At 72.5% G+C, this 52786-nt stretch carries 44 protein-coding genes; 17 read left to right on the top strand and 27 right to left on the bottom strand.

Translation table 11 applies throughout. The annotated features are described in order from the left end of the window. Positions 1 to 112: 112 nt before the first annotated feature. On the bottom strand, positions 113 to 601 hold the full coding sequence (locus K8556_RS36825) for a serine/threonine protein kinase (protein WP_223744807.1): 489 nt from the start codon (positions 599 to 601) through the stop codon (positions 113 to 115). 11 nt (positions 602 to 612) lie between these two features. Beyond that, positions 613 to 1560 carry a DUF2381 family protein gene (locus K8556_RS36820; protein ID WP_223744806.1) on the bottom strand — a complete coding sequence of 316 codons (948 nt, stop codon included), beginning with the start codon at positions 1558 to 1560 and terminating at the stop codon, positions 613 to 615. A 493-nt stretch (positions 1561 to 2053) separates the two neighbouring features. On the opposite strand from K8556_RS36820, the gene K8556_RS36815 reads away from it, so the two are divergent. After that, positions 2054 to 2560, top strand: coding sequence for a DUF1993 family protein (locus tag K8556_RS36815; RefSeq protein WP_223744805.1), 507 nt, complete (start codon positions 2054 to 2056; stop codon positions 2558 to 2560). Here the strand turns inward: K8556_RS36815 and K8556_RS36810 are convergent. Next, entirely contained in the window at positions 2508 to 4469 is a 1962-nt protein-coding gene (locus tag K8556_RS36810; RefSeq protein WP_223744804.1) for a 2,3-oxidosqualene cyclase, read from the bottom strand. The two genes, K8556_RS36815 and K8556_RS36810, sit on opposite strands and share 53 nt — an antisense overlap. Then, the gene (locus K8556_RS36805; protein WP_223744803.1) at positions 4469 to 5515 is read right to left on the bottom strand and encodes a phytoene/squalene synthase family protein; all 1047 of its coding nucleotides are present in this window, start codon (positions 5513 to 5515) and stop codon (positions 4469 to 4471) included. Before K8556_RS36805 ends, K8556_RS36810 begins: the two co-directional genes overlap by 1 nt. 86 nt (positions 5516 to 5601) lie before the next feature. On the opposite strand from K8556_RS36805, the gene K8556_RS36800 reads away from it, so the two are divergent. Further along, on the top strand, positions 5602 to 7011 hold the full coding sequence (locus tag K8556_RS36800; RefSeq protein WP_223744802.1) for an FAD-dependent monooxygenase: 1410 nt from the start codon (positions 5602 to 5604) through the stop codon (positions 7009 to 7011). Here K8556_RS36800 and K8556_RS36795 read toward each other — a convergent pair. The 4 genes from K8556_RS36795 to K8556_RS36780 all read right to left on the bottom strand — a co-directional run bounded on the left by K8556_RS36795 (position 6951) and on the right by K8556_RS36780 (position 13773). Continuing rightward, complete coding sequence (locus K8556_RS36795) at positions 6951 to 8150, bottom strand: glycosyltransferase family 2 protein (protein WP_223744801.1); 1200 nt, start codon at positions 8148 to 8150, stop codon at positions 6951 to 6953. The two genes, K8556_RS36800 and K8556_RS36795, sit on opposite strands and share 61 nt — an antisense overlap. Next, positions 8147 to 10495, bottom strand: a complete 2349-nt coding sequence (locus tag K8556_RS36790) for an MMPL family transporter (protein WP_223744800.1) — start codon at positions 10493 to 10495, stop codon at positions 8147 to 8149. Before K8556_RS36790 ends, K8556_RS36795 begins: the two co-directional genes overlap by 4 nt. A 100-nt stretch (positions 10496 to 10595) precedes the next feature. Continuing rightward, positions 10596 to 11555 carry a sigma-70 family RNA polymerase sigma factor gene (locus K8556_RS36785; protein ID WP_223744810.1) on the bottom strand — a complete coding sequence of 320 codons (960 nt, stop codon included), beginning with the start codon at positions 11553 to 11555 and terminating at the stop codon, positions 10596 to 10598. 913 nt (positions 11556 to 12468) lie between these two features. Then, positions 12469 to 13773: an NAD(P)/FAD-dependent oxidoreductase gene (locus K8556_RS36780; RefSeq protein ID WP_223744799.1), complete on the bottom strand. Its 1305-nt coding sequence runs from the start codon at positions 13771 to 13773 to the stop codon at positions 12469 to 12471. A 690-nt stretch (positions 13774 to 14463) separates the two neighbouring features. On the opposite strand from K8556_RS36780, the gene K8556_RS36775 reads away from it, so the two are divergent. After that, positions 14464 to 14850: a VOC family protein gene (locus K8556_RS36775; protein WP_223744798.1), complete on the top strand. Its 387-nt coding sequence runs from the start codon at positions 14464 to 14466 to the stop codon at positions 14848 to 14850. A gap of 21 nt (positions 14851 to 14871) precedes the next feature. On the opposite strand, the gene K8556_RS36770 is transcribed toward K8556_RS36775, so the two are convergent. Next, positions 14872 to 15714, bottom strand: a complete 843-nt coding sequence (locus K8556_RS36770) for an AraC family transcriptional regulator (protein WP_223744797.1) — start codon at positions 15712 to 15714, stop codon at positions 14872 to 14874. 154 nt (positions 15715 to 15868) lie between these two features. Here K8556_RS36770 and K8556_RS36765 point away from each other — a divergent pair, with 154 nt between their 5' ends. Then, positions 15869 to 16606 carry an SDR family oxidoreductase gene (locus K8556_RS36765; RefSeq protein WP_223744796.1) on the top strand — a complete coding sequence of 246 codons (738 nt, stop codon included), beginning with the start codon at positions 15869 to 15871 and terminating at the stop codon, positions 16604 to 16606. Between the two features lie 134 nt (positions 16607 to 16740). Beyond that, positions 16741 to 18312, top strand: a complete 1572-nt coding sequence (locus K8556_RS36760) for an ATP-binding protein (protein WP_223744809.1) — start codon at positions 16741 to 16743, stop codon at positions 18310 to 18312. On the opposite strand, the gene K8556_RS36755 is transcribed toward K8556_RS36760, so the two are convergent. After that, positions 18298 to 19254, bottom strand: a complete 957-nt coding sequence (locus K8556_RS36755; RefSeq protein ID WP_223744795.1) for an alpha/beta fold hydrolase — start codon at positions 19252 to 19254, stop codon at positions 18298 to 18300. The two genes, K8556_RS36760 and K8556_RS36755, sit on opposite strands and share 15 nt — an antisense overlap. A 244-nt stretch (positions 19255 to 19498) precedes the next feature. On the opposite strand from K8556_RS36755, the gene K8556_RS36750 reads away from it, so the two are divergent. Together K8556_RS36750 and K8556_RS36745 are read left to right on the top strand one after the other, a co-directional pair. Continuing rightward, positions 19499 to 20413, top strand: coding sequence for a lytic transglycosylase domain-containing protein (locus K8556_RS36750; RefSeq protein WP_223744794.1), 915 nt, complete (start codon positions 19499 to 19501; stop codon positions 20411 to 20413). An 84-nt stretch (positions 20414 to 20497) separates the two neighbouring features. Further along, positions 20498 to 21022: a hypothetical protein gene (locus K8556_RS36745; protein WP_223744793.1), complete on the top strand. Its 525-nt coding sequence runs from the start codon at positions 20498 to 20500 to the stop codon at positions 21020 to 21022. Between the two features lie 6 nt (positions 21023 to 21028). On the opposite strand, the gene K8556_RS36740 is transcribed toward K8556_RS36745, so the two are convergent. The 7 genes from K8556_RS36740 to K8556_RS36705 are packed head-to-tail and all read right to left on the bottom strand — an operon-like array spanning position 21029 to position 27192. Next, positions 21029 to 22147, bottom strand: a complete 1119-nt coding sequence (locus K8556_RS36740; protein WP_223744792.1) for an ATP-binding protein — start codon at positions 22145 to 22147, stop codon at positions 21029 to 21031. Further along, on the bottom strand, positions 22144 to 22845 hold the full coding sequence (locus tag K8556_RS36735) for a response regulator (RefSeq protein WP_223744791.1): 702 nt from the start codon (positions 22843 to 22845) through the stop codon (positions 22144 to 22146). Before K8556_RS36735 ends, K8556_RS36740 begins: the two co-directional genes overlap by 4 nt. Further along, positions 22845 to 24050 (bottom strand): sensor histidine kinase, encoded by a 1206-nt coding sequence (locus tag K8556_RS39605; protein ID WP_304504033.1) that lies wholly within the window; start codon positions 24048 to 24050, stop codon positions 22845 to 22847. Before K8556_RS39605 ends, K8556_RS36735 begins: the two co-directional genes overlap by 1 nt. A gap of 26 nt (positions 24051 to 24076) precedes the next feature. Beyond that, positions 24077 to 25465 (bottom strand): sigma-54 dependent transcriptional regulator, encoded by a 1389-nt coding sequence (locus K8556_RS36720; protein WP_223744790.1) that lies wholly within the window; start codon positions 25463 to 25465, stop codon positions 24077 to 24079. A 32-nt stretch (positions 25466 to 25497) separates the two neighbouring features. Further along, the gene (locus K8556_RS36715; protein WP_223744789.1) at positions 25498 to 25788 is read right to left on the bottom strand and encodes a TraR/DksA C4-type zinc finger protein; all 291 of its coding nucleotides are present in this window, start codon (positions 25786 to 25788) and stop codon (positions 25498 to 25500) included. A gap of 22 nt (positions 25789 to 25810) precedes the next feature. Beyond that, entirely contained in the window at positions 25811 to 26857 is a 1047-nt protein-coding gene (locus tag K8556_RS36710) for a hypothetical protein (RefSeq protein WP_223744788.1), read from the bottom strand. Next, the gene (locus K8556_RS36705) at positions 26854 to 27192 is read right to left on the bottom strand and encodes a hypothetical protein (RefSeq protein WP_223744787.1); all 339 of its coding nucleotides are present in this window, start codon (positions 27190 to 27192) and stop codon (positions 26854 to 26856) included. The genes K8556_RS36710 and K8556_RS36705 overlap by 4 nt, the downstream gene beginning before the upstream one ends. Before the next feature lie 259 nt (positions 27193 to 27451). Here K8556_RS36705 and K8556_RS36700 point away from each other — a divergent pair, with 259 nt between their 5' ends. Next, entirely contained in the window at positions 27452 to 28468 is a 1017-nt protein-coding gene (locus tag K8556_RS36700) for a 2-hydroxyacid dehydrogenase (protein ID WP_223744786.1), read from the top strand. Between the two features lie 31 nt (positions 28469 to 28499). On the opposite strand, the gene K8556_RS36695 is transcribed toward K8556_RS36700, so the two are convergent. From K8556_RS36695 to K8556_RS36685, 3 genes are read right to left on the bottom strand one after another with little or no spacing between them, the layout of a single operon-like run. After that, a complete protein-coding gene (locus K8556_RS36695) occupies positions 28500 to 29924 on the bottom strand; it encodes an MBL fold metallo-hydrolase RNA specificity domain-containing protein (protein WP_223744785.1) in 1425 nt (474 codons plus the stop codon). A gap of 47 nt (positions 29925 to 29971) precedes the next feature. Next, positions 29972 to 31009 carry an NAD(P)-dependent alcohol dehydrogenase gene (locus K8556_RS36690; RefSeq protein ID WP_223744784.1) on the bottom strand — a complete coding sequence of 346 codons (1038 nt, stop codon included), beginning with the start codon at positions 31007 to 31009 and terminating at the stop codon, positions 29972 to 29974. Positions 31010 to 31051: 42 nt separating this feature from the next. Beyond that, the gene (locus tag K8556_RS36685) at positions 31052 to 33523 is read right to left on the bottom strand and encodes a cation-translocating P-type ATPase (protein WP_223744783.1); all 2472 of its coding nucleotides are present in this window, start codon (positions 33521 to 33523) and stop codon (positions 31052 to 31054) included. Positions 33524 to 33937: 414 nt separating this feature from the next. Between K8556_RS36685 and K8556_RS36680 the strand changes: the two genes are divergently transcribed. Next, complete coding sequence (locus K8556_RS36680; RefSeq protein ID WP_223744782.1) at positions 33938 to 35227, top strand: universal stress protein; 1290 nt, start codon at positions 33938 to 33940, stop codon at positions 35225 to 35227. A gap of 18 nt (positions 35228 to 35245) precedes the next feature. On the opposite strand, the gene K8556_RS36675 is transcribed toward K8556_RS36680, so the two are convergent. After that, positions 35246 to 35743 carry a hypothetical protein gene (locus K8556_RS36675; protein WP_223744781.1) on the bottom strand — a complete coding sequence of 166 codons (498 nt, stop codon included), beginning with the start codon at positions 35741 to 35743 and terminating at the stop codon, positions 35246 to 35248. 21 nt (positions 35744 to 35764) lie between these two features. Continuing rightward, positions 35765 to 36529, bottom strand: coding sequence for a hypothetical protein (locus tag K8556_RS36670; RefSeq protein WP_223744780.1), 765 nt, complete (start codon positions 36527 to 36529; stop codon positions 35765 to 35767). A 242-nt stretch (positions 36530 to 36771) separates the two neighbouring features. Here K8556_RS36670 and K8556_RS36665 point away from each other — a divergent pair, with 242 nt between their 5' ends. The 3 genes from K8556_RS36665 (at position 36772) to K8556_RS36655 (ending at position 42068) form a co-directional block, all read left to right on the top strand. After that, positions 36772 to 37632, top strand: coding sequence for a hypothetical protein (locus K8556_RS36665; RefSeq protein ID WP_223744779.1), 861 nt, complete (start codon positions 36772 to 36774; stop codon positions 37630 to 37632). A gap of 164 nt (positions 37633 to 37796) precedes the next feature. Further along, positions 37797 to 41426 (top strand): annexin, encoded by a 3630-nt coding sequence (locus K8556_RS36660; RefSeq protein WP_223744778.1) that lies wholly within the window; start codon positions 37797 to 37799, stop codon positions 41424 to 41426. 12 nt (positions 41427 to 41438) lie between these two features. Continuing rightward, positions 41439 to 42068: a hypothetical protein gene (locus K8556_RS36655; RefSeq protein ID WP_223744777.1), complete on the top strand. Its 630-nt coding sequence runs from the start codon at positions 41439 to 41441 to the stop codon at positions 42066 to 42068. A 20-nt stretch (positions 42069 to 42088) separates the two neighbouring features. On the opposite strand, the gene K8556_RS36650 is transcribed toward K8556_RS36655, so the two are convergent. Next, positions 42089 to 42727 (bottom strand): NAD-dependent epimerase/dehydratase family protein, encoded by a 639-nt coding sequence (locus tag K8556_RS36650; RefSeq protein ID WP_223744776.1) that lies wholly within the window; start codon positions 42725 to 42727, stop codon positions 42089 to 42091. A gap of 115 nt (positions 42728 to 42842) precedes the next feature. On the opposite strand from K8556_RS36650, the gene K8556_RS36645 reads away from it, so the two are divergent. Beyond that, the gene (locus K8556_RS36645) at positions 42843 to 43349 is read left to right on the top strand and encodes an Mpo1-like protein (protein WP_223744775.1); all 507 of its coding nucleotides are present in this window, start codon (positions 42843 to 42845) and stop codon (positions 43347 to 43349) included. 4 nt (positions 43350 to 43353) lie between these two features. Continuing rightward, positions 43354 to 44469: a hypothetical protein gene (locus K8556_RS36640; protein ID WP_223744774.1), complete on the top strand. Its 1116-nt coding sequence runs from the start codon at positions 43354 to 43356 to the stop codon at positions 44467 to 44469. On the opposite strand, the gene K8556_RS36635 is transcribed toward K8556_RS36640, so the two are convergent. Next, positions 44444 to 46546 (bottom strand): WD40 repeat domain-containing protein, encoded by a 2103-nt coding sequence (locus K8556_RS36635; RefSeq protein WP_223744773.1) that lies wholly within the window; start codon positions 46544 to 46546, stop codon positions 44444 to 44446. The genes K8556_RS36640 and K8556_RS36635 overlap by 26 nt on opposite strands. A 171-nt stretch (positions 46547 to 46717) precedes the next feature. Between K8556_RS36635 and K8556_RS36630 the strand changes: the two genes are divergently transcribed. Then, complete coding sequence (locus tag K8556_RS36630) at positions 46718 to 47104, top strand: DUF6496 domain-containing protein (protein WP_223744772.1); 387 nt, start codon at positions 46718 to 46720, stop codon at positions 47102 to 47104. Positions 47105 to 47141: 37 nt separating this feature from the next. Here K8556_RS36630 and K8556_RS36625 read toward each other — a convergent pair whose 3' ends face one another. Next, entirely contained in the window at positions 47142 to 48485 is a 1344-nt protein-coding gene (locus K8556_RS36625) for an erythromycin esterase family protein (protein WP_223744771.1), read from the bottom strand. Between K8556_RS36625 and K8556_RS39910 the strand changes: the two genes are divergently transcribed. Beyond that, positions 48484 to 49200, top strand: a complete 717-nt coding sequence (locus K8556_RS39910) for a 2OG-Fe(II) oxygenase (protein WP_370640027.1) — start codon at positions 48484 to 48486, stop codon at positions 49198 to 49200. The two genes, K8556_RS36625 and K8556_RS39910, sit on opposite strands and share 2 nt — an antisense overlap. A gap of 50 nt (positions 49201 to 49250) precedes the next feature. Continuing rightward, a complete protein-coding gene (locus tag K8556_RS36610; RefSeq protein ID WP_223744768.1) occupies positions 49251 to 50471 on the top strand; it encodes a serine hydrolase in 1221 nt (406 codons plus the stop codon). 9 nt (positions 50472 to 50480) lie between these two features. Here the strand turns inward: K8556_RS36610 and K8556_RS36605 are convergent, their stop codons facing one another. Both K8556_RS36605 and K8556_RS36600 read right to left on the bottom strand, forming a co-directional pair. Next, the gene (locus tag K8556_RS36605) at positions 50481 to 51068 is read right to left on the bottom strand and encodes an SRPBCC family protein (RefSeq protein WP_223744767.1); all 588 of its coding nucleotides are present in this window, start codon (positions 51066 to 51068) and stop codon (positions 50481 to 50483) included. Between the two features lie 139 nt (positions 51069 to 51207). Beyond that, positions 51208 to 52434: an acetamidase/formamidase family protein gene (locus K8556_RS36600; protein WP_223744766.1), complete on the bottom strand. Its 1227-nt coding sequence runs from the start codon at positions 52432 to 52434 to the stop codon at positions 51208 to 51210. Positions 52435 to 52786: the final 352 nt, after the last annotated feature.

The raw sequence follows: 52786 nt of genomic DNA, 5'->3' as shown, positions 1-52786 counted from the left end.
GGGCCTGCCTGCTCGGCTGCACCTATGTCTTTGATTCTGCTTTGCTTTTCGCCGCCGCGTTAAACGGACGCGGATGGTCGCAGAACAGAGCAAGGTGAGCCGAGCGAGCGAATCACCGGAAAGCATCGACGATGAACGCGGCTGCGACGGAGCCATCAAGAATCGCGGTTCCAGGCTTGGATTCGGGCAGCTTCCTCATCTGGTCATGGCCGAGCCGCGCCACTGCGCAGATGGGAACTTTTTCTCCGTGTAGTGACTGCGCCTCGTAGTACCGGATGACAACCTGCGGGCCGCTCGTCCAGACCTGCCCGTACAAGCGGCTCGTCGCACCGAGCGGGCCGAACTCTTCTCTCGTGACACTCTCAATCGGTCCGTCATAGAGCGTGATGCGCCGACTCTCGGTTTGGTTCGCGTCGAGATCCACCAACACGCTGTCGCCAACGCGCAGCCCCATGTAGCGAATCGCCTTCTTTGATTCTTCCGGGCACTCCTGCGGACCTGGACTACCGTCGGGACGCAACGAGACACCGCTCCCTGTGCAGCCGGGCGACGTAGCGAGCAGGACGACAGAGCTGAACAGGAGGGCCTTGGGGGTCTGCATGAACGGCACTTCTACTTCTGAACGATGGTGCGTTCCAGCTTCACGACCACTTGGAGGAGACCGTCTCCGCGGAAGATTTGGAGCGCGAGATCAGTGAGCCGCCCGTCGTCCGTCAGGAAGGCGCTCCTGTCCACTACGACCGCGATCCGACCCGTCTCCCCCGGAACGATCGTGGCCCGGTCCATGCGAAGCGCGAAGGGTCGAGCCGTGTAGTGGGTGAAATCACGGCTCAGATAGGCACCGTCAAACTCCCAGGGCCCGCCGTAGTAGGTGTTCTGCAAGGTGACGAGCGCTGCCGCTTTGCCGGGGCCTTCGAAGACTTCGACGACCATGTCCATGTCCTCATTCCTCGGCCGGTAGACGAACCTGCGGCGGAATGGTGTTTTCTTCCGCTGTCCGTTTACGAGAAGCGTCGCGTAGGCGTGATCGACGGAGTTCTCCTCCTTGCGGTAGCGCTCATTCTCTTCAACGAGAGTGTCGTTCTGCTTGAGCGCGTCCATCAGCGCCGCGTGCATGGACGCATAACTCTCCCGGTCATTGAACACGTCTACCTGTTGGTCGAGAATCGGCGACCACCCTCCGTCCCTCTTGCTCCATGGTGGCTTTACGAGGAACGGGATTTCGGTCCCATCAGCCAGCGTCACGACAAGGGGAATGCCCTCGTCCCTGTTGAGGTCATGGATGGGCTCAAGGATCACCTTGTTCCGGACCACGGCCAGCGGTTCGAGTCGGCCCTCCCAACCGATCATCCTCGTCTTGCTCGCGTCTACAAGCTGCTCGAACCGCAGTGTCGTGACGACTTTCCCCTTCACATAGACGGAGTGAGTGCCATCGTTCGGGTGCTCAGAGAGCATGATGAGGCGCCCCCTCGGCTTATCGCGCTCGTCGCGGGCTTGAGAGGCTGATGACGCCACGAGGATAGCAATCAGGCCACACCCGAAAGTCTGGAGAGTACGCATAGTCATTCCAACCTAGCAAGGCGGGTCCGAGCGCAGCAACCTGCTGCGCCTCGCCTGTAGTCTGCCGAGCATCGCCCCTGCTTGGGCGTACCAAGAATCACCGGACCCAAGGCACCAGCCCCCAACGAAATGCCATTGATTGCCACGATAGACAGCCCACCTCTCCCAGAGGCCACTTCGTCCCGCGCACAGAGCGGCTGGCGTCAGGGGCATGCCTCCGGTCCGGAGACCTCGCTACTCCTGCCGGCGCCGTCCCACCACGAACGCACACTCATCTGGGGTAACGAGGTGGGCGGAGACACCCATGTCGCAGGGAACCAGCGGCGACGAGGCGGGGACCAAGACGGGCTGCTCGGCCGTCCTGCCTGACCTGACCTCACCTTCTGACACCACGCGCGAACGCGACGTGACGCAGGGCGTCTGGGTTCATGGGGCCAGACGCCCTTTGCGATTGGCTCGCGCGCCCATGGCCAGCCCGTTAGCTTGCGCGCCCATGTACTTCGAGACCTTTTCGCAGATGAAGAAGCAGTTGGGGCAGTTGGGCAAGTGGCTGGACACGGCCGCGGCCCACGCCAAGGCGAAGCCCTTCGACCCGAACCTCTACCTGAACTTCCGGCTGGCGCCGGACCAGCTCCCGTTCGTACGGCAGGTGCAGATTGCCTGTGACGCCGCGAAGCTGGCGGCCTCGCGCTTGTCGGGCAAGGCCGCGCCGTCGCACCCGGACACGGAGCAGACGCTGGAGGAGCTCAGCGCCCGCGTCCAGTCCACCATCGCGTACCTGGACACGTTCACCGCGAAGGACTTCGAGGGCGCCGCCGCACGCGTCGTCACCCACCCCCGGTGGGAGGGCAAGGTGATGAACGGCGCGGACTACTTCCTGGAGAACGCGCTCCCCAACTTCTACTTCCACGTCACCCACGCGTACGCGCTGCTGCGTCACAACGGCGTCAACCTGGGCAAGGCGGACTACCTGGGGTCGCAGAGCCTTCGCGCGCCTTGAAGTCCAGGGGCTGCCGCTCCGCGAGCGCCAGCGCCCACAGCGGGAAGATGCGCAGGTACGCGTCGTAGTGGATGCCGCAGGTGCGGCTGAACACGCCGGCCAGGGGCTCCGGTGGCCACTGGCCCCGCGCCTCCTGCCTCTCGCGGAGCCACGCCACACCCCGTCGCGTGGCCTCGGCGTGTGACTCTCCCGCCGCGACCAATGCCATCACGGCCCAGGACGTCGTCACCGCGTGGCCCGTGCGCCCCTCCACCCAGCGGCGCTCGCGGCAGGACTGGAGGGTCTCGCTCCAGGCGCCGTCCTCGCGCTGGTGGGCCTTCAGGAACGTGACGGCCCGGCGCAGCGCGGGGTCCGCGGGGCCCGCGCCCGAGGCCACCAGGCCGGTGACGCCGAACCACGTGCCGTAGCTGAAGCACACGCCCCAGGAGCCCTCCCAGCCGCCGTCCGGGCGCTGCTGGCGGCGCAGGAAGTCCGCGCCCCGCGCGATGGCCCGGCCCACCGGCGCCTCCGGGGACGCGGCGCGCCACGCGGCCAGCGCCTGGATGCAGGCCGACGTGCACTCCACGTAGCTGGGGTCCACCATGATGCCGGCGAAGACGTCCGAGGGATTGAAGCGCTCCAGCCAGCGCGGCCCCCGCTGCCGCTCGTAGGTGGCCCAGCCGCCGTCCCGGTTCTGCAGGGACAGGATGAACGCCACGGCCTGCTCCAGGCGCTGGCGCGGCACGCGGTTGAGCCCGAGCGGCTCCAACAACAGACACGCCTTCAGCGCCTCCGCCGTGCAATCGCTGATGGGCCAGCCGTGCGCGCGCGTGCTGAAGGGCCACCCTCCCCGGCTGGGATGCCGGTGGTGTCTGGCGGCGTCTGGCGAATCCTCCAGCACCTGCTGCGCCTCCAGGAAGCGGCCCGCGCGCGCCAGCGTGTCCCGCGCCCACGCGGACTCTCCGGAGGCCACCAGCGCCTGCACCGCGAAGGCGGTGTCCCAGAGCTGCGAGGAGTTGTAGCCGTTGACCGTGACGCCCTGCCGCGTCCGCTGGAGGTAGTCCGGCAGGCGCTCCAGGTGGGCCCGCACCTCCGGACCGTCTGGCCGCGCCACGTGCCACACCACCATGTCGAGCACCTTGTTGATGGGCCCGATGCAGACGAAGTGCGTCGCCGCGTCCTCGCCGCGAATCAACGCCAGGGATTCCTCCAGCGCGCGCTCCCGCAGCCGCCTTGAATGGAACCGCTCATACAGGCCCAGCGCGCGGTGCACGGCGCGCAATCCCAAACCGTGGGGGCTGTAGGCGTCCGTGCCCGCCACGCGTCCGCGCGCCGCCTCCCAGTCCACGTCAGCGTAGGGTTGGGGGTACAGCTCGCGCCGCAGCTCGGCCAATAGCGGGGACTCCATGGCGCGGACCCGGCGGCCGTAGAGCCAGCCCATGGGCAGGTACACCATGCGGCAGTGGCACCAGAGCCGGGAGGGGTGGAACGGCAGGGCTCGCGGCAACAGCCAGAGCTCGGGAGGCACGGGCGCCAGGCCCTGGTACTCGTAGAGCCCCAGCAGGGCGAGGACGAACTTCCCCCAGGACGCGCTGCCCAGGGGGCCGCCTCGGGGAAGGAACCACGCCCTCGCGCGGACGAGCCCCGGGTCCTCCGCGCCGACGCCCAGCAGCCGCTGCGCGACGTAGTTGAGCACCGAGGTGAAGACGAGGCTGGGCGACTCCACGTCCAGCCCCCAGCCTCCATCCGGGTTCTGGTGCCCGCGCATGTGGGCGACCATCCCTTCGCGGACGGACGCCTCCGGCGCGCGGCCCATCACGTACAGCCCGGCCACGTACACCGGGCCCAGGAACAACGGGCCGCTGTAGTCCCCCTTCCAGGAGCCATCCGCCGCCTGGGTCCCGGCCAGCAGGTCTCGGGCCCGCCGCATCAGCTCCAGGCCTCCACGACGTCCCGGGACGCCCGCGAGGAACGGGCGTAGAGCTCCCGCAGCGCTTCATCCGAGCCCACCCGCTCCTGCGTCAGCCGCATCAGCGCCGCCACCGTCTCCCGGGGAATCTTCACCGGCTCGGGTTCGAACACCGCGGGGTTGCCCTCCACCGCGTCGAGCGTCGCGGCGGCGAAGAAGAGCGGATAGAGGCAGAACAGCCGCAGGCCGGGCTCCTCCACGGGCAGCGCCAGCGAGTATTCGAGCGCGACGTCCAGCTCGCGCCGGGCCACCGCCACCAGCTCCTCCATCAGCGCCACGGCGCTCGCGCGGAGCGAAGGCAGGGCCAGCGTGGCGGGCGTGAGGCCATGCGCGGCCATGCGGTCCCTGGGCAGCCAGCAGGTTCCCCGGTCCAGGTCCTCGCGCACGTCCTTGAGGATGTTGGTGAGCTGCAGGGCCCGGCCAAAGGCAGGCGCCCGCGTCATCAGCCGCTGCTCGCGCCAGGAGACCCGGGGGGAGCTGGCGACGAAGAGGCCGGTCAGCATCTCACCCACGACGCCCGCCACGTAATAGCAATACATGAACGTCGCCTGGAGGTCGGGCAGCCCCATGACCTGCCCGCTCCCTCCATGCATCCGCTGTATCTGTTTCATGCCGCCGGTCATCGTGCGCACGCAGCGCGCGATGGGCGGGTGGACCCAGGAGGGAAGCGAGGCCAGGGTCTCGAGCACGGTCGGTGTCCCGGAAACCAGCTCGGCCTCCGCGGGGGGCGCCTCGTCCCGCAGGGCGAGCCGCGCCCTTCGCGCGAAGGAGCGGGCACGGGCCTCCCAGCCCGGCTCCAGCGACACGAGGTCCCCCAGTTCGTCGAGCAACGCACCGGGGAGCGCCCCGGGGGCCTCGTCCTCCAGCGTGTCCGCGATGCGGCACAGCAGGTAGGCCGCCGTCACCGCCAGGTCCAGGGGCTCCGGCAAGAGCGGGATGTTGAGCGCGAAGGTCCGGGAGACCCGGGGCAATTGCGTGCGACAGAATGATGCACCCTGCACTTTCATGCCTGCCTCCTCCGCGTGCGGCGCCGCGCATCAATGGATAAGTCGTCAATGCCAGACATCGTGTCTGCGAACCGAGCGGGGGCCACGTGGGGGACACCGAGGTGGTGATAGCCGGGGGCGGACCCGCGGGCTGCGCGGTGGCGGCGGCGCTCTCCGACCTGGGGTGGTCCGTCCTGCTGCTGGACGCGGGCGTGGACCGGCACAAGCAGCTCGCGGGCGAGCTGCTCCACCCGCCCGGGGTGAGGGATTTGCGCGCGCTGGGCTTCGGGGACGTCGTGGATGGCTGGGCGGCCCATCCCGTGAGGGGCTTCGCGGTGCGCTTCCATGCCCCCGCCCGCACGCTCGTCCTGCCCTACGGTCGCGGCGTCACGGGGCTGTCGCTCGAACACGCCGCGCTCACCGTGCCCCTGCAGGAGTCGGTGTCGCGGCGGCGCGGCGTCACCGTGCTCACCCGGGCCCGCGTGACGGCCGTGGAGCACAACTGCGAGCGCGGCGTGCGCCTGCGCTATTCGCACGCGGGCGCCGAGCACACCGTGCACGCCCGGCTGCTGGTGGCCGCGGACGGGCGCGCGTCCCCCGTGCGGCGGATGCTGGGCATCGCCGAGCACCACCAGCGCCTCTCCACCATGCTGGGCGTGACGGTGGACAGCGACTGCCTCACCCACCCGGAGCACGGCCACCAGTTCGTGGGCGGCGCCGTGCACGCGCTGGCGTACACCATCCAGCCCGGCGTGGCGCGCGTGATGGTGGACCTGCCCCTGGGCAGCACGGCCCAGACGCTGAAGGAGCAACCGGAGCTGCTGCTCGCCCTGCCCTCGCGGCTGAGGGAGGCCGTCTGGCGGGCGCTGGAGCAGCGGCCCGCGGTGCGCATGGCCTCCAACGACGACTGGCTGGCGGAGACCGTCTGGATGGGGAGCGCCGTGCTCGTGGGCGACGCCGCCGCGTGCTGCCACCCGCTCACGGCCAGCGGCATGGCGTCGTGCTTCCACGACGCCCGCGCCCTCCAGGAGTCGCTGGACCGCCACCCGGGCCACGTCGCCCGCGCGCTGGAGCAGTACGCGCACGCGCGGAGGCCCGCGCAGCGCACCCGCGTCGCGCTCGCCACCGCGCTCTACAGCGCCTTCGCCAGGCAGGACGAGGGCATGCGCGCGCTGCGCATGGGCCTGTTGCACTACTGGGAGCACAGCCCCGGCGGCGCGCGCGCCTCCATGGCCCTGCTGTCCTCCGAGGAGCCCCGCATGCGGGTGATGGCCCGCGAGTACCTGCGCGTCGTCGTCCATGCCTTCGCCGCGATGCTGTCCCCGAACGGCCCCGGGGGCAGCCTGCGCTCCGCCGCGCCGCTGCTGCGCTCCGCCGGGCCGCCCTTGCGAGGCACCGTGGCGAGCGCGGTGGAACAGGTGGGGAGCTGGCTCCATCGTCGCGTCCGCCGTCCCGTCTACACGCTGGCCCGGGCCGGTTGGGCTTCACCCAGGCGCGCCTTCGCGTCCAAGCGGTAGCCCCGGCCGCGCCAGTCCACGTCGCGAGACAGCCGCGCGGACAGCGCCACGCCGGCCCCCAGGAGCGGCAGGACCGCCGGCACCCAGTAGTGCCGGGGCGCGATTCCCGGCCCGTGGCCGGCCCGCTGGAGCCGCAACTGGCTCCACACGGAGAAGCCGATGGGCGCGGCAGACAGGAGCGCCGGGCCCCAGGCCCTTCGCGCCACCGCCGTCGCCAGTGAACCCCACGCCAGCCAGCTCACCGCGCCCCGCACCCAGTGGGGCCGCGCGAAGGTCCCGGGGATGCCCGCCTCCGAGAAGAGGAGCCACCGCCTGAAGATGCGCAGGAAGGCGCCCAGCCCCAGGTGCCCCGTGACGACGCGCAGGGGCACGTGGACGACGCGGTTCTTCCACCCGGCCTGGTGCAGGCGGCGCCCCAGGTACATGTCATCCACGAACTGCCCGGCGGCGCAGCCCACGCCCCCGATGGCCTCGAGCGCCCGGCGCCGGAACACCATCAACTGCCCCATGATGAAGGGCAGCGCGCCATCCGGCTCCGCGGTGCTCGCCACGGACGCGCCGTACCACGCGTTCACCAGCAGCCCGTAGCCCACGTCGCCCGCCAGGGGCGCGTCCGCCGCCGCGTAGATGGGCGCGAACGTGGCGCCTGTCGCGCCGTCCTCCAGCAGCGCGCCCACCAGCGCCGTGAGCACCCCGGGCGAGGGCCGCGTGTCCGAATCACTGAAGGCCAGCAGCGCTCCCCGTGCGTGGGCCACGCCCACCTGCATCGCGTTGAGCTTGCCCGTCATGTCCACCGGGGGCTCGCCCGCGATGAGCAGCTCCACCCGCTTCGCGCGCGTCGGGCGGGCGGCCACCTCCTCGCGGGTGGGGAGGAACGCCGGGTCGTCCTCGCTGTCGAAGACGAAGAGCACCTCCCACTCGCCGGGATAGTCCAGGTCCAGCAGCGCGCGCACGTTCTCGCGCGCGTCCATGTCCAGGCCCCGGATGGGCCGGATGACCGTCACGGAAGGGGGCTCGAAGCGCCTTGGGGGTGGCGCCGCGCGCCGCCGCAGGCCGGACATCAGCTCGCGGTGCCCGTGCGCGAGCACGCCGAGCGCCGCCGCTCCCGCCGCCGTCCAGGCGAGCTCCCGCGCGTTCATGGCCGCACCTCCGTCCCCTGCGCCCGCGCGTGCGAGCGCCTCCAGTGGCCGGGGCCCCACCAGTTGAAGTCCCCCATCAGGCGCATCATCGCGGGCACGATGAGCACCCGGACGAGCGTCGCATCCAGCGCGACCGCGAAGGCCATGCCCAGGCCCATGGCCTTCACCACCACCACCGACGCCAGCGTGAAGGCCGCGAACACGGCCACCATGATGGCCGCCGCGCTGGTGATGAGGCCGCCGGTCCGCTCCAGCCCCTCGGCCACCGCGTGGGTGTTGTCGCCCGTGCGCAGGTACTCCTCGCGGATGCGGCTGAGCAGCAGCACCTCGTAGTCCATGGACAGGCCGAACAGCGCGCAGAACAACAGGATGGGCAGCGACGGTTCGATGGGCCCGGGTTCGAAGCGCAGCAGCCGGTGCAGGTGCCCCTCCTGGAAGATCCACACCAGGGCGCCGAACGAGCCGGCCAGGGACAGCAGGTTCATCAGGAGCGCCTTCAAGGGCAGCACCACGGAGCGCAGGAGCACGAAGAGGACGATGCACGTCATCCCCATCACGAACCCCACCGCCGCGGGCGTGTGGTGCTTCACGAAGGCCGCCGCGTCCACGTCCGTCGCGGTCTGCCCGCCCACCCACCACCGGCCGTCGCCCACCGCGCGGTCCTCGCGCAGCGCGCGGACCAGGTCGCGCGCCTCCACGCTGCTGGGCGCGGAGGACGTCAGCACCTGCATCACCGCCACGTTGCCGGTGACGTACGCGGCCCGCGCGGCCTGGAGCTCCGGCGGGAGGAGCTGGGGGGGCGCGGCGGCCATCCGCTGGACGGTCGCCCGGTCCATGCCGGGGCCCAGGTCCACCGAGCTCTCCACGCCGACCACGCCGGGCATCGACGCCACCCGGCGGCTGGCGTCGTAGAGGGCGCCCGCGCGCTCCGGCGTGAGGGGACTGCCGCCAGGGAACTCCACCGCCACCAGGACGCGGGTGGCGGCCTCGCGGGGGAACAGGCGGGCCAGGGTCTCCGCGCCCTGGCGCGCCTCGGTGCCCTCGGGCAGCGCGGTGATGTCCGTGGCCGCCAGTTGCAGCCGCCGGAACGGCAGCCCCATGGCCAGGAGCAGCGCCAGCGTGGGCAGCAGCACCCACCAGGGATGCCGCATCACCCAGGTGGCCAGCGCATGCCATGCGCCGCCGCGCCCCTCCTTGCGAGCGAAGGGCAGACGTCCCCGGTCCACGCGCGGCCCCAGCCACGCGAGCAGCGCGGGCAGCACGGTGAGCGCGAAGAGGACCGCGAAGGCCACCACCAGGGCGCCTCCCAGCCCCATGGCGCTCAGGTATGAGCCGCGGAAGAAGAGCAGACCTCCCAGCCCCACCGTGACGGCCAGCCCCGAGAACGCCACCGCCCGCCCGGCGGTGTCCAGCGTGCGCGTCAGCGCGTGCTCCGTGGAGAGGCCCAGGGCGAGCTCGGAGCGGAAGCGGCTCACGATGAAGAGCGAGTAGTCGATGGCCACGCCCAGCCCGATGAGCGACACCACGTTGAGCGTGTACTGGGCCATGTTCGTGACGTGGGACAGCAGCATCACGCCCGCCACGCCGCAGAGCACCGCCAGCCCGCCCACCACCAGGGGCAGCATGGCCGCCACCACGGTGCGGAAGACCCACAGCAGGACCACCAGCGCCAGCGGGAAGGACAGCAGCTCCGCGCGCAGCAGGTCGTGCGCCAGCAACTCATTGAGCGCGGCCAGGAAGGCCACCTTGCCGGTGAGCGTCGTCCGGAGGTCCGGGTCCTCCAGCGCCGCGCGCACGGCGGGGAACGCGGCGGTGGCCTCGCTCTCCCCCCCCTTGAGCCGCACCAGCGCCAGCAGGTCGTGGCCCGTCCGTGCCACGAAGCGGGCCCGGAAGGCCTCGGGCGCACCGATGGGTGACACCACGGAGGCGACCTCCGGCAGCCGCTCCACGCGGGCCAGCGCGGACGTCACGGCCTGGGCGAAGCGCGGCTCGTCCGTGCGCCAGGCGTCGTGGTGGAAGATGACGGCCAGGGTCTGGTCGTTCGACCCGGCGGCGGCACCGCGCGCGAGCGCTTCGGCCCTCGCGGATTCGATGCCCTCGATGGTGCCGGTGGTGAGGTTCCCGCCCCGGAGCAGCGCCCACACCGCCGCGGCGAGGAGGAGCAGCGCGCCCACCAGCACCGGCCCCCGGTGCCGGAACACGCCCACCGCCAGCCGGGCGAACAGGGACGGCCCGCCCCTCGCCGGTGAGTCGCCCCCCTGCCCCGCCATGCACGCCCCCGTTCGCACGTCCCGCCCGTCACCAGGGAACTGGTGACGGAGGGAGCGCTTGGGCAGGGGCTTCATCCCCTGGGGCAATCCGGGAGTGGACCGGCCTACGGGAAGGTCACCTCGCCGTCCCGCTGGTGACACGGGTGCGGGCCCGCGCGGCGCCAAGAGCTCCGGGTCATTCAGGCACGGGCATGCGCACGCCCGTGAGCTTCCGGTCCACCACCACGGAATGCAGCGCATGGATGCGCCCGCTGGCGTCCACCTCCGCGCGAAGCACGGTGCGCAGGGACAGGAGCGGATCCCTTCCTGGATGGAACACCGCCACCACGGCGGGCAGGCCATTGAGCATCCGCGCCTCCCACGCCACGGGTGGGCCCCGCATCTCCATCAGCCGTCTCATGAAGAGGACGACGCGCTGGGGGCCCACGATGGGCACCAGGGCCGCGCGCACCTTGCCGCCTCCGTCCGTCAGCGCACGGACATCCGAGGCCAGCAGTGCCTCCGCGGTGGCCACGTCTCCCGCCACCAGGGCGCCCAGGAAGGCCTCCAGCGCGGCCCGAGTGCGAGCCTGCACGTCGCGAGTAGGCACGCAACGTGCCTGGTCATACGCGGCCATGGCCGCCCGAGCGCGGTGGTGCACGACCTTCACGTTCGCCTCGCTCATGCGCAGCGCCTCGGCCACCTCCGGCACCGAGTAATCGAAGACATCGCGCAGCAGCAGCACCGCTCGCTGCTTGGGAGACAGGGCCTCCAGCGCCAGGAGGAAGGCGAAGGAGACGCTCTCCAGCAATTCATAGCGCTCCTCCGTCGAGCCGCCGTCCGGGAGCCTCGCCTCCACCGAGGGGGGGACCTCCTCGTCGCCGGTCTCCACCGGTGAAGGCAGCCAGGGGCCGACATAGCCCTCGCGGCGGCGCCGTCGCAGGAGGTCTCGGGACAGGTTCACCGCCACGCGGGTCAACCAGGGGCGCAGCATGTCCAGGTGCTCCGGAGGCGTCGCGAGCGCGCGAGCATAGACGTCCTGCACCAGGTCATCCGCGTCCGCCGCCACGCCGGTCATCCGGTAGCAGAGCCCCCACAGGAAGCGCTCGTGCTCGCGTGCGGCCTGCCCCAATGCGCCTCGCGCCTGTGAATCCATCCGGTTCAAGCCCTCACGTTCCAGCAATCCCTGCGCCACTCCGGGGCGTCACGATGCCAGGTGAAACAAAGCCCCCCAGCCTGCCCCCGCCCGGCGGGACCGCAAAACCTGTCCGACTGTCGGACAGGATGCCGCTGCCCGAATGAAGGGGGAGCCCCAAGCCAGCGCGCAAAACCTGTCCGACTGTCGGACTGGCTTTCACCGCCCGGGTAGGTCGCGGGGGCCCCCATGCCACGGGCCTCCAAACCTGTCCTACAGGTTTCCGGCGCACGGATGGGGCAGGAGCCGCTGGGGCCACGGGCCTCCAAACCTGTCCGACTGTCCGACAGGTTTCCGCAGGCCGGATGGAGCGGGAGGCCCATGCCGTGGTCCTTCAAACCTGTCCGACTGTCGGACTGGCTTCCTCCGCCCCGGTGGCGAGGGAGCCGCTGGGGCCGTGGTCCTCCAAACCTGTCCGACTGTCGGACTGGTTTCCGGCGCTCGGATGGGGCGGGGCCCCATTCCGTGGCCATTCACACTGGTCCGACTGTCGGACTGGTTTCCTCCGCCCCGGTGGCTCGGGAGCCGCTGGGCAGCAGTCCTCAAAATGGGTCCGACTTCCGGACTGGGTTCTGCTGCTTGGATGGGCTGAGAGCCGTCGGGCAGTGGTCGCCCAAACTTGTCCGACTGTCGGACAGGTTCGTGCGCGGCGCCTCGAAGGTGCACGCTGGGCTGATCCATCGCAGGGTTCTCACGTTCTCATTCATGGGGACGGCGCTCATGGCTGATGGATTGGGGCCTCTGCGTTCAATTCCTTCAGGCTTGCACCGTGTGGCTCCGGTGCTCCTCCGGTCCGTGAGTCCGTGCCGGGCGGCGCTCGCGGTTCAGAGATGGCACCTTGCGCGGTGCCCTTTCGTCCGTGGTCCCTTTCAGCTCATGCTCCCGCGGTGCGGCGTTGAGGCTCCTTGGCGCGTTGTGCCAGGGCTCGCTCCACGGCCTCGGCGCTTGCCAGGGATGCGTCCGCGAGCATGCCCTCCGCTCCCACCCAATCGCCCACCCGGTACAGCCCGCTCACGTGTGGCACCTCCACCGATGGGCGTCCTGACAGTCCGCCGTTCGTGGCTCGGGGCAGCCCGGCGCTGACGGTGAGCGATGGACGGAACCGCCGCGCGACCACCTTCTCCCGCCAGCCCGGCTGGAGCGCGTCCATCACGGCTTCCAACGACGCCTCGCTCGCCTCCGTGTCCGCGCCGCCCAGGTACTTCGCCACGTGCACCATCGCGCCCCCCTCCGGGGCCAGCTTCGCGGAGGCCGAGTGCACCGACGCGTACCAGGGCCCATCCAGTCCCAGCGCGAACAACGCATCCGGCCTCGGCAGGGCCGACAGCCCCAGCTCCAGCGTCGCCGCCTGGATGGGCACCGCCTCCCTCGCCTCCCGCGCGAGCACCGCGTCCCCCGGCACCAGCGCCGCCACGTCCGCGGGGCTCCCCGCCATCACCACCGCGTCCGCGCGGTGCACCGTGCCGTCCGCGAGCCGCACACCTTCGACCCGCTTGCCGCCTTGCTGGAGGACGACGGCCTCCACCCGCGCGGACAGCTCCAGCCGGGCCCCTGCCTCGCGGCACAGCCGCTCCACCGCATCCACCAACGTGCTCCACCCTCCGTCCACGTACAGCACGTTCGCGGCGGTCGCGCACTGGAGCTGCTTCAGCCCCGCCTCCGCGCTGAGCGCCTCGAAGTCCGCGCAGTACGAGGACACGCGGATCAGCGCCCCGACGAGTGCCCGACCGTCCTTTCGCGTCAGGCGCGTCTCCAACCACTCCCGCATCGACATGGCGCCCAACGGCCGCGTGTCGATTCGAGCCAGCCCCGCCAACAGCTTCGCCACCTCCAGCTTCGAGGCGACCGACAGCACGTCCGTCGTCATCAGCGTCACGGCGCCCCGAGGCAGCGTGTGCAGGCGGCCGGCGACCAGCGCATGGGAGCCCGTCTGATTCGGAACGCCTCCCGTGGGCCTCACCCCCAGGCGCTCCAGCACCCGAAACGCCGCGCCCGCCCGGTACAGGGCATGCGGGCCCAGGTTGAAGCGGAAGCCGTCCACCTCCGTCGTCCGCGCCCGCCCTCCCAGGTGCTTGGAGCGCTCGTACACCGTCACCTCACAGCCGCCTCGCGCGAGCAGCGCCGCCGCCGTGAGGCCGCCCAGCCCCCCGCCCACCACGGCCACCTTCTTCGCCTGCATGTCCGTCCTCCATCCCGGCGCCCGGCACATTCCGGGCATCCAACGGCCACCACGAACGAGGACGAAGAAAGGTTACAGCCCCGGCCTCATCCCGACGCCCGGCGCATTCCGGGCATCCAACGGCCACCACGAACGAGGACGAATAATGGTTACAGCGCCGGCCTCATCCCGGCGCCCGGCGCATTCCGGGCATCCAACGGCCACCACGAACGAGGACGAATAATGGTTACAGCGTCGGCCTCATCCCAGCGCCCGGCGCATTCCGGGCATCCAACGGCCACCACGAACGAGGACGAATAATGGTTACAGCGCCGGCCTCATCCCGACGCCCGGCGCATTCCGGGCATCCAACGGCCACCACGAACGAGGACGAATAGAGAACGAATAAAGGTTACAGCGCCGGCCTCATCCCGACGCCCCAGTTGGCCGGGAGCCACCAGCGCGCGAAGGAGCCCCTCGGCGTCTCGATGCGGCTCGCCTCCGGACGGCTGGCGTTCTGGACCGCCGTGCATTGCGCTGGAGTGCCTCCCAGGGTTCGCCCGTGGCCTTCCGGGCTCCTTGCGCCCGACACTCGCTCGCAGCCAGAAGGCAGCGACGGCCACTCCGGGGGATTTCCTTGGGCAACACCGTCGACCCGAGCCTCGACGGCCGGATGCGCGAGCGCGACTTCGCGCCCATACACTGGGGACCATGATCGATCACACCGGCATTGGCGTCGCGGACGTCGCCCGCTCGGCGGTCTTCTACGACGCGGCGTTGGGAGCGCTCGGACTCCGCCGCGCCATGCAGCTCCCCGAGGACACCGGGGCGGACGGCGTTGGCTATGGCCGCGACTACCCCATCTTCTGGATCGACCGCTTCCACCCCCACGGCGTGAAGCAACACACGGCCTTCGCCGCCACGAGCCGCGCCCAGGTCGACGCCTTCCACGCGGCCGCGGTGGCGGCGGGCGGAACCGACAACGGGGCGCCCGGGCTGCGCGGCGTCGAGACGGGCCATCCCGCCGGCTACTACGCCGCCTTCGTGCTGGACCCGGACGGCAACAACATCGAAGCGGTCTTCCGGGAGCCCTCCTGAGAGGGCCACACCCTGGCGGACTCAGTGCACGGCGCGCGCGAACTGCCCCGGCGTGATTCCGACGATGCGCTTGAAGTGCCGGTTGAGCTGACTCTGGTCACAGAGCCCGACCTGGAGGGCGACCTCCGCGGGCGCCAGCCCCTGTGACAACAACCGCTGAGCTCGCGAGACACGCAGGTGGGTGAGGTACGCGTGCGGAGGCATGCCCAGCGCCTCGCGGAAGGCCCTGCACAGGTGGAACCGGTTCCAGCCCACCTGATGGGCCAGCGACTCCAGGGTGATGCCCCCTGGAATGGCTTCGTGCAGCGCCTCCACCACGCGCCGGATGGGCCAGCGGTAGCGCCGCTCCGACGCGCCTGAACGCTCCAGACACCCGACCAACGAGGAGAGCGCTTCGGCCAGGGCCGTCTGGAGCGCGAGGGCGCTGGCGCGTCCCTCCAGGCCCGCATCCAGCACGGCGTGGAGGCGCACGAAGCCGGCCGCCTCGGGCTGTGTCGTTTCGAGCTGGAGCTGGCGAAGCCGGGCGGAGGCCGGCGCGCCCAACGCCTCGCGGGCCCCGGTGACGAGCGGCTCGTCGAAGGCGATGACCTGGAACCGGGCGGGTCCGTCGCGGCGCAGGTCCCGGTGCACCTCGCCCATCTGCTTGAGGTCGACCGTCCGGGGCGAGGAGGCGTGGACCCGGCCCCGCCCCCACCACTCCGCGTGCCCCCGCTGCGTCAGCATCACGGAGAACCGCTCCTTCACGGAGCGCAGCAGCCGCCCGTCGGTCCGGTAGCGCACCAGCCGCAGGCCCGGCAGTTCCGGGAACAGGAAGGTCTGGATGGACAGGGGACCATCCACGACGGCGTGAGGGAGCGCGGTCACGGCTGGAGTCTAGGGACGGGACTTCCCCCCGGCTTGGGCGAAATTGACCTGCACGGCATGCCAACAACGCCCAAGCCCGGAGCGCCTTGGCATGGCTACGTCTTGCATCGCAGGCCCGGCCCTCCCCTCTCCCCTGGCCGGGCAGGAGGGCGTCATGTCAGGCATCCAGGACAAGGTCATCGCCATCACCGGAGCCAGCAGCGGCATTGGCGAAGCGGCGGCGCTGCTGCTCGCCGGGCGTGGAGCGAAGGTCATCCTCGGCGCGCGGCGGCTGGAGCGGCTGGGACCGGTGGTGGAGCGCATCACGAAGGCGGGAGGCGAGGCCCTCTCCGCGCGGATCGACGTGAGACGGCGCGAGGACGTCTCCGGGCTCGTCCGCCTGGCGTGCGAGCGGTTCGGCAGGCTGGACGTGCTCATCAACAACGCGGGCAGCCTGGCGACCTCTCCGCTGGACGACCTGCGCGTCGACGACTGGGAGGAGCTGATCGACACCAACATCAAGGGCGTGCTGTACGGCATCGCCGCGGCGCTGCCCGTCTTCCGCGAGCAGGGCTTCGGGCACTTCATCAACACCGCGTCGACGTCCGCGCACCGGATCGTCCCCGGTCAGGCGGTCTACGCCGGGACGAAGTTCGCCGTGCGCGCCATCTCCGAAGGGCTGCGCCAGGAGGCGGGCCCCAGGCTGCGGGTGACGGTCATCTCCCCCGGGATGACCCGGACGAACTTCCTGGAGCACGTGAAGAATCCAGAGCTCCGGACCCGGTTCGAGGAGGTCCGGGACAGGCTCGCGATCCCTCCGGATGCGATTGCCCGGGCCATGGCCTACGCCATCGAGCAGCCCGCCGACGTGGACGTGGGCGAGGTGATTGTCCGTCCCACGGCGCAGGACTGAGCGGGCGAGGCGCCGAGTCCCTCGCAGGGCGTGTCCGGCGCACGCCCCGGCCCGCGCGAGCAACGCGGTTCCACCCCGGGGGAACGGCGGCTCGGGGCTCGCGTGTTTCACGGGCTGGAGGGACCGTGGCTCGCATGGAGTGCACGCGCGCAGGGCCGAACACGGATGTGCTCTTCCGCTTCCTGGTCCAGAGCGCGAAGGACCGCGCCATCTTCGGCATCGACCTGCAAGGACACATCCTCAGTTGGAACCCGGGCGCCGAGCACATCAAGGGCTGGCGCGCCGAGGAGGTCATGGGCCAGCACTTCCGCATGCTCTTCCCCGAGGAGTACCGCCAACTGGGGCGCCCGGAAGAGGAGCTGAGGGAGGCCTTCGAGACAGGGCACTACCAGGGCGAGGAGCCCCGGCAGCGCAAGGACGGGAGCCTCTTCATCGCGGAGATCGACCTGTGGCTCCTGCGCAACGACGCGGGCCTGCCCTGCGGGTTCGTGAAGGTCACGCAGGACGTCACCGGGCGCAAGCTGGCGGAGGAGGAGCGCGAGGCGCTGCTTGCCCGGGAGCGGGCAGCGCACGCGGAAGCGGAGAAGGAGCGCCGCAAGCTCTACGCCATCTTCGAGAAGGCCCCGGTGGGCATCGCCATCTTCCGGGGCCCCCACCACGTCATCCAGTTCGCCAACCCCGTCCAGTGCCACTTCTGGGAGCGCGGGAGCGAGGAGGTGCTCGGCAGACCCCTGGTCGACGTGCTGCCGGAGGCCTGGGGGCCGTCCATCATCGCGAAGGCCTGCGACCCCGTCTTCCAGAAGGGAGAGCCCCGCGTCTTCACGGAGGAGCGCTTCGAGTTCTCCTGTCCGGACACGGGCGAGCGGGTGGAGCGCTACTTCAACTTCACTCACGTGCCCATGCGGGACCCGGACGGCGCCGTCGAGGGGTTCATGGGCGTGTCCTGGGACGCCACGGACGAGGTGAAGGCACACCAGCGCGCGGCCGTCCTGACCCGGCAGCTCCAGGACCGCGTCGACTTCGAGCAGCAGCTCATCGGCATCGTCAGCCATGACCTGCGCACCCCGCTCAACGCCATCCACCTGACGGTGGGCGCCATGGCCCGCCGCGACGAACTCGACGCGCGCACCGCCCAGTCCGTGCTGCGCATCCAGGCCGCCGTGCACCGCGCGGTGCGGCTCGTGGGAGACCTGCTCGACTTCACCCAGGCCCGGCTGGGCGCGGGCATCCCCATCGCGCCCCGGGCGTCGGACCTGCACCAGGTGGCCCGGCAGGTGTTGGACCAGGTGGATGCGGCGCATCCCGGCCGCACCCTGCGGGTGCAGGCGCGGGGCGACGCGACGGGAGTGTGGGACTCCGAGCGGATGGCCCAGGTGGTGCAGAACCTGGTCACCAACGCCCTCAAGTACAGCCCCGAGGCCAGCCCGGTGCAGGTGACGACCCGGGGCGAGGACGGGTGGGTGTCCCTGTCCGTCCACAACCAGGGCCCGCCCATCCCGCCGGAGAAGCTGCCCGGCATCTTCGAGCCCCTGAAGCGCGCGACGTCGGAGGTGGACTCCACCGGCCGCAGCGTGGGCCTGGGGCTCTACATCGTGAAGCAACTGGTGGAGGCCCACGGAGGCACCGTCGAGGTCACCTCCACCGTCAGGGCAGGCACCACCTTCACCGTGCGCCTGCCCCGGCACGGGGCTTCACGCGGGCAGTGACCCCAGGAACGCCAGCAGGGCGGCGTTCACCTCCTCGGGGCGCTCCTGTTGGATCCAGTGGCCCGCGCCCGGAATGACGAGCACGTCCTGGAGCCGCGGCACCAGGGCCTTCATGGCGTCCAGCGGAGCGAAGGCGCGGCCGGGGTCCTTCTCCCCGGTGATGAAGAGGGCGGGCTGTGGGATGACGGCCGTCGCCAGTTCGGGCAACTCCTCCCAGTCGCGGTCCATGTTGCGGTAGCGATTGAGCCCGCCGCGAAAGCCGCTGTGCTCCAGCTCCTTCGCGTAGTGCGCGAGGTCCGCCTCCGTGAGCCACGAGGGCAGCGCGTCCGGCGCCTGGAGGCCGGTGAGGAAGCCGTCGCCCTTGTGGCGCGACTTCACGGCCTCCTCCTGCGTGTCGAAGCCGGCGGTGCCGCCCAGGGTGATGCGCAGCGTCCTCGGGATGTCCGCTTCGAGCTCCGCCTCGGCGACGCCCGGCTGTTGGAAGTAGAGGATGTAGAACCACGTGTCCCCGAACACGCGCCGGAAGAGCTGGGTGGGCGGCAGGGGCGTGCGGCCCAGGTGCGGCACGCTCATGCCCACGACGGCGCGGAAGCGGTCCGGGTGCAGCGCGGCGCAGTTCCACGCCATCGCCGAGCCCCAGTCGTGGCCCACCACCACCGCGGTCCTCTCCCCCAGCGCATCCAGCAGCCCCACGAAGTCCGCCAGAAGCTGCTTCATGCTGTAGGCCTCGATGGGCTCGGGCCGGTCGCTCTGGCCGTAGCCGCGAACGTCGGGCGCGACCGCGTGGTAGCCGGCGTCCGCGAGCGCGCGGAGCTGGTGGCGCCACGAGTACCCGGACTCCGGCCAGCCATGAAGGAGCAGGACCAGCGGGCCCTGGCCGGCCTCGGCGACGTGCAGGTGGATGCCATTCGTCGGGACGGTGCGGTGGGTGATGTCGGCCATGGGAGCGTTCTGCACGACGCTCCGCCCCCCTGCCATGCCCCGGGTGACGGTGGGTTCGGATGATGACGAAGGGCATCGGGGCGGTGACGGGAGTCACCAGGCCCGGGCCCCGGCGGCCCTTCGTGTTGCCCGTGAAATCCAGCGGTTGCCCGCGTCCGTCGGGCCGCTGGGGGCTGGCACACCGGCTGCTATGGGGTCCCGCATCGCTTCAACGAAATCCCCATCCCCTTCGAGGTCCCCCGCCATGGCCATCTCGCCCCTCCGCAGCCCCTCCGCTTCCATGTTCCGCATGCCGGTGCAGGACGCCGCCGCCCCTCGCGCCGCGGGCCGTCCGGGGGGCGTGGATGGGTTCTCCTCCGGCCAGAAGCCGGGCTCGCCGGGGCTCGCGGCGCTCCAGCAGGACGGCTTCGACGCCGGCTCCGGCAACGGCGCGCAGTTGGGCAAGCTGCTGCAGGACACGCTGACGGTGCTGTCCTCCGTGGTGCATTTGGTGGCGCAGGCCGTGCCGGGCGCCGCGCAGGGGCTCCAGGGTGAGCAGGGCGCCCCGCGAAACAGGTGCGGCGCGGGTCCGCAGCCCTTCTCCGACAGCAGCTTCACGCCGCAGGACTCCAGCCGTCCTCCCGTGGCGCTCAACGGCAACACCGGCGTCGTGGGGCCCATGACTTCGTCCTCGAGCGGCGGTTCGAAGCTGGGCGGCAACCTGCCCCCGGGGCTGGAGAAGTTCCGGGGCGCCATCGAGTCCGCGTCCGCCAAGACGGGCGTGCCGGCGGAGATGCTGGCCGCGCAAATCTGGCAGGAGTCGCGCGGCAACCTGGAGGCCGTCTCCACCAACGGCGGCAACGGCCTGACGGACACCGGCCTGATGCAGGTCAACCCCAACACCTACGGGGAGCTGCAGGCGAAGCACCCGGAGCTCCAGGGCAAGGACCTCTCCGACCCGGAGACCAACATCCTGGCGGGCGCCTTCTACATGAAGGACATGAAGGAGCAGTTCGGCAGCGATGAGCTGGCCCTGCGCGCCTACAACTCCGGCCCCAACGGCGTGGACCGGAGCAACCCGGACGCCATCCCCGCCGGCACCGGCGACGCCACCTACGTGCAGAAGGTGAAGTCCTTCATGAACACGCTGGCCACCGGCCAGGGCACGCTGCCCGCGTAGGGCGCCGCGCCCATGACACAGCCGTGACGGAAGGATGGACTCCCCCGGGGGAAAGCGGCGGAGCCTGCGTCTAGCTTTCCCCTCATGACCTCTTCCTCCTTCCGTCCGTTCGTGTTGGCCGCTGTCACCTCCTCCGCGCTGGTCCTGGGCGCGTGCGCGGGAGGCACCGCCGCGACCCGCCCCGCGGAGTCCCTCTCCGTCCGGGAGCTGAACGTCGTCGACGAGCACGGCCAGACGCGCATCCGCATCGCGGCGCCGATGCCCGACCCCCAGGGCCTGAAGCGCGCCGTCACCGCCTACGGCCTCCAGTTCCTCAGTCCCACCGGGCAGGAGATTGGAGGACTGGCGATGATCGACTCCATTGACTTCCGCGGGCTCTGCTTCGACAGCACGGAGAGCTACGAGGCCATGTGCATGGGCCTGGAGAAGGAAAATCCCACCGTCACCTTCCGGAAGGACTGGAAGGAGCGCATCACGATGGGCGTGGTGGACGGCGTGGCGAGCATCGTCATCCACGACGCCCAGGGCACCCCGCGCCTCAAGCTGGAGGTGGACAAGGACGGCAAGACGCGGACCGTCGGCGTGACGCCCGCGCCGGCCGCGCCCTGAGCCCCGTCAGCGCGGCTGCGTCCCCGGGGCCGCTGGCAGGTGCACGCTGAAGCGCGCGCCGCCCAGCGGCCCGTCCTCCACCTGGAGGGTGCCGCCGTGCTGGGTGACGATGGCGTGCACGATGGAGAGCCCCAGCCCGCTGCCGCTCGCCTTCGTCGTGAAGAAGGGCTCGAAGAGCCTCCCCCGCGCCTCCAGCGGCACGCCGGGCCCGCTGTCGTCCACGAAGAGGGCCACCTCTTCGCCGCGCACGCTCGCGCTGAAGCGCACCCGGCCTCCCGAGGGCGTCGCCTCCAGCGCGTTGAGCGCCAGGTTCAGCAGCACCTGGCGCAGGCGCTCCTCCTCGCCCCACACGTCCAACGCGCCCGGCGGCTCCACCTCCAGCGTCACGCCGCGCTGCTCGGCCTGCCAGGACAGGAGGCTGGCCACCCGCTCGAACAGCGGCGCCACCGCCACGACGTCCGACCTGAACTCGCGGGGACGGGCGAACTGGAGGAAGTCCTCGAGGATGTGGTCCAGGCGGCGGATCTCATCCCGCACCAGCAGCAGCGGCTCCAGGAGCGGCCCCTGGACGGCCTCCTCCAGCCTGCGCACGCGCCGCTCCAGGACGGTGAGCTGCAGGGTGGCGGCGTTGAGGGGGTTGCGGATTTCATGCGTCAGGCCCGCGGTCAGCGTGCCCACCGCGGCCAGCTTCTCCGACACCTGCGCGCGCCGGGCCAGCGCCCGCTTCTCGCGGTGCAGCCGCACCTGGCGCAGCGCCTGCTCCAGGGTCACCAGCAGCTCCGGCGTGGCGCAGGGCTTGAGCAGGTACGCGCACGCGCCCGCGTGCACCGCGGCCACCGCCGCCTCCAGCATGCCCAGGCCCGTGAGCAGCACCACCTCTCCGTCCGGCACCAGCGCCTTGAGCCGGGGGGCCAGCCACGAGCCCTCTCCGTCCGGCAGCCGGACGTCCACCAGCGCCACGTCGAAGCCCGCCGGCGCCCGCTCCAGCGCCCCCGCGCAGCTCGTCGCGCTGGAGACGACGTAGCCCTGGTCCTCCAGCAGCTCCTTCATGTTGTCCAGGAACGCCGCGTTGTCATCCACCACCAGCACCCGGGGACGCTCCCCCGCGCTCCCCGTCCCCGTCACGCGCGGTCTCCGTGCACGTGCTCCAGCGCGGCGAGCAGCGCCCCGGTGTCGAAGGGCTTGCGCACCCACCGGCCCTCGAAGTCCGGGGGCAGCGCTTCAGGGAAGGCCGTGACGACGAACGGGGTGGTGCCAGGGAAGCGCTCCCGCACACGGCGCAGCGCCTCGCCGTCGGGGCCGCCCGGCACGCGCAGGTCCACGAGCGCCGCGAAGGGGCGGACGGCCGCCAGCCCCGCCACGTCCGGCACCGAGCGCGCGACCACGGCCGTGAAGCCGCGCTCGCGCAGCACCTCCGTGAGGTTGTCCGCCAGGTGGACGTCGTCCTCCACCAGCATGACGAGCCCGTCGCGGCGGGCCCGCGTGAGCAGCTCCATCAGCGCGGGCACCGGCACCGGCTTGGGCAGCACCGCGAGCACGCCCTCCGCGCGCGCCCACGCGAGCTCGGCCTCCCCGGGGTGCGCGGTGACGACGATGGCCGCGAGCCCCGGGTCCCGCTGACGCAGGTGGTGCACCAGCGCGGCGCCGCTCATCCCGGCCATGCACATGTCGGTGATGAGCACGTCGTAGCGCACCTCGCGCGCGGCCTGGAGCGCGGCCTCGCCCCGGTCCACCACGGTGGCCTGGTGGCCTTCGTCCTCCAGGATCTCCGCCAGGTTCTCCGCGAAGGCCCGGTTGTCATCCACCAACAGGAAGCGGCGCATCAGGACGGCTCCGGCGTCAGGGGAAGCTCCACCACGAAGCGGGCCCCTCCCGGCCCGGCTCCGGCTTCGGCGGGAGCGTACGCGATGCCGCCTCCATGCCGTTCGAGGATGCGCCGCACGAGCGCCAGGCCCAGCCCCAGCCCGCGCGCCTTCGTGGTCATCAGCGGCTCGAAGACGCGCGCGCGGATGGCCGGATCCAGGCCCGGGCCGCTGTCCTCCAGCACCAGGCGGACCCGGCGCGCCCCGTCCTCCGGGACGTCCGCCGTCAGCCGCACCTCGCCTTCGCGCTCACCCAGGGCCTGCACCGCGTTCTGCAGCAGGTTCACGAAGACCTGCCGCAGTTGCACCGCGTCCCCCTCCAGCGGGGGCAGGGCCTCCAGCCCCTCCTCGCGCACGCGCACCCGCGGGGGCGGCGCGACGGCCTCCAGCGCGGAGGCCCAGACCTCCGCGAGCCGCAGCGGCGCGCGGACCAGCGGGCGGGAGCGGATCATGTCCAGCAGGCTGGTGAGGATGTGGTTGGCGACCTCCACCTGCTCCCCGATGCGCTCCAGGTGCTTGGTCACGCGCGCGTCGTCCTTCGCGGCGGGGCGGCCCTTGAGGATGAAGAGCGACGTCTCGATGACGCCCAGGGGGTTGCGCAGCTCGTGGCCGATGGAGCCCACGAGCTGCCCGAACGTCGCCAGCCGCTCGGCCCGGGCGGCCTGGGCCAGCAGGTCCTCGCGGTACGTGTGCAGCATGATGGCGATCTCCAGGTCGAGGATCTTCCCCAGCGCCCGGCCCAGGCGGGAGGCCCGGGCGGGGTCGCCGCGCAGCGCCTCCTCCATCACCGCCGTCAGCTCCTGGCGCAGCAGGTTCATGGCGCCGAACATGTAGTGCTGCGGCAGGTGGATGCGCACGTGCACCCGGCCGATGCGGCAACGGCGCTCGAAGTAGGCCGCGTCCCACGGCCCCAGCAGCAGCGACCCCATCCAGTCCTGGAGCGTCACCTTGAGGTGCCCCACCCGGCTCTCGCCGCCCTCCAGCGCCTCGCGCGCCCCCGGGTGTTCCAGGATGCGCCGGTAGAAGACGTCCGCGATGCGCTCGAAGTGCGCGCAGGCGATGGGGTGCAGCTCCCGCAGGGCCTCCCCGTCGCTGGCGGTGAACCCCACGTAGTGCTGGAGCTCCTCCAGGATGTCTTCCGTCTCGCCTCCAGGTCCGGCTTCCATGGCGAATCCCTTCCCCGTGCGCGCGCCTACGACGCGGCCGGCTCCTCGTCCGGGCCGGCGCCACCGCCGCCGTATTCCTTGAGCTTGTATTGGATCTTCCGCACGCTGATGCCCAGCACCTCCGCGGCGCGCGTGGTGGAGCCCTGCACCATCTCCAGCGTGCGGAGGATGGCCTCGCGCTCGATGGCGGCGAGCGTCGCGCCGGGGATGAGCCGGTCGCCGCCCCCGGCGCTGGGGCGGGGGCCGCGCAGCACGGGCGGCAGGTCGTCCGCCGTGAGCTCTTCTCCCCGCGCGAGCACCACCGCGCGCTCCACCGCGTTCTCCAGCTCGCGGATGTTGCCCGGCCAGTCGTGGCTCATCAGCGCCTCCAGGGTGCCGGGCGCCAGCCCCTTCACGGCCTTGCCGTGGACCCCGTTGCAGCGCTCGATGAAGTGGCTCACCAGCGCGGGGATGTCCGCCTTGCGCCGGCGCAGGGGCGGCAGCGTCACCGCCACCACGTTGAGGCGGTAGTAGAGGTCCTCGCGGAAGCGGCCCGCCTTCACCTCCGCCTCCAGGTCGCGGTGGGTGGCCGCCACGATGCGCACGTCCACCTTCAACGTCTGCGTGCCGCCCACGCGCTCGAACTCGCGGCCCTGCAGCACGCGCAGGAGCTTCACCTGCACGGCCGGGGAGATTTCGCCAATCTCGTCCAGGAACAGGGTGCCCCCGTCCGCCAGCTCGAAGCGGCCCTCCTTGCGCGCCTGGGCGCCGGTGAAGGCCCCCCGCTCGTGGCCGAACAGCTCGCTCTCCAGCAGGCCCTCGCTGAGCGCCGCGCAGTGCACCTTGATGAAGGGGCGCGCCTTGCGCGGGCTGAGCTCATGCAGCGCCTGGGCCACCAGCTCCTTGCCCGTGCCGCTCTCCCCCAGGATGAGCACCGTGGCCCGCGTGGGGGCCGCCTGGTGGATGAGGGAGTAGACGCCCTGGAGCTCGGGCGCGTCCCCGATGATGCTGCCCACGCGGAAGCGCTCCGCCACCCGCTCGCGCAGGTGCCGGGTCTCCTGCTTCAGCCGGCGCGTCTCCAGCGCCTTGCCCAGCACGACGAGCACGGCGTTCAAGTCCAGCGGCTTGGTGAGGTAGCTCTCCGCGCCCAGGCGCATGGCCTCCACCGCCGCCTCCACCGTGGCGAACGCCGTCATCATCACGAAGGCCGCGTCGCTGCCGTCCTCCTTCGCGCGGCGCAGCAGGGTGACGCCGTCCATGCGCGGCATCCGCACGTCGGTGAGCACCAGCGCGGGTGAGAAGTCCGGGAGCGCGGCGAGCGCCTCCGCGCCGTCCGCGGCCTCCCGGACCTCGTACCCTTCCTCCGAGAGGAGGGTGGCCAGGGCGCGCCGCGCGTTCACCTCGTCATCCACGACCAGGATGCGTTCTGGGGCCATGCCTCTGCTTACCAGACCTGGACCCGGGGTCTTCACGCGTTCACGTCCCGGGCCCGCGCGTCCGCGCATGCCAGGCAGCAGCGCGCCTCCGGGACGGCGAGCAGCCGCTGCCGGCCGATGGCGCCCCCGCACCGCTCGCAGCCGCCGAAGCGGCCCTGCGCGATGCGCTCGAGCGCCGCCTCCACCTCCTCCAGCTCGCGCGGTGGGAGGCCTGCTCCCCGCGCGGGCGGCCGGGCAGCCACCGCCGCGCGCGCTGCACGCAGCGCGTCCCGGCGGGAGAGGAGCATCCGCAGCGCCAGGGTCGTGATGGGGTCGACGGGCATGGGGTCCTCGTGCGCGCGGGCTTCAGGAGGCCGGGGGAAGGGACACGGAGGCGGAGCGCTTGCGCCGCGCCGCGAGCACGCCCGGCAGCGCGAGCACCGCGACGGCCACCGTCACCAGCCCGGCGCCCGCCAGCTCCCGGGCGCCCACGCCGGGCAGCCCCAGCCACGCGGAGAGCACGGCCGTCGCGCCCACGCCCGCGAACACGCTGGAGGCGCGGTTGATGGGCACGGTGAAGGTGTTCTCCCGCGCATCCAGCAGCACCAGCCCCCCGAAGATGCCGCTGCCCTGGGAGAAGAGCCCCACGGCCAGCTCCACGGCCAGCGTGGGCCGCGTGAACATGCCGGTGAAGCCCTCGCGCAGTTGCTCCGCCGCGCCCCCCACGCCCGCGAAGGCCCACAGCGCCAGCAGGACGACGAGCGCGGGCGCGGCCACCATCTGCTCCTCCACGAAGTAGCGCTCGCGCGCGCCGGGCACGTGGTTCTTCGCCAGCCGGCTCATGAAGCGCAGCCGCACGAAGTAGCTGACGACGTAGACCGCCCAGTCCAGCCCCGCCACCAGGGAGAGGCGCGGCTCCGCGCCCGGCCCCGTCGCGACGAGCAGCGCGGCCAGGCTCAGCCCCAGCGCGACCCGGGAGGGCCACGCCACGCTCCGGCCGCTCACCGCGTCCACCAGCGGCGCGAGCACCAGCACGCCGCCGCGCATCAGCAGCATCATGAAGACGATGGACGTCCCGTCGAAGGTGTACGCCAGCGTGGTGGTGGCGATGATGCCCGTGGTGCACAGGCCCGACAGGAAGGTCCAGCGCCCCGGCCAGGGCAGGCTCACCGGCCCGAAGCGCCGCCGCCCCGCGTGCTGGAAGGCGCCGCTCCACGTCAGGTACGCGAACATCCCCGCGAGCGTGGCCAGCGACGTGGAGGGCAGCAGCACGAAGCCCGGCAGCCCCGCGCTCATCCCCGGCAGGGCGCCCAGGCTCAGCGCCTTCGTCAGCGCGCTGTAGGGCAGGTAGCAGGCGAAGTACCCCAGCGCGAACCACCCGATGGCGACCGGAGCCTTGGGCGACGGGCTCATCGTCCGCCCGCCGCGCACCAGGGGCAGCACCGGGCCTCGGGCAGGACCTGGAGCCGCTCGGGCTCGATGAGGGCGCCGCAGGCCTCGCACCGGGGCCGGCCGTCCTGAGGAAGGTGCGCCAGCGCGCGCTCCAGCGCCTCCAGGGTCCGGGCCTCGCGAGCGTCGAGCGCGTCGAGCAGCCGCGTCTCCTCCAGGGCCACCGCGCGGTCCACCCACTCCGGGGCCCCGGTGCCGGTGACCTCGCGCAAGAGCTCCCGGTGCTTGCGCCTCAGCTCCAGCAGGGCCCGCCACCGCTGGCGCAACCGCCGGCCCGCCTCGTCATGCGTGGCATTCATCGAGCGTCCTCCGTCTCCCGTATCGCGTCCCGGGCCCCCCACGCCGCGCGGCCCACCCCCAGCGCTTTACAGGATGCATGCCAGCCTTGTCCCGGGCCGTGCGCGCGGGGCCCCGCAGGAGTTGCACCCCGGCCCCCGTGCACCGCGCAACGCTTGCGCCCCACCCGTCCCCGGGGCCGGTGTCCCCGCCGAGCATGGCGGATGCAGAGTCCGCCGGGAATCCGCGGCCGCCTTCGCCGCGCCGCCAGGGGACACGCCCATGCGCATCGCCTTCTTCGACACCCACCGCTTCGACCGCGCCGCCTTCGAGGAGGCCAACGCCGGATTCGGCCACGCGCTCACCTGGTTCGAGCCCCGCCTGACGCTCCAGACGGTGGGGCTGGCGGCGGGCTTCCCCGGGGTGTGCTCCTTCGTGAATGACCGGCTGGACGGCCCGTGCCTCCAGGCGCTGGCGGCAGGGGGCACGCGGCTGGTGGCGCTGCGCTCGGCGGGCTTCAACCACGTGGACCTGGCGGAGGCCGCCCGGCTGGGGCTGACCGTCGTGCGAGTGCCCGAGTACTCACCGCAGGCCGTGGCCGAGCACACCGCGGCGCTCGTGCTCGCGCTCAACCGCAAGGTGCACCGCGCCTACGCGCGGGTGCGCGAGTGGAACTTCTCGCTGGACGGGCTGGTGGGGTTCGACCTGCACGGCAAGACGGTGGCGCTGGTGGGGCTGGGGCGCATCGGCCGCGCCACCGCCCGCATCTTCCACGGCTTCGGCTGCCGGCTGCTCGCGGTGGACCCCCAGTTGAAGGAAGAGGACGCGCGGGGGCTGCACCTGGAGCCCGTGGCGCTCCCGGAGGCCCTGGCCCGGGCGGACATCCTCTCCCTGCACGTGCCCCTCACGCCCGGCACGCGCCACCTCATCGACGCGGCGGCGCTCGCGCGGATGAAGCCCGGGGCCATGCTCATCAACACCGGCCGAGGGGCGCTCATCGACAGCCAGGCCCTGCTGGCGGCGCTCAAGTCGGGCCACCTGGGGGCCGCCGGGCTGGACGTGTACGAAGAAGAGGAGGGCGTCTTCTTCCAGGACCTCTCCGGCCAGGTGCTCCAGGACGACGTGCTCGCGCGGCTGCTCACCTTCCCCAACGTGCTCATCACCGCGCACCAGGCCTTCCTCACCCGTGAAGCCCTGGGCGCCATCGCCCGCACCACGCTCGAAAGCATCCGCCGCTTCGAGCGGGGCGAGCCCCTGGACGCGACGGAGGTCCGGGCCGAGCAGGTGCTCCCGCGCTGACAAGGCCCGGCCGCCGCTGCGGCGGGCCTGGCTACTCCAGCGTCACGCGCTCTCCATCGCGCGCCACCCGCACGCGCCACCCCATCCGCTCGCGGATGCTCTTCGCCAGCGCCTCGCTGGCGGCGGGCTCCCCGTGGACGAGCCAGGTCTCGCGCGGCGGGCGCGGGAAGGTGCGCAGCCAGTCGAGCAGTTCCTCCCGGTCCGCGTGCGCCGACAGGCCGTCCACGGTCTCCACCCCCGCCCGCACGGGGACGTCCTGCCCGTGGATGCGCACCGTGGCCGCGCCATCCTGGAGCGCGCGCCCCCGGGTGCCCGCGGCCTGATAGCCCGCGAAGACGACGGTGTTGCGCGGGTCCGGCAGCAGGCGCTTCAGGTGGTGCAGCACCCGGCCGCCGGTGGCCATGCCGCTGGCCGCGAGGATGACCCGGGGGTCCGTCCTCTCCAGGAGCGCCCGGGACGCCTCCGCCGTGCGCACCCAGTGGTGCTCCGAGGCGCACAGCGGGCAGCGCGCCTGCGCGACGAGCCGCTGCATGTCCACGTCATGGTCCTCCGGGTGCAGGCAGTAGAGCGCCGTCACGTCCTGCGCCATGGGGCTGTCCAGGAACACGGAGACGCTCGGCAGACGCTGCGCGTCCCTCAGGCGGTGCAGCGTCCAGAGCAGCTCCTGCGCGCGCCCCACCGCGAAGACGGGGATGACCACCACGCCGCCCTGGTGGACCGTGCGCGTGATGACGCGCGCCAGGTGCTCTTCCGGGAAGGCCGCGTGCACGCGGTCGCCATAGGTGGACTCCAGGAGCAGCACGTCCGCCCCGGGCACCGGCTCCGGGTCGCGCAGGATGGGGCGGCCCGGACGCCCCAGGTCGCCGGAGAAGACCAGGTGGCGCGCGGCGCCCCCCCGCCCCCACGCGACGTCCACCGTGGCCGAGCCGAGGATGTGGCCCGCGCGCCGGAAGGTCACCTCCAGCCCCTCCCCCACGGCGAAGGGCGTGCCGTAGGGGTGCGTGCGCACGAGCGCGAGCGCGCGCCGCGCGTCCTCCACCGTGAAGAGCGGCAGCGCGGGCTGATGCCGCGAGTAGCCGTGGCGGTTGGCCCGCTCCGCGTCCTCCTCCTGGAGGTACGCGGCGTCGAGCAGCAGCGGCTCCAGCAGGTCCGCCGTGCCCGGCGTGCAGTGGACGGGGCCGCGAAAGCCCCCCCGGGCCAGCAGCGGCAGGGCGCCCGAGTGGTCCAGGTGGGCGTGGCTGAGGACCACGGCGTCCACCGTCACCGGGTCGAACGGCGGCGGCGCCCAGTTGCGCTGGCGCAGGCCCTTGAGACCCTGGAACAGGCCGCAGTCGAGCAGCACCCGGCACCGCCCACGGCCCTCCCGCTCCAGCAGGAACCTGGAGCCGGTGACCGTGCCCGCCGCCCCCAGGAACCGCAGCGAGGTCGTGGTCTGCGCCTCATCCGTCACGTGCATGCCCCTCTCCTTCGCGTCACGAGGACTCCGCCATCCGCCGCCACGCCTCAGCCGTTCGGCGTCGCCACCGCGCGGCCCGCGATGGCGCCCGCGCGCAGGCGCCGGTAGGCGTCCTCCACCTGCTCCAGGGGGACCAGCTCCACCTCCGTGCGGATCCGCCCCGCCTCCGCCAGCGCCACGACCTCCATCAGCTCCGGGATGGAGCCCCAGTACGTCGTCGCCACGGAGCACTCGTAGGGGACGCGGAAGAAGCCCACCGGCAGGGTGCCCCCGCCCAGCCCCACGAGCGTGAGGTGCCCCAGCGTGCGCGCCATCCCGGCCGCCAGTTGGAGCGTGCCCTCGGTGCCCACCATGTCCACGACCAGCTCCGCCCCCTTGCCGTGGGTGAGCTCCCGCACGCGCTCGACGGCCGCGTCGGAGAGCACGGCCTCGTCCGCGCCGTCGCGGCGGGCGATCTCCAGCTTGCGGGGGGACGTGTCCACCGCCACCACCCGGGCGCCCGTGAGCGCGTGCAGCACCTGCACCCCCATCTGCCCCAGCCCGCCCACGCCAATGACGACCGCCGTGGAGCCCGCGCCCAGCAGCGGCAGCGAGCGCTTGATGGCGTGGTACGACGTGAGGGCCGCGTCCGCGAGCGGGGCGGCCTGGCGCGGATCCAACCCCTCCAGCGGCACGAGCAGGCGCGAGGACGGCACGAGCAGGTAGGGCGCGAGGCCCCCGTCGCGCCCCAGGCCTCCGCCGGCGTACGGCATCTGGCCCTGGCGCTCACAGTAGTTCTCCATCCCCTGCCGGCACCGGTGGCACCGGCCGCAGCCCCAGTGGCCCGCGACCAGCACCGGATCCCCCGCGCGCAGGCCCGTCACCCCCGCGCCCGTCTTCTCCACCCAGCCCGCGTTCTCATGGCCGAGCGTGAAGGGCAGCCGGTAGTCCAGCGTCCCCGCCTCCCAGTCCATCAGGTGCAGATCCGAGTGGCACAGGCCCGCGCCTCCCACCTTGATCAACACCTCGCCGGGGCCCGGCTCCGGCACCTCCACCTCCCGGAAGGCGGCCGGCTGCCGCCACTGCATGAGCGAATAGGCCTTCATGGTTGGCTCCTTGGATGGGGCGCCCCATCCCATGGGGTGACGTCAAACCTGGGCATCGGTCCGGCCACGGCTCCACGCCCTGCCGCGCGGCACCAGCTTGCGCAGCTCCAGCACGCTCACCGGGATGAGCCCCAGGCCCAGGGCGCCCACGAGGTGCGCGGCGGTGAGCGGGACGAGCGAGAAGAACGCGGCGAGCATGGGCACCTCCGGCAGGGCGACCTGGAGGGCCAGCGTGCCGGCGGCCACCGCGAGCAGGGCCCGGTTGGTGAACGACCCGACCTCCCAGTGGAGCATCCCGGCGCTGCGCGCGGCGAAGGCGCGAAGCACCTGGCAGAACACCAGCACGGTGAACGTCAGGGTGCGCGCCTCCTCCAGCGACAGGTGCTCGAGCGCCCAGAGGAAGGTGCCCAGCGTGACGGTGGCGTCCAGCAGGCCGGTGGCCAGCACCGCCGCCCACTCCCGCCGGCCCAGCATGGGCTCCTCCGGCCGCCGGGGCGGCCGCCGCATGACGTCCGGCGGGGCGGGGTCCATGACCAGCGCCAGGGCCGGCAGTCCGTCGGTGACGAGGTTCACCCAGAGCAGGTGCAGCGGCAGCAGCGGCAGGGGCAGCCCCAGCAGCGACGCGCCGAGCATCAGCACCAGCTCGCCGGCGTTGCCCGCCAGCAGGTAGACGAGCGTCTTGCGGATGTTCTCGTAGATGCCGCGCCCCTCGCGCACGGCCGCCACGATGCTCGCGAAGTTGTCGTCCGTGAGGATGAGGTCGGACGCCTCGCGGGTGACCTCCGCGCCGGTGCGGCCCATGGCGATGCCGATGTGCGCCTCGCGCAGGGCGGGCGCGTCGTTCACGCCGTCGCCCGTCATGGCGACCACCTCTCCGCGCGCCTTCCACCCGCGCACGATGTGGAGCTTCTCCTCCGCGGTCGCCCGCGCGTGCACGGTGCCCTCCGGCGACTCGCCCTCGCGCAAGAGGCCCAGCTCCCTCGCGATGGCCAGGGCCGTGGCGGGGTGGTCGCCGGTGATCATGACCGTGCGCACCCCGGCCTCGCGCGCCGCGCGCACGGCCTCCACCGCTTCGGGCCGGGGCGGATCCGCGAGCCCCACCAGCCCCACCAGCGTGAGGTCCCGCTCGTCCGGCCCCCGCCCCTCCGCCACGGCCAGCACGCGCAGGGCGCGCCCCGCCAGCGCGGCCAGGGCCTCCGCCACGCCCGGAGGCACCTGCCGGCATAGCGGGAGGAGCGCCTCCAGCGCGCCCTTCACGTAGAGCACGCCGTCCGAGCGCAGGACGCTCATGCGCCGCCGCTCCGAATCAAAGGGCTGCTCCGACACCCGGGGGCGCTCGCGCTCCACGTCCGAACGCTCCACGCCCCGGGCTCGCGCCGCCGCGAGCAGCGCCAGCTCCGTGGGGTCCCCGGCGCCGGCCTCCTTCCCCTGCCCCAGCTCCGCGTCACAGCACGCCGCCGCCACCTCCAGCACGCGCTGCGTGGACTCCGGGGGCCACACCTCGCGCACCTCCATGATTCCCTGGGTGAGCGTGCCCGTCTTGTCCGTGCAGATGACGGTGGCGGCCCCCAGCGCCTCCACCGCCTGCATCCGCCGCACGAGCACGTGCCCCTTCACCATCCGCTGCACGCCCACGGCGAGCGCGAGCGTCACCACGGTGGGCAGGCCCTCCGGCACCGCCGCGACCGCGAGCGCCACCGCCGCGAGCAACAGCTCCACCCCCGCCTGTCCCCGCGCCAGCCCCAGGCCCGCCACCAGCGCGCCCACGGCCACGCACAGCACCAGCAGCATGCGGGTGACGCCCTCCAGGCGCTGTTGCAGCGGCGTCTGGGGCTCCTGCGCCGTGCGCACCAGGTGCGCGATGCGGCCCAGCTCCGTGTCCATGCCGGTGGCCGTCACCTCGGCCACCGCCGTGCCCGCCGCCACGGAGGTCCCCATGAAGACGCGGTCCTTGCGCTCGGCCAGCGGGGTGAAGTCCGGCAGCGCGCCCACCTGCTTGTCCACCGGGGTGCTCTCCCCCGTGAGCGCCGCCTCCAGCGTGAGCAGCGCATGCGCGGAGAGCAGCCGCGCGTCCGCCGCCACCACGTCCCCCGCCTCCAGCACCAGCGCGTCCCCCGGCACCACCTGGGACGCCGGAATGACGGCGCTCACCCCGTCGCGCAGCACCCGCGCGCTGGGAGCGGTGAGGGCGCGCAGGGCCAGCACGGCGCGGTCCGCGCGGTACTCCTGGAGGAAGCCCACCAGCGCGTTGAGCACCACGATGGTGGCGATGGCCACCGCGTCCGCGCCCTCGCCCAGGAGCGCCGCCACGCCGCACGCGCCCAGCAGCAGCCACACCATGCCGGAGCGGAACTGGCGGCCCAGGAAGAGCCAGGCGGAGCGGGGCTGCTCGCGCGTCAGGGTGTTGGGCCCGTACCGGCGCAGGCGCGCCTCGGCCTCCCGCCGGTCCAGGCCCCAGCGCGGCTCCGGAGTCACCACCACCGCCGCCGCCGCCGCGCCATCCACCGCGCTCATCGGGACACCGCCCGCGCGCCACGGCGCGTTACGCGGTGGCCACAGGCGCCATGCCCACCACGGCCCCCTACGCGGTGGCCACACGCGCCACGGCGCGTTACGCGGTGGCCTCGCTCGGGGTCCAGCCAACCATGGAGGGTCATGACAGTTGCTCCTGCGCCAGGGATGCGCCACCGGGTTGCGAAGCCCATGCCGTCAAGGGAGACGTGGGCCGGGTCCCCCGGGAGGCGCAGCTTTTGCGCCCGCGCCTCCGGGCGCCGCAACCCTTGCGCGGGCCGGGCCGGGGACGCCAGAGGGAAACGGCACGGCACGCATCCTGAAGAGGCCTGGAGCCCACAGCGGGTCGCGCTCCCAGCGCGAGCCTCCCACCGGAACGCCCCGGTGTGGCGCCTTCCCCCCGTCCGGAGCCCAGCCATGGCCATCCTCTGCGCAACCGACCTCTCCGAAGGTTCCCGTCAGGCCGCGGAGGTCGCCGCGCGCATCGCCGCCCGCCGCGGCCAGCCGCTCTGGCTCGTCCACCAGGTCCACCCGGATCAGCTCCGGGTCGCGGCCGAGCCCGTGCGCGAAGGCCTGCGGGCGCTGCTGCGCGAGGAGACCCGGCGCCTGGAGCCGCTGGGGGCGCGGGTGGAGTCCTCCCTGCTGGAGAGCGGCTCCTCGCGAGCCCTGGCCGTCTTCTGCGACGCGCACGAGGCGCGGCTGCTGGTGGTGGGGACGCCCCGCGACGAGCCCGCCGGCCTGGGGTCGGGCGTCAGCCTGGAGCGCATCGCGCGCAACTGCTCGGTGCCGCTCCTGCGGGTGCGTGACGCCGCCCCCTTCAAGGCCTGGCTCCAGGGGGAGCGCCCCCTGCGCGTGATGTTCGGGGTGGACCGCTCACGCGGCAGCGAGGCCGCCCGGCGCTGGCTGGAGGAGCTGGGCGCGGACGGCCCCATCGAGCTGCTGGCGGGGCATGTCTATTACGCCTTCGAGCAGTGCCGGCGCCTGGGCCTGCCCACCCCCATGAACCTGGACGAGGTGGCCCCCCGCATCGAGGCCGTGCTCCACCGCGAGGTGGCCGCGCTGGCGGACACGGGCCACGGCACCGCGCCGCGCGTGCACCTGCGCATGGCGGCGGGCCGCGCCGCGGACCACCTGGTGGACCTGGCCCGCGAGCAGGAGGTGGACCTGCTCGTGGTGGGCACGCACCCGCACAACGCCCTGGGCAACCTGGCCTCGGTGGCGCACCACGCCCTGCGGCTCGCGCCCATGTCCGCGGCGGTGGTGCCGGTGAGCCCCGCGGCCTCCCGGGGCGAGGTCCCGCTGCCCCAGGTGCGGCGGCTGCTGGTGGCCACGGACCTGTCGCCGCTCGCGGACGAGGCCATCCCCTTCGCCTTCGCGCTGGCGCCCGCGGGCGCGGAGGTGCACCTGGTGACGGTGATCCCCGAGCGCGCGGGGGCGGACCTCCACCGCGACCTGAAGCAGCGCCTGATGGAGCGCGTCCCCAGGGGACTGGATGCCCGGGACGTCACCACCCGGCTGGAGGTCCTCCACGGCGAGGACGTGGCGCTCGCGCTCGTGCAGGCCGCGGAGCGGATGGACGCGGAGCTGCTCTGCCTGGGCTCGCGCGGCCACGGAGGTGTCAGGGAGGCCGTGCTCGGGTCGGTGGCGCGCAAGGTGCTCTCCCTGAGCCGCCGGCCCGTGCTCGTGCTGCGCCCCCCGCTGCGCTGAGCGCGCAACCCGCTCCGGTCAGCGCGCGGCGGGCGCCCCGCCGCCCTGGCTGTAGCTGTCACAGAGCGCCATGTACTCGTCGCTGTCCATGGCGAGCGCGGCGACCCGCAGCTTCTTCACGCGGGGCTTCGCGAGCGTGGTCTTGATCTGCACCATCTTGAGGATGGGCAGGCCCATGTAGGACTGGGAGTAATAGACGTTCTCCTGCATGTCCCCCCAGGCGATGAGCACGCCATCCGGGAAGCGGATGCCGTCCCGGCCGATGAGCAGCACCGGGCGGTCCAGCCTCCCCAGCCCGCGGATGCAGTTGAACAGCATCCACGCCGCGGCCAGGGTGATGAGCGCGACGGCGATCCACAGGTTGCTCACCGGGAGCGCGCGCACGGTGAGCGCGCCGAAGCCGGCCGTGGCCAGCACCCAGATGACCACGCCCGCGATGAGCTTGCCCCGCGAGTAGTAGATGGCGCGCGGCTTCTCCGCCTGCTTCTTGGACTGGGGGGAGCGGTAGATTTCCATGTCGGGATGTCCGTGGGTGCGTCAGCCGGCCAGCCGGTCTGACAGGTAGGCCAGCAGGACTGGCGCGTTGATGACCTTCGCTTCGTCGAACTTCCGGGGCCGGCCCTGGGCGACGATGATCAGCTCGCGGGACGCGTGCCCCTGGTCCACCTCGTCCTGGAGGCGGATGCTCTCGATGTCGTCCCAGCGCCACAGCTTCCTGCGGTGGATGAGCCCCACGTCGCTGAGCACGAGCGGTCCGAAGCGCACCGGCTTCCCCGCGGAGACCTGGTGGCTCACCCGCGCCAGCAGCCGCGACACGACCTGCTCCAGCACCGCGTCGTGCAGGACGTCCGGGTCGCTCCACAGGTACAGCCGCAGCCGCAGCGTCCCCCCCGCGTGGCGCAGGATGACGCGGTCGTCCGCGTAGACCTCGGTGATCTCCCGCACGTCCCGCCACCGGATCCGCGTGCCGCCGACGCGCAGGCCCTCGTCGTCCACCGTCAGGGTGTGCGGCGCCATCAGCCAGACGAAGAGGTCGTTGGCCCGCCAGCCCAGGACCCAGATGCAGCAGGGGATGCCCACGAGCAGCAGGGAGAAGCCGAACCCGCTCCGGAGCACGTCCTGGCCCCACGGGCGCGGAAGCAGGGGCACGCCCAGGGGCTCCAGGAGCGCCGCCGCCTCCACGTAGAGCAAGGCCAGGCCCGCCAGGAACCAATACACCGAGTGAGTTGGAAGGATCTTGTGGTGCGCGTGCTTCAGTGCTGCCTCCAGACGGGCCTGGGCGAAGCGTCTATAGACAATCACTCCTGTCTCCGCGACGTGTTTCGCCCCTCGGAGCTGCGTTCTCGCTGCCTGGGAAAAACACGCTCGCGAGCTGAGACGGCGCTGTCTGGCTTTGCATGGAATCTCCCTCTACAAAAATAGACACGGCACCGGTGTTTCACGGCGGGTCCCGTGAGGGCCCGAGGCGCAATCGCAGACACCGGAGGTCCCCCGGGGCACCGCCCGGATCCACAAGCGGCGCGGCGAGGCTAGAGTCGCGGTCCATGCACGTCCTGCATCGCGGTCAGGCCCCCCAGAAGCCCCTCCTGCTGCGCCCCCTGTTCGGCGGGGTGCAGCGCATCGGCATGCGGTCGGAGACCACCACCACGCTTCGCGACGCGGGCCGGAGCAAGCCCGGCCCCGCGATGCCGGGGGTGCAGATGGTGATGGCCGTGGAGGTGCTTCGCGTGCTCCCGGACGGCAGCGCGCGCTACCGCTTCACGCTGGAGGAGGTGGACCTGCTCGTCGCCGCGCGCACGCCCGCGCGCACCGTGGAGGCGGCGCGCGCGCAGTTGTCTCCCCTGCCCGGCCTGAAGGGCGAAGGCCAGGTGGCCCCCAACGGACGCTCCAGCGGCTTCGAGTGGAAGCTGCCCGCGGACCTCGCCGCGCCCGTGCGCGGCCAGATGCAGCAGATGGCGGGGCTGCTCAAGGACCTGGGCACCTTCCTGCCCGCCGAACCCGTGGGCGTCGGCGCCCGCTGGGAGGAGAAGGGCGCGGGGAGCGGCGCCCTCACCGGCGCGAACACGCGCGTGGAGCTGCGCACCCTGGAGGGCCAGTCCGTGGGCCTGCGCCTCCAGATGGAGACGCCGCGCACGCCCCAGCCCGTCCCCGCCTCGCTCCGCCCGCCTCCGGGAGAGAAGGGCGAAACCTCCATGCACACCGAGGCGAAGGGCCACGGCGGCTGCCTGCTCTCCCTGGACCGGCTGTGGCCCGTCCGCATGGAGCTGGACGTGGAGTCCCACGTCGCCGTCCGCGCCGGCACGCCGGACGCCCCCAAGCGCCTCGACGGCTTCACCACCTCCCGGCTCCAGGTCCGCGAGCTGTCCTTCACCCCGCCCCGCCTGCGCGCCACCCGCACAGTGTAGGCCAATGCCTACCTGAAATTCCGGTCCGCCTGGGTCATCAGGCAACCCGCGGCGGGTTGATGCGATAATGGGGGAAAGGATTGCACCCGGTGGCGGGGGACGCCGCGGTTCCAGGGCGCCAGTATTGGACCCACCGAGGGCATGGAAGTCTTCGGAGACAGACGATGGCGATCGACGGACCTCGCAACAACGGCCTCCCGCGCACGCTCCCGCAGCAGCCGCCGGCCCCCAAGCCCCCTCCTCCGCCGCCGCCTCCTCCCACGCCCAAGCCCAAGCCCGCGCCTCGCGACCGCTCCAGCTTCGAGGGCACGCAGGCCCGGACCGGACCGTCTCTGGGGACGGCGGCCGCCGCCGCCGCCACGGCCGCGGTAGCGAACGCCGCGACGGCGCGCAACACCGTCGCCGGCCCGCCCGCACCGCCCGCCCCCCAGGCCCCCGCGCCCGCCCCGGCCGCGCCCGCGTACACGCAGGCCCAGGCGGACAAGGACGCCAGCGCCCTGCGCGAGGCCATGGACGGCGGCCTCACCGGGTGGGGCACCGACGAGGACAAGATCTTCAAGACGCTCGAGGGCAAGACGCCCGAGCAGATCGCGATGATCCGCCAGTCGTACCAGGACCACTACGGCAAGAACCTGGACGCGAAGATCCGGGACGAACTGGGGGGCTCCGACCTGCAGCGCGCGGAGGGCCTGCTCCAGGGCAACGGCGCCAAGAGCGACGCGGTCAACCTCCAGTCCGAGATGGACAGCGTCTTCGGCTCCAACGAGGACATGCTGAAGATCCTGGAGAAGCGCTCGCCCGCGGAGCGCCACGCCATCGCGCAGCAGTACGCGGACATGCACGGCGGCACCCCGGCGGGTCAGAAGCCCGAGGACGTGCTGCTGGCCCGCATGAGCCGGGAGATGAACGGCGCGCAGTTGGAGCGCGCCCGGAGCATGCTCGACGCGGGCCAGGCCTCCACGCCCGCGGAGGCCACCGCGCTGGAGACCCGGGCGCTCAAGGCCGGCCTGGAAGAGGACATGGCCGGCTGGGGCACCGACGAGGGCCGCATCTTCGAGCGCCTGGAGCGGGCCACGCCGGAGCAGCGCGCCCTGCTGGCGCAGGACGAGGGCCTGAAGGCGAAGCTCAAGGACGAGCTGTCCACCGAGGAGTACGACCGCGCCGTCGGCCTGATGCAGGGCAACCCCGCGCAGGCGGACGCGGCCCGGCTGCGCGAGGCCATGGGCGGCTTCTTCGGCGCGGACGAGAGCGGCGTGCGCGACATCCTCCAGGGCAAGACGCCGGAGCAGGTCAACGCCATCAAGGCCGAGTACCAGAAGCAGACGGGCCAGTCGCTGGACGCCCAGGTGCGCAAGTGGGACGGCGGCGACCGGGACGTCACGCTGCGCATGCTCAACCCGCCCGCCGCGGACGACGCGAAGGGGCAGGCGGAGGCCTCCGCGGAGCGGCTGTTCCTGGCCATGGACGGCATGGGCACGGACGAGGACGCCATCCGCTCCGAGCTGAGCGGCAAGTCCAAGGCGGAGCTGGACACCATCGCCGCCGCCTACCAGCAGAAGTACGGCAAGGACCTGCGCGCGGAGCTGGACGGCGAGCTGGACGGCCGCGACGAGTTGGAGCTGCTCAAGCAGGACTACGACCTGGGCGCCATCGACCCCAACGACCCCCACGCCGCGCAGGAGCGCGTGCGGCGGCTGCGCGAGGTCCAGGCGAACGAGTCCGGCTTCGGCGTGGACCTGCTGGACGGCATCCAGCACCTCACCAAGGGCGAGTCGGACAACGACATCCTCGACCGCAACCTGGGCCGCGCCGACCAGGCCATCGCGACGGGTGACACCCAGCGCGCGAACACGCTGACGGGCTACGCCACGGAGGACGTGAAGGCGCTCCAGTCCGCCAAGGACTCGCTGGCGGAGACCTCGGCCACCGTGGCCGTCGTCGCCGCGACCACCGTGGCCGTCGTCGCCACGGGCGGCGCGGCCACGCCGCTGGCCATCGCCGGGTACGCGGCGGTGGGCGCCACCACCCGCGCGGTGACGTACGCCGCCATCCAGGGTGACGCCGCCGGGGCGCAGGACCTGAGCCGCCAGGCGCTCATCGGCGCCGTGGAGGGCGGCACGGCGGTCATCCCCGTGGGCAAGGGCGCCACCGCCGTCGCGGGCGGCACGCGCGTGGCGGCCACCCAGGCCACGGAGGCCGTGGCCCGCACGGCCGTGCGCGAGACCGCGGAAGGCACCGTGCGCACCGCCATCAAGCAGGGCATCAAGGAAGGCGCCTACGGCGGCGCGGCCGGCGGCGCCATGGACGCGGCCACCCAGTCCGAGACGTGGAAGGACGGCGCGCTCACGGGCGTCAGCCGCGTGGCCACCCGCGCGGTGACGGACGGCACCGTGGGCGCGGTGACGGGCGGCGTCGTCAGCGGCGGCCTGGCCAAGGGCGCGGACCTCATCAAGCCGCGCGAAATCCCGGTCATCCACAACCCGGACCTGCCGGGCAACACCACGAAGGTGCGCTACGACAACGGCCAGGTGCGCATCGAGGCGGGGCCGCACGCCACGCCCGCGGACATCGCCGCGCACCAGGAGACGGCGCGCCTGCTCCAGAAGTACGAGGGGCCCACCGGGCAGATCCGCCAGCTCAAGGACCGCGTCCAGCAGGCCCTCACCCGCACGCCGGGCTACGGCACGCAGGGCTTCGAGTCCAAGCTGGAGGTGCAGAAGCTCAAGAACATCCTGGGCGGCCTGGAGGCGGCGCAGAAGCGCATCGACGACAGCATCGCGGGCATGAGCGGCAAGCCCACCGCGGCCACCGTCGCCGAGCGCGCGGCGCTCCAGCGCGACATCGCCAACGTGGAGTTCCAGATTGAATTCCACGCCAAGCGGCTGGACTCGCTGACGCCGGGCACGGGCTCCGTGGCCATGCACGGCGCGCCGGGCGCCACCACGCCGGACTGGGCGGGCGTGGGCACGACGGTGAACACCGTGGGCCAGGTGACGCCGCCCCCGCAGGTGCCCATGACGGCCGCGGAGAACGCCGCCATCAACGGGCCGCGCAACCCCGCGACGGAGACGCCGCAGCAGTTCAAGGCCCGCCAGGCCGAGGGGCGCCGCGTGTACTCGGAGCGCACCTACGACCCGAAGACCCGCACCCAGGCCGAGCTCAACCGGGACGCGGACCCGGCCGTCTTCACCCAGGTGGACCCGTCGACGGGGAACAAGGTCCCCATCGAATCGCAGCAGATGGCGAAGCTGCGCGCGGAGCGGGCCCAGACGGAGATCCTCCGCCGCGGCGTCATCCGCGAGCAGCAGTTGGCCGAGGCCTTCCCGAACGGCCCCACGCTCAACGTGGCCGCCAACGACGCGGCGCACGGCACGGCCCACAACGCGCACACCCTCGACCGGCACGGCGCGTCGCTGCCCACGAACATCGCGGACGCGCCCCCGGGAGCGCGCACCCTGGAGAGCCGCGTCACCACGGGCGACGGCTGGGGCAAGGTGGAGAACAACTCCTTCCAGTGGTCCAGCGACGCGACCATGGACGCCACCCTCAACAAGTACGTGGCCGACAACTGGGACACCATCAAGACGGACCTGGCCCTGTACGGCCACAGCGACCACCTCAACATCCCCGTGCCTCCCGGCACGACGGTGGGCAAGGGCTTCACGGCCGCCGTGGACTCGGCGGGCAACCGCACGGCCGTCCCCGCGAACGCGGGCAGCTACAACGTCCGGCTGCGCCTCATCGACGGCACACCGCCGCAGGTGATGGTATTGACCGCCTTCCCTGGTCCCTGAGGCGAACTCCCGATGACCGCCGACCCCAAGACAAGCGCGCGCTTCGAAGAGCTCAAGGCGCGCATGGAAGCCCTCAAGAAAGCGCCCCCGCTGGAGAAGGCCCGCACCTTCCTGCAGGCCTACTGCGCGCCCAACTCGACCCTGTCCGACGTGGAGGACCAGGTCCGGCACGCGCTGGGCTTCAACAGCATCCCCCTGTACACGGGCATCGACGGGCTGGAGGCCGTCCTCGCCGACACGCGCCTGCCGGCCCCGACGCTGGTGTCGCTGGTGCGCGACGAGGCGAAGCGCCAGGAGCTGCCGGCGACCCCCGCGGCGGCCCGCCAGTACCTGGAGCAGGTGCTGGGCGTGCTGCGCAAGTACCTTCCCGAGGAGCCCGAGGTCGAAGGCGTCGCCGGCTTCGGCATCGACGACGTCTACACCCTGCGCGACCCGGCCGGAAAGCCGGAGCGCCTGCGCTGCATCGACATGGTGGGCGTGGGCCAGGAGAGCTTCGCGGTGCTCGTGCCGGAGCACGCCAGCGAGGACCAGGGGCCCTTCACGGTCTACCGCTACCAGGCGGTGCCCGGGCAGCCCTTCAAGTACGACCGCGTGACGGACGCGGCCGTCATCGCGAAGGTGCTCAAGACGTCCCGGGGCTGAACGCGGCCGGGCGCCTGCCTTCAGCGGCGCGCGTAGGAGCCGGTGCGCAGCTCCTCGAGGAGGCTCGGCCCCCTGGGCGCCCAGCCCAGGAGCTGCTCCGCCTTCTTCGACGTGAAGCGCTGATCCAACGCCAGCGCGTCCGCGAACGGACCGAACTGCCTGCGGGCCTCCTCCAGGGGCCACGCCGCCGTCCTGCCGGCCACGCCCGCGCCCTCACTGGCGGCCTGCGCGGCGTCCTTCACCTTCACGCCCGGGCCCTGCGTGGCCAGGAGGACGGTGCCCGCGGGCGCCTTCTCCACGGCGCGCACATAGAGGTCCGCCAGGTCGTCCAGGAACACCACGGCCCAGTGGTTCTCCCCCGTGCCCACGTAGGTGACGGCGCCCCGGTCCTTCACGGAGCCGGTGAGCATGGCGGGGATGCCGGTGCCCTGCCCGTAGACGACGCCCGGGCGGATGACGATGCCGCGCACGCCCGGCGTGCCCAGCGCGCGCTGCTCCACGGCGGGGCGCCACGCGACCAGCGGGGTCGCGTTCAGCGGCGCGTCCTCGGCGGCGACGCCCTGCGTGGGGCCGTGCACCCAGACGCCGCTCGTGTAGAGGAACGTCTTGTTCGTGCCCTGGAGCGCGCCCAGCACCGCCGCCACGGCCGGCGTGTCCACGTCCTTGTCATTGGACGTCGCGGTCCACAGGTTGCGCCCCCCTGATGCGCGGCGGCCTCCCGGGTTTCACACGGGGAGCGGCATCCCGGGCGCGGATGGCCTACCGTGGAGGCCCATGAGCTTCGCCGACAAGATGCGCGCCTGGATGCCGCTGCACGAGAACGGGGTCAGCCGCGCTGCCCACTTCGTGGGGGCCTACCTCTTCACGTTCGCCCTGCTGGTGCCGCTGTGCTGGGTGCGCGTTCCCGGCACGCCGCTGACCGCCGCGCACCTGCTGGTGGCCGCGGTGGCCGTGTACGCCATGACGCTGGAGTGGACCGCCGGCCTGCTCATGGCCCTGCCGCTGGTGCCCACGCTGCTCGCCGCGGAGGCCGTCGCGCGGCTCCCCACGGGGACGGCCGCGGGCATCGCGGTGGGCGTGATGGTGTTCCGCTTCGCGATGGTGGTGGGCGCGCACGTCCTCTTCGAGAAGAAGACCCACGGCCTGTCCCTGGGCGGCCCGCAGCTCTTCTTCATCGAACCCGTGTACCTGCTCACCCTGGTGCTCTTCTCGCTGGGCCTCAAGCAGGACCTGCGCGCGCGCGTGGCGGCCGGGAGCGCGGAGGCGGCGGCGGGCACCTGACGTCATGGGAGGCCCCGGCATCCTCGTCCGGCATCCCGCCGCGCGGTGGGGGCTGCTCACGTTGCTGTCGCTCCTGGTGCTCTCCGCCGTCCCCCTGTCCGGGGTGACGTCGCGGGGGACGCTGAAGGAGGGCTACACGGACCACGTGCGCCATCCGTACGCGGTCTGGGTGGGACTGCATCGCGGGCTCCAGGCCCTCTACACCGCCCCGCTGGGCGAGCTTCGCGAGGGCGTCCCCTACCGTCAGGCCATCGACCAGTGGCTGGAGGTGCCGTACGTCTATCCGCCCGGCGCGCTGGTGCTCTTCCTGCCCCTGGCGCTCGTGGGCGAGTGGGTCCCCCTGTCGCCCCAGGCCTTCGGGCAGGTGTGCCTGCTGTACCTGCTGGTCTTCGCGCACGTGGCGCTCTACGCGGCGCTGCGGCTGCTGGACGGGCTTCCTGTGGGAAGCCGCTGGGCGGTGGGGTTCCTCTGCTGGCTGGTGCTGATGCGGCTGGCGCTCCACGGCCAGTACGACGGCGCGTGGCTCGTCTGCGGGGTGCTGGCCCTGGGGGCGCTCGCGAAGGACCGGCCGGTGGTCGCGCTGCGCTGGCTGGCGCTCGCGGCGCTGCTGCACTACCGGGCGCTCGTGCTCGTCGCCGTGGGCGTCGTGGCGCTGTGGCGTGGGGTGCGCGGGCGGCCGGTGCGTCAGTGGCCGTGGGGCACGCTGCTCGGGGTCGCCGCGGTGGGGGTCCTCTGCGTGCGCACGTTCCTGTGGATGGCGCCGCTGGCCGCGCGGACCGACGCGGCGACGCCCTCCATCCTGGGCGAGCCCGGCACGGTGGCCCTGGTGATGGGCTTGAGCGCGGCGGCGCTGGCGCTGTCCTGGCGCGGGGCGGACGGGCTGGTGACCGCGTCGGTGGGGCTGGGCGTGCTGCTCGCGGTCATCGACACGCGCCACTGGTGGCACGCCTCCGCGCTGCTGCTGGTGCCGTTGTGCGTGGGCGTGCTGCGCGCTCCGCGCTGGCCCACGGCGGTGCGGCTGGGCCTCGTCGCCTGGGCGGGGGTGCTGGAGATGGCCGTGTGGCACGGCAATCCCCTCTGGTTGTTCCGCGACCTCAATCGCTTCCTGCGGCTGATGTGAGCCGGAACCGCGCCTCGTCCCAGGCGAGCCCGTAGCGGCGCAGCAGGTCGTCGATGCCCGCTCCCGCCGGGGCGGGATGCGCGATGGAGTCGAACCGGTTCACCTGGAGCGTCCGGTCGGAGGCCGCGGAGACGAGGAGCGCGCCGTCCGGTGAGAAGGCCAGGGCCGCCACGAAGCCCTGCTGGCCCGTGAGCGTCCCCAACGGCTCGCCGGAGGGCAGCCCCCAGACCTTCACCTCCGGCTCCATGCCCGACGAAGCCAGGAAGCGGCCATCCGGAGACACGGCCAGGGCCAGCACGCCCACGGCCTTTTCCCCCAGCGTCTTCAATAGCCGGCCCTCCGTCACGTCCCAGACGCGGACGGGCTGCCGCATCCCCGCCGTCACCAGGTGGGGCTCGGAGGGAGTGAAGACCACGGCGCGCACGGGCTCGCCCATGTCGAGCCGCAAGAGGGGCTGACGCCGCTCCACGTCCCACGTCCGCACCGTCTGGTCCTTGCCGCCCGACGCGAGCCTGCGCCCCGTGCTGTCGAAGGCCAGGGCCCAGACCTTGTCCGTGTGTCCCTGGAGCAGTCCCACGGGCCTGCCGTCGGGCACGGACCAGAGCTGGATGTCCGCACCGCCCGCCACCGCGACCATGGTGCCATCCGGGCTGAAGGCCACCGCGCGCACGGAGCCGCTCCCCCCTGGCAGCTCCAGCAGCACCCGCCCCGAGCGCGCGTCCAGCACGAGCGCCCGCCCCTTCAGCGTGCCCACCCCGACGCGCTCGCGGTCCGGGCTCACCGCCAGGGACACCGCGGACTCCGCTCCGCCCTCCTCCTGGCGGAGGGCACCTCCCTCCGTGATGCGCCACCGCCGCCAGCCGTCCTCGCCGCCCGCCAGCAGCTCGCGGTCCTGGGAGAACGCGAGCGCCTCCACCCAGACGCCGGGGCCGCGAAGCAGCACCTGCGCGGGGACCTCCGGCCGGCGCCACACGTCGAGCACGCCGTCCATCCCGCCCGAAGCGAACGTGCGCCCGTCCGGTGACAGGGCCACGCTCATCACGGCGGCGTGATGCGCATCCATCCGCTCCAGCAGCGCGCCGCCATGGCCCTCCTGGCCGTCCACGAGCTGCACGCGCCCGTCCCATCCGCCCTGGACCAGGAGCTGGAACCCGCCGTCGATGGCGGCCACGGACACGTCGCCGGAGTTGCGGAACACGTCGGTGAGCTGTCCCGAGCGGGCGTCCCAGAAGCGCACGGCCCGGTCGCCCGCCGCCGTCATGATGCGCTGTCCGTCCGAGGAGAACGCGCCCGCCTCCACCTTCTCCCCATGTCCCATGAGGCGGTGGACCTCCCTGCGAGCCCCCAGGTCCCAGACCCGCGCGCTCCGGTCCGCGCTCGTGGACAGCAGCCGCCCGCCGTCCGGGGAGAAGGCGACGGCGATGACGTTGTCGTCGTGCTCGAAGCGCAGCGGTTCGGCGCCCGTCTCGAGGTCCCAGACGCGCACCGCCTTGTCCAGACCGCCGGAGGCCAGCCGCATGCCGTCGGGAGAGAAGGCCAGCCCGAGCACGACGTCTGAGTGGCCGGCAATCACCTGGTGAAGCCGGCCCTGGCGCCAATCCCAGACCCGGAGCTCGCCGGGCCGCCCCGCGGAAGCCAGCCAGCGGCCGTCCGGCGAGAAGGCGACGGCGTGGACCTCGGCCGTGTGGCCCTTGAGCTCCGCCAGCAGCTCGCCGCGCTCCACGTCCCAGAGCCGGACGACGGAGTCGTAGTGCCCGGACGCCAGCACGCGGCCATCCGGGGTGAACGCCAGCGCGAGCACCGACCCCTGGAATCGCTTCGACCAGCGCAGCGTGGAGGCGCGGTCCACGGCCTGGCCCTGCCCCCACTGCGCGGCGAGTGAGTCCCGCGACGCCCGCGCGAGCGCGAACGACGCCGCCGCCACGCTCCACTGCCGGGACCCGGCGGCCGCTTCACCCCGGGCCTCGTGGATGCGGGCGCGCAGGTCCCGCGCGTTCGCGTCCTCCATCGCGCCACCACCGGAGGACCGGTGCGCCGAACAGGAAGCAAGCAACAGCGTGAGACACCACCACCGCATGGGGCTCCCTCCGGACACGGGGCACGGCTTGCCTGGGCGCGGAGCGTCCGCACCTTTGGGCCAGGACCGTAACCCGAATGGGAGCAAGCCATCCCCGACAAGGCGACTGATGAACGAGCGAAGAAGGACCTGCGCGAGGGCAAGAGCCCCAGCACCGCGGCGGGTGGGTTCGTGCGCGAGGAACTGGAGCACCTTCGCGAAGGCGAGCACGGCGCACGCTCTTCGAAGCAGGCCATCGCCATCGGACTGTCGAAGGCGCGGCGCGCGGGCGTCCCGCTGGAGCCCCCCACGAAGGAGCAGTCCTCCGCGCGGACACGACGCTCGGCGAAGCAGGACCTGGAGGCGGGCCGGCAGGAGCGCAAGCCCCGGGCACCGTCGAAGAAGCGGAGCAAGGCCACGCAGGGCGCGCTGAAGCGGGAGGGCCGTCAGGCGGCCTCCAAGCAGGCCCTGTCCGCCCAGGCGAAGAGCGCCTCACGCAAGCGCACGGCCACCGCCCGCAAGACGTCCGCTCGCAAGGCGGCGGCCACCCGCAAGGCGTCCAGCCGGCAACGGAGATAGCCGCGACGCCCGTCACCGCGGAGCGGCCGCGTGGCGACTACAGGCCCGTCGGGTAGGTCTCCGGCGCTTCACCGCGCTCCCATCCGGCGGTGCGCTCCAGCGGTTCGAGCGCGCGCGTCTCGTCGAGGTGCAGCATCGCGTCGAACTGCTCCGGCAGTCGCGTGTGGAAGTAGTGGCTCCGGCGCTCCGTGTCGGGCCGGTAGATGACGCCGATGGCCCGCTGCAGGCGCCGCTCCCGGAGCGCTCCGGCGGCCTCTCCCAGGTCGCGGAGGTCCAGCAGGAAGCCGGGCAGTCCGACCTGATGGAAGAGGGACTCGCAGCTTCCCGCCAGCCCGTGACGGACCCGCTTGCGCTCGGCGGGGCCGCCCCAGTTGGAGGCCGCGGTGACGGTGCCCCGGTACGTGCTGAAGCCGATGAGCCGGGTCGCTCGCGGGTGACGCTGGCGCGTCAACTGGCCCAGGTTCACCTCGCCCGCCTCGCCCATCTCCGTCGCGCGCGCGTCCCCGACGTGGGAGTTGTGCGCCCAGACCACGACCCGCGCGGCCCCCAGCCGCCGGTGCAGGAAGCCCATCAGCGTATCCAGCGTGTCCGCCATGTGCGTGTCGCGCAGGTTCCAGGACGAGATGCGTCCACGGAACATGGACCGGTAGTACTCCTCCGCGTTCTGGACGACCCGCGCGTTCTGCTCCGCCTCGAACTGCGCGTCCTCCGCGATGAACCCATCCCGGCGCAGCAGGGCCTCGCGCTCCCGCTGCAGCTCGCGGAGCTGGTCGACGACCTCCCGCTCGCAATCCGGCGACAGGCCCAGCGACGTCGCGTGGCCGTAGTCCTGGGGGTCCTCCCCGAAGTGCTCGAAGCACGCGTAGCGGTGCCGGGCGCGCTTCGCGGCCTCGGGGTCCGCCCGGTCCAGGTACTTCAGCACCGCGCCCATGGAGGCGTGGAGGCTGTAGAGGTCCAGCCCGTAGAACCCGACCTTCTCCCGGGGCGAGTGGCGGTCGTTGTGCGTCCGCAGCCAGCCCGCGAAGTCCAGCACGTCCGCGTTGCGCCACATCCAGGCGGGGAAGCGCTGGAAGTCGGAGAGCGACTCCACCGCGTCCACGTCCGTGCCCATGGCCCGCACGTAGCGGTTGATGCGGTACGCGTCCGGCCAGTCCGCCTCCACCGCGACGGCGTTGAAGCCCTTCTCCTCGATGAGCCTCCGCGTCAGGAGCGCGCGCAGCCGGTAGAACTCGTGCGTGCCGTGGGTCGCTTCGCCAATCAGCACGCACGTCGCGTCCCCCACCAACTCCATCAAGGGCCTGAAGTCCTCGTGCGTCCCCTGGAGCGGCCGCACGGACTCCGCGAGCGCTCGAACCAGCAGGCCGTCGTCTCGGTGCGCCATGGTGTCCTCCCCTTGTCTTCAAGGGTTGGGTCGCGCACCCCGGAAGGAAGGCAACGGGCGGCCAGGCGGCGCCCTCCCGGGGCTCTCATCCACGGAGGATCAAGCAACTCCGGCCGGGCGGGGCGATAACCCTTGCTTCGTCTCGTCGCTGCAGACCGCCAGCACGGCGGGCAAGGCAGTGGGCCCCCCGGCCCTCAAGAAGGCGCTCCAGGGCGCTGGCGCGAGCCAACCGAGCCCCCAGCAGAAGACCCAGGTGCGCGACGTCTTCGAGAAGGTCAAGTTGACCCCGAAGGCGCGTGAGGCCGCTGCACCACCAGGAGCCCTCCGCCCTGACGGACTTCCGCGCGTGGATCCAGAGCGCGGACGGCGCGGCCTTCCACGCCGCGCTGGTGGGCTGGCCCGAGCCGCTGCAGACGCGGCAGGTGCAGGTGTCGCGCATGGAGGTGGGCGAGTCCTTCCCGAAGCACCGGACACGGACGAGGAGGGGCTCGCCGTCGTCTACAACTTCACGCGCCCGTGGGAGGACCGCTTCGGCGGCGGCCTCACCTTCCGGCATCCCGAAGTGGACGCGGACATGATGCGCGTCCCGCCGCTCTTCAACTCGGTGTTCATCTTCCGCGCCAGGGGCGCCCCCCACCGCGTGACCGAGTGGACGTCCGAGGCCCGGGGTCACCAGCGCTATTCCGTCACGGCCTTCATCCTCGCGAAGCGCTGAGCGCGGGCCTGCCCTCACGTATCGGGACTCGCGGGTCTAGACTCGAGGCCATGTCCCAACGCTCCGCCACGCTCTCCCCTCCCCGGCTCGCCGACATGACGTCCGCCCTGCGAGGCCACGTCGAGCGCGGTGGCCTGCCCGGCGTCGTCGCCCTCGTCGCTCGCGGGGACACCGTGCACGTCGACGTGCTGGGCACGCAGGGCCTCACGCCTTCGGATCCGCCCATGCGGCGCGACAGCCTCTTCCGGCTCGCGTCCATGGCCAAGCCCATCACGGCGGTGGCCACGCTGATGCTCGTGGAGGATGGGAAGCTCCCGCTCGACGGCGCCGTCGACCCGTGGCTGCCGGAGCTGGCGGACCGCCGCGTCCTGCGCACTCCCGAGGGCCCGCTCGACGACACCGTCCCCGCGAAGCGCGCCATCACCGTGCGCGACCTGCTCACGCTGCGGTGGGGGCTGGGCGCGGTGATGGCGCCGCCCGGAACGCATCCCATCCAGCGGGCCATGAGCGAGGCCCGGGTGGCGCCCGGCTTCCACATGCTCACGGATCCGCCCGATGAATTCATGCGGCGACTGGGCGCGCTGCCGCTCATGCATCAGCCCGGAGAGCGGTGGGCCTATCACACCGGCTACGAGGTCCTGGGCGTGCTGGTCGCGCGGGCGTCGGGCATGCGCTTCGACGACTTCCTGCGCGAGCGGCTCTTCGGGCCCCTGGGCATGAAGGACACGGCGTTCACCGTGCCCGCGCGGAAGCTCGACCGGCTCACGACGGCCTACGCGCGCGACGACGCCACGGGGAGCCTGGAGGCGTGGGACACCCCGGCGGACAGCCACTGGTCACGGCCCCCCGCCTTCCTCTCGGGAGGAGGCCAGGGAGGGCTCGTGTCCACGGCCGATGACCTCCTCGCCTTCTGCCGGATGCTGCTGAGCAAGGGCGTGGCCGGGGACACCCGGCTGCTGTCCTCCGCGAGCGTCCAGGAGCTGCTGACGGACCAGATTCCGGAGGAGCAGAAGGCCGCCTCGCCCTTCTTCCCCGGCTTCTGGGATGCGTCCGGCTGGGGCTTCGGCGGAGCCGTGTGCACGAAGCCGGATGGTGTCTCGCCCACGGCCGGCCGCTACGGCTGGGGCGGCGGTTACGGCACGATCTTCTTCATTGATCCCCGGCAGGACCTGACGGCCCTCCTCCTGACGCAGCGGCGGGCGCAGGGCCCCGACGACGAGGCCCTGTCCCTGGAGTTCTCCAAGGCCGCCTACCGGGCGCTGGAGGGCTGAGGCGCGTCCTCAGAGCGCCGGGGCGGGCGCCGCCGCGTCGGCCTGGGCGCTCGCGCTGGGAGGCGGGGTGATGCCTCGCGCGGTGGCGTCCAGGTTCGCGAGGCCCCGCTCGAACTCCTTGCCGATCATCGTGTCCATGTTCACGACGAGCGACATCGCCTTGCCCATCAGGGTGTTCTCGCCCTCCATCGCCCAGCTCACGCGGGTGCCGCCGTTCTCCGGGGTGAGCGTGAAGGTGGCCTGGTTCGTGGCTTCGAACGGCGTGAAGAACTCCAGCTTGAGGACGACGCGCGCGCCGGGCTGGCTCTCCACGATGGTCATGCGCCCATCTCCGGACTCGCCGCCGGCATAGGCGAAGCTGGCGCCCGGTCCCTCGTTGGGCCCGTCGAAGGCCTTGGTCACGCCGGGCCCGGGCTCGGAGCGGAAGGGGTTCCACGTGTCGAACCGGTGCAGGTCGTTGATCAGCGCGAAGACGGTGGCTGGGGGCGCGGCCACGTGCGCGTTGCGCTCGATGCGGAAGCGGTCCGGGCGGGTGGCGACGAAGGCGCCCAGCGCGACGGCGAGGACGAGGATGGCGAGTGCGATCTTTCTGGCCATGGGAGGCTCCCTGTTCGGAGGAAGAAGTGCTCCCGGGTCACCGGGAGGGTTCATCTCCACGTCGAACGAGGGGCCGCGAAATCGACACGGCATTTCCGCCCCATTTTCCGGGGGCCCAGGCCTCCCCCGGGAATGCAGCTCACTTCACCGGGGGCCGGAGGGCCTGGAGCCGCGCCTTGTCCAGCTTCGCGGCGACGCCCACGCTGCGTCCGGCGAGGTTCGCGACGACGTACTGCACGGAGCTGCCCAGCACCTGCGCGCTCTCCGACAGGGTGAGCCCGTAGTCCTGCTCCAGCCACTGCGTCATGCCCTGCGTCGCGGAGCGCAGGGCGTCGTCCAGCGAACCGCCCTGCCCCAGCGTCATGAGGTGCGTGGGGGACTCCACGCGAGGCGTAGCGGGCGGCGGCTTGCCGTGCAGGACGTCCACGGTGAACTCGACGTCCATGGAGGTCTCCAGCGCGTACTGGGAGGTCTCGCCGTCACCCTGCGCGGCGTGGGCGTCGCCCAAGTACAGGAGGGCGCCGGGCTGCGCCACGGGCAGGTAGACGGTGTTGCCCGCCACGATCTCGTTGAAGTCCATGTTGCCGCCGTAGCGGCCCGTGTCACCGGTGGACAGGGGCGCGGAGCCGAAGCCGGGCGCCACGGCCAGGCCGCCCAGCATGGGCCGCAGCGGCACGGTGAAGGCCTTCAGGCGCTCGGTCGGGTTCTCCGGGGTCGCGACGCCGCGCTCGGGGTCGAGCTTCCAGCGCACGGGCTTGCCCAGCTCCGTCGCCTTCGCGGCGAGCCCTGGCGTGAGCGCGCGGCCCACGATGCCATCCAGGCTGTCCGCGAACGTGCGGTTCAACGTGAGGCGGCGGATGCGGATGGCCAGCGTGTCGCCCGGGTTCGCGGTGGCGATGAAGAAGGGGCCCGTCTGCGGGTTGCCGAAGAGGGCGCGGGTGACGCCCTTCGAGTCCATGCCGCCGGAGTCGAGCGTCGAGGTGCGCACGGTGTCGCCCGGCCAGACGGTCAGCACCGGTGCGCGGTGCGCGGTGAACTCGTTGGACCAGGAGGTGGGCGTGAAGTCATGCACGCGAGGAGCGCCCGAGGGGCGCGAGGGAAGCAGTCGGGCCGTGAAGGCATGGGAAGCCCGCGCCTTCGGGTTGTTGCTGTCCGGGTAGTCCGCGGTACCGCGAAGTGACTCACCGCTCACCTTGCCGTCGAAGACGTAGGTCTTCTGGCGGGAGTCCGTGACGACGAAGTGGACGGCATTGCCCGTGCGCTCCCCCGTCAACGCGTCCCCATCCAGCTCACCGGAGAGTCGCTTCCCGTCGCGCTCCAGCGTGAGGAGTTGATAGGCGGGGTTGCCCCAAAGGTCGGTCGTCACAAGCCAGGACTCGGAAGCCGCGAGCGCGCCGGCAGGCAGACAGCAGAGGAGGACGAAGAGGGAGCGGAGCATGAGCGGGCGCAGTGTAGAGGAACGAGCCCAGCCCGCGGCCATCCAAGGGCCTCCATCCGCCTTCGGCCACAGTCCCCATCCAGAGGCTTGAGAACATGAGAACCCCCAGGGGACGGCCCCGCCGGAGGCGCCCAGAGAAAACCTGTCCGACAGTCGGACAGGTTTGAAGAAGCGCGGCCAGGCCCCCCCGCCCCTGCCGGGCGGCCAGAACCTGTCCGACTGGAGGTCTGCGCGGAATAGCGAGGCCAGTTGGCCGGCTGCCAAGCGACAAGGGGGACAG

It is taken from the genome of Corallococcus sp. AS-1-12, from assembly GCF_020036995.1.
Lineage (GTDB): Bacteria > Myxococcota > Myxococcia > Myxococcales > Myxococcaceae > Corallococcus.
Note: the sequence above shows the minus strand (reverse complement) of the source record. Positions and strands in the feature narration are given on the sequence as shown.

What these genes read in the sequence shown, in the direction of transcription:
- K8556_RS36785 (WP_223744810.1), bottom strand. Translation starts at nt 11,555, where the DNA reads ATGGATTCACAGGCGCGAGGCGCATTGGGGCAGGCCGCACGCGAGCAC.
- K8556_RS36735 (WP_223744791.1), bottom strand. Translation starts at nt 22,845, where the DNA reads ATGCGCCGCTTCCTGTTGGTGGATGACAACCGGGCCTTCGCGGAGAAC.
- K8556_RS36805 (WP_223744803.1), bottom strand. Translation starts at nt 5,515, where the DNA reads ATGAAAGTGCAGGGTGCATCATTCTGTCGCACGCAATTGCCCCGGGTC.
- K8556_RS36780 (WP_223744799.1), bottom strand. Translation starts at nt 13,773, where the DNA reads ATGCAGGCGAAGAAGGTGGCCGTGGTGGGCGGGGGGCTGGGCGGCCTC.
- K8556_RS36660 (WP_223744778.1), top strand. Translation starts at nt 37,797, where the DNA reads ATGGCGATCGACGGACCTCGCAACAACGGCCTCCCGCGCACGCTCCCG.
- K8556_RS36610 (WP_223744768.1), top strand. Translation starts at nt 49,251, where the DNA reads ATGTCCCAACGCTCCGCCACGCTCTCCCCTCCCCGGCTCGCCGACATG.
- K8556_RS36760 (WP_223744809.1), top strand. Translation starts at nt 16,741, where the DNA reads ATGGAGTGCACGCGCGCAGGGCCGAACACGGATGTGCTCTTCCGCTTC.
- K8556_RS36820 (WP_223744806.1), bottom strand. Translation starts at nt 1,560, where the DNA reads ATGCGTACTCTCCAGACTTTCGGGTGTGGCCTGATTGCTATCCTCGTG.
- K8556_RS36825 (WP_223744807.1), bottom strand. Translation starts at nt 601, where the DNA reads ATGCAGACCCCCAAGGCCCTCCTGTTCAGCTCTGTCGTCCTGCTCGCT.
- K8556_RS36695 (WP_223744785.1), bottom strand. Translation starts at nt 29,924, where the DNA reads ATGCACGTGACGGATGAGGCGCAGACCACGACCTCGCTGCGGTTCCTG.
- K8556_RS36605 (WP_223744767.1), bottom strand. Translation starts at nt 51,068, where the DNA reads ATGGCCAGAAAGATCGCACTCGCCATCCTCGTCCTCGCCGTCGCGCTG.
- K8556_RS36710 (WP_223744788.1), bottom strand. Translation starts at nt 26,857, where the DNA reads ATGAGCCCGTCGCCCAAGGCTCCGGTCGCCATCGGGTGGTTCGCGCTG.
- K8556_RS36755 (WP_223744795.1), bottom strand. Translation starts at nt 19,254, where the DNA reads ATGGCCGACATCACCCACCGCACCGTCCCGACGAATGGCATCCACCTG.
- K8556_RS36685 (WP_223744783.1), bottom strand. Translation starts at nt 33,523, where the DNA reads ATGAGCGCGGTGGATGGCGCGGCGGCGGCGGCGGTGGTGGTGACTCCG.
- K8556_RS36815 (WP_223744805.1), top strand. Translation starts at nt 2,054, where the DNA reads ATGTACTTCGAGACCTTTTCGCAGATGAAGAAGCAGTTGGGGCAGTTG.
- K8556_RS36775 (WP_223744798.1), top strand. Translation starts at nt 14,464, where the DNA reads ATGATCGATCACACCGGCATTGGCGTCGCGGACGTCGCCCGCTCGGCG.
- K8556_RS36645 (WP_223744775.1), top strand. Translation starts at nt 42,843, where the DNA reads ATGAGCTTCGCCGACAAGATGCGCGCCTGGATGCCGCTGCACGAGAAC.
- K8556_RS36745 (WP_223744793.1), top strand. Translation starts at nt 20,498, where the DNA reads ATGACCTCTTCCTCCTTCCGTCCGTTCGTGTTGGCCGCTGTCACCTCC.
- K8556_RS39605 (WP_304504033.1), bottom strand. Translation starts at nt 24,050, where the DNA reads ATGGAAGCCGGACCTGGAGGCGAGACGGAAGACATCCTGGAGGAGCTC.
- K8556_RS36690 (WP_223744784.1), bottom strand. Translation starts at nt 31,009, where the DNA reads ATGAAGGCCTATTCGCTCATGCAGTGGCGGCAGCCGGCCGCCTTCCGG.
- K8556_RS39910 (WP_370640027.1), top strand. Translation starts at nt 48,484, where the DNA reads ATGGTGTCCTCCCCTTGTCTTCAAGGGTTGGGTCGCGCACCCCGGAAG.
- K8556_RS36700 (WP_223744786.1), top strand. Translation starts at nt 27,452, where the DNA reads ATGCGCATCGCCTTCTTCGACACCCACCGCTTCGACCGCGCCGCCTTC.
- K8556_RS36635 (WP_223744773.1), bottom strand. Translation starts at nt 46,546, where the DNA reads ATGCGGTGGTGGTGTCTCACGCTGTTGCTTGCTTCCTGTTCGGCGCAC.
- K8556_RS36750 (WP_223744794.1), top strand. Translation starts at nt 19,499, where the DNA reads ATGGCCATCTCGCCCCTCCGCAGCCCCTCCGCTTCCATGTTCCGCATG.
- K8556_RS36720 (WP_223744790.1), bottom strand. Translation starts at nt 25,465, where the DNA reads ATGGCCCCAGAACGCATCCTGGTCGTGGATGACGAGGTGAACGCGCGG.
- K8556_RS36655 (WP_223744777.1), top strand. Translation starts at nt 41,439, where the DNA reads ATGACCGCCGACCCCAAGACAAGCGCGCGCTTCGAAGAGCTCAAGGCG.
- K8556_RS36625 (WP_223744771.1), bottom strand. Translation starts at nt 48,485, where the DNA reads ATGGCGCACCGAGACGACGGCCTGCTGGTTCGAGCGCTCGCGGAGTCC.
- K8556_RS36665 (WP_223744779.1), top strand. Translation starts at nt 36,772, where the DNA reads ATGCACGTCCTGCATCGCGGTCAGGCCCCCCAGAAGCCCCTCCTGCTG.
- K8556_RS36810 (WP_223744804.1), bottom strand. Translation starts at nt 4,469, where the DNA reads ATGCGGCGGGCCCGAGACCTGCTGGCCGGGACCCAGGCGGCGGATGGC.
- K8556_RS36675 (WP_223744781.1), bottom strand. Translation starts at nt 35,743, where the DNA reads ATGGAAATCTACCGCTCCCCCCAGTCCAAGAAGCAGGCGGAGAAGCCG.
- K8556_RS36640 (WP_223744774.1), top strand. Translation starts at nt 43,354, where the DNA reads ATGGGAGGCCCCGGCATCCTCGTCCGGCATCCCGCCGCGCGGTGGGGG.
- K8556_RS36680 (WP_223744782.1), top strand. Translation starts at nt 33,938, where the DNA reads ATGGCCATCCTCTGCGCAACCGACCTCTCCGAAGGTTCCCGTCAGGCC.
- K8556_RS36795 (WP_223744801.1), bottom strand. Translation starts at nt 8,150, where the DNA reads ATGAACGCGCGGGAGCTCGCCTGGACGGCGGCGGGAGCGGCGGCGCTC.
- K8556_RS36705 (WP_223744787.1), bottom strand. Translation starts at nt 27,192, where the DNA reads ATGAATGCCACGCATGACGAGGCGGGCCGGCGGTTGCGCCAGCGGTGG.
- K8556_RS36790 (WP_223744800.1), bottom strand. Translation starts at nt 10,495, where the DNA reads ATGAAGCCCCTGCCCAAGCGCTCCCTCCGTCACCAGTTCCCTGGTGAC.
- K8556_RS36715 (WP_223744789.1), bottom strand. Translation starts at nt 25,788, where the DNA reads ATGCCCGTCGACCCCATCACGACCCTGGCGCTGCGGATGCTCCTCTCC.
- K8556_RS36765 (WP_223744796.1), top strand. Translation starts at nt 15,869, where the DNA reads ATGTCAGGCATCCAGGACAAGGTCATCGCCATCACCGGAGCCAGCAGC.